We start from the raw sequence: 57,671 nt of genomic DNA on the forward strand, positions 1-57,671 counted from the left end.
TTATACAGCAGCACATTGTAAGCAGCGAGCAGCAACATGAAGAGTGTAGAACCGGATGCCTGATTTACATGCTGCAGTCTGCGGTACAAATCCTTTCCAACCGCTATTTCTATGAAATCCCCTTCATAGCTTTTCTTCACAGGACGTAAATAATCCGTTGGCAGATTCAATGCCGGCAAATTTCCTTTTAGACTATTCATCCAGAAATTCTGTGCCTCCAGCATTGGCGGTAGTTGTAGATTCGCGATCTGCCAAGCTGCAATATCCTTATATTGCAGGCTTAAGGGCTCTAGAGACTTTTCATTGTAAATCTCCATAAATTCCTTCAGCAGAATGACCATCGATAATCCATCTGCAGCAATATGATGCATATCAAATAACAAGTAGTGGGAAGATGCATTTGTTGAAACCACCGCACTTCTGAAAAGTGGCGCCTGCCCCAGATCAAACGGTCTGACCCATGTATTCAGAACAGAACTGATATCGCATTCGGCACAACTCATAAATTCCATCTCAGCATTTACCGCAGGAACAATTCTTTGCACTACCTCACCATTGAGTATTTCAAAACAGGTCCGCAGCGGCTCATGTCTCATAATTAATTGGCTAACGGCTTGCCCGATCTTCTCCTTGGAAATAATTCCTTCCACATAAAATACAGAGGTTAGATTATAGGCGGTGCTATTGTTCTCCATCTTGTTCAAAATGAACATTCTTCTCTGGGCAAAAGAGGTATCGTAAGTCCCTCTTTCCTCTAGTGCAGGAATCTCCGCTGCACGGTTTCCGGGGAGGCTCTCAATACAGGCTGCCAGAGCTTTAAATGTTGGAAATCTGAAGATATGGCTTACCTTCAATTGGACATTAAATTCCCGCTCTACTTGCAAAACCATCTGTATAGCTTTTAATGAGTGACCACCCTCTTCAAAGAAATGATCCTCCGTACTGACTTGATCTACTTCCAGGATCTGCTTCCAGATTGATGACAATTTAATCTCGATTCCGGATTGCGGAGGCAAATTCCCCTTGACAGGTGCTGCCTCTTCCCTGCTCTTTAACTGTATTCTGTCTATTTTACCGCTTGTCGTAAGCGGAAATTGATCAATGAACACAAATTTTGAAGGAATCATGTAATCAGGTACTGCTTCCTCCAGAAATCTCCGTAATTCGGAAACTGCAGTCACGGCTTTTGACGTTAGATATGCCAAGAGATAATTGGAGCCCTTTGAATCGGTTTTAGCAATTACAACCGCTTCTTTAATATCCGGATGCTTTAGCAGGACACTCTCTATCTCATCCGGTTCGACACGGAATCCCCTGATCTTAATCTGGAAGTCCTTCCGTCCGACAAACGCAAGATTGCCATCAGGGAGCCACTTCACCTGATCACCGGTTCTGTACATTCTTCTGCCTGCTATATAAGGATCTGAAGTGAATTTTACCGCGCTCAGTTCAGGCTTATTCATATACCCACGCGCAACGTTGTTTCCTGCGACACACAGTTCACCCGCGATCCCAATAGGTTGAAGGTTACCATAAGGGTCCAAGACATAAATATCGTTATTGGTTACAGGTTTGCCTATGGAAGGAACATCCGCAATGACATCACCGGGTTTCATAATAAGCTCAGTCACGACGTGGGTTTCGGTAGGACCGTATTGATTGTGAAGATGGGTTCCATTTTCCTTAAGATACATTCTTAGCTGATCATTGATAACCAACTGTTCACCCGCTGTAAGGATATATCTAATATTGGACGGTATCTGCCGGGCCAACTGTTCCTCACTAGTGATGAATTTCAAATAGGCCGTTGGAAAGATGGCAACTTCAACATTCTCATCGGCTATATATCTGAATAAGCCCTCAACATCCCTCTTCATTTCTTCATGTATAACGTGAAGTGACCCTCCGGCCAACAATGTCGAGAATATTTCATTAGGGGACATATCAAATGTTGTTGCGTTAAACAGCAGGACTGGAGCAGCGAAATTAACGCTCTCATATTCAAAGCAAATCAGATTCACCATATTTTTGTGCTCAAACATAATTCCCTTAGGCTTACCTGTTGATCCAGATGTATAAATTACATACAGCAGATCGTTGGAGGTATTACATATTCCCAGGTCTCCTGCGTCTTCATGAACCAGCTCCGATTCCAATTGTTCCAGGCTGAGCATCATTTCCGCAGGTACACCTGCTCCTGCTGAAGCTGCAGTCAGAATCCAACTGATATTGGCGTCATTGATAATATAGGATAAACGTTCTGCAGGACAATTCACATCCAGAGGCAGATAGGCCGCACCCGCTTTCAATACTCCGAAGATTCCAATAATCAATGCAAATGAGCGTTCCAGCTTGACACCAACTACACTATTCGCACCAATTCCTCTGTTCCTAAGCACTCTTGCCAGCTTATTGCTCTGCCTGTTCAATTCATCATAGGTCAGTTTCTCTCCGCAACAGATTACAGCGGTCTGATCAGGAGTTCTTGCGGCCTGCTCCTCGAACAGCTCATGTATCGTTTTATGCGTGGGATAAGGTTTGGGAGCCGGATTATTGTGACCGAGAATATACTTTTCTTCTTCAGGGGATATCAGCCGGATATCTCTTAACCTTACATTTGTCCCCTCGATAATTCTTTGAATAATATTTATAAAATGTCCAATCATTGCTTCCATGGTCTGCTTCTTAAACAAGCGTGAACAGTAATGTAAATTGAATCTCAATGTGTCTCCAGCTTCAAAGCCCTCAAGGAAAATATCAAAATGAGCCGGAACATATCCCGGAGTATATGGCGTAAATATCAAATTATCAATGATGAAGGGCTCATTCGCAGTGTTATTTAAAATACTGTCCTTGCCGCTTGCATTTTGAATGACAAACATTGTGTCAAACAAAGGGTTCCTGCTAAGATCCCGTTCCAGTTGAATGGCATTCAGTAGCTCTTCAAATTGGTAATCTTCATTTTCAAATGCATTTAGGGCATTTTCTTTTACAACCGCCAGAAAATCTGCAAAGCTTTGCTCCATGTCGAGATAATTACGTACAGCTACCGTATTCACAAACATTCCCACGATATGTTCAAGGTCAGGATGCTGACGCCCGGCTGAAGGCATTCCGACAATAATATCCTGCTGTCCTGAGTATTTGGATAAAAGTATATTATAAATAGCAAGCAGCAGCATATTTAAAGTAACGCCCGATTCGGAGGCTATTTTGCGCAATGGTATCATTACTAGATCGTTAAGCTCAAAGCGCAGCATGTCTCCTTCAAAACTTTGCACAAAAGGGCGTGGATAATCAATTGGCAGCTGCAGCACCGGGATTTCACCCGAAAATTGCTCCATCCAGTATTGTTTTTGCCGGTCCATACGCTCAGAATCATGATGGTTTTCATTCTTCCATACAGCATAGTCCTTATACTGAATTTTAATTTCAGGTAGGGGGTTCCCTTTATATAACTCCATAAATTCTCTCACAATAATATCCATTGATGTGCCGTCAGAGGTAATATGATGGGTATCAAATAAGAATAAATGCTTGTTATTCTCCAGCCTTACTAATTTCAGCCGGCATAATGGCGCCTTCCCGAGGTCAAACGGTCTGATAAAAGAAGCGATCGCTTGTTGGCAATCGCTTGCTGCTGACTGCTCATATTCCATTTCAAAGGGAACATTCTTTTGAATCACTTGCATAACTTCACCGTTTGCTATTGCATAGGTAGTCCGGAATGCTTCGTGCCGGTGAATCAGCTCTCCAAAAGCTTGTTCCATTTTGAGTACATCCACATTGCCTTCGATAATAAAGGTACATGGCCGATTGTACGCTGTCTCTGCGCCCTCAATTTGATGTATAAAATATAACCGTTTCTGGGCAGGAGATGCCGGATACTGCTCTCTTTCAGCTTGCTGTCTTATTTCAAAAAAATCACTTTTTCCTTTGCTTTGAATATGCTGGGCTAATTCTTTTATGGTTGATGTTGTAAATATTTCGGTCAACGATAGCTCAAACTCGAATTCTTTATATATTCGTGCGATCAATTGGGTTGCTTTTAGGGAATGGCCTCCTAAATCAAAGAAATTATCGCTTCTCCCCACATAGTCCACGCCCAGCAAATTCTTCCATATCTCAGACAGCTTTTCTTCTGTTTCATTTTGAGGGCCTTCGGAGGCAGATTGCAGTTCTATGACCTCCGGTAAAGCGCGCTTATCCACTTTCCCGCTTGTTTTCAGGGGAATTTGGTCAATAGTCATATAATAAGTCGGCAGCATGTAGGAGGGAAGGACCTCGTTCAATTTTTGCTTTACTTCGGACAGCGACTCTATAGTTTTATCTTTGAGCACAAGGTAGGCACAGATGTATTGGTCGCCTGCTTCTTTCTCCTTAACGATAACCACACATTGATTTACATTTTCGTGCTTTACAATTTGTTTTTCAATCTCCGCTAATTCAATACGATTTCCCCTTAATTTAACCTGATCATCTTTGCGGCCCAGAAAACTAATTGTACCGTCGGGAAGCCACCTTGCCATATCCCCCGTCTTGTACATCTTTTCATATCCATTAAAAGGACTCGCTACAAATTTCTCATCCGTAAGCTCCGGGTTGTTCAGGTATCCTCGGGTAATGCCTGCACCTGCTATGCATAATTCACCCTTCACACCAATGGGCTGAGGCTGATTGTTGTGGTTTACAATATAGATTCTGGTATTGGCTATTGGCTTGCCCAGAACTACACTCTGGTCCAGGGAACATTGACTTACGAGAGCATCGACAGTAGTTTCGGTAGGACCATAGTGATTGTAGAGCCTATATCCTTGCTTTAAAATATCATTTTTCAGATCATTATCCAAAACCTCACCACCGCAAATCAGGACTTCCAGTGAAGGGATCTTCTCTCCCCCCATTAACAGCAAACGTAGTGTTGCAGGTGTAAAATTGACCAGATTGATGTGATGTCTGCCAATGTAATCGGTTAATTTCTTCCTGTTCAGCTTCATCTCTTCATCTGCACAATGAACTGTAGCACCGTGCAGCAAAGCTCCGAAAATTTGCTCCACACTGGGATCGAAATTGTAGCTGGTAAATTGGATAATATTATTGTTTTTGGTCAAATCATAAGCATGGTGGAACCATGAAGTAATGTGAATAACATTGTTATGTTGAACCATAACTCCTTTGGGATTACCGGATGTGCCGGATGTGAACATAATGTAAGCCAAATCATCCGGGCTGATCTTTAAATCCGGATTGCTGACAGCCGGGGAATAGGTTTCCTCTTTATCCAGCAGCAGCCTTATTCCCTCATAGGAATTTGCTCTATCTTCAAAGCAAGTCAGGGTTACGAGCACCTTGGCTTTGCTCTCCTCCAGCATATATAGAATACGCTCTTGAGGATATTTGGGGTCGATAGGAAGATAAGCGCCTCCTGCCTTTAATATCCCCAGCATTCCCACGACCATTTCAAGACGAGAATTGCTAAGAATACCTACAACATTATTGGAGGATACTCCCTTCGCAATAAGGGTGCCAGCCAAGCGGTTAGCCCGTTCATTCAACATCATGTAGGTTAGATATTCCCCGTTAGAAGCAACCGCATATTGATGAGGCGTTTTTTGAACTTGTTGTTCAAACAGGGAGCAGATAGTTTCATCTGCCGGGTAAATCAATGCCTCGCCATGAAAGCTAAGCAGCAGCTGTTCTTCCTCGGCAGTAAGAATAGAAACTTCCTCTAAAGTCAGATTAGGGTTGGCAAAAACCTGTGTCAGCACCAGGAGGTAGCGCTCCAGCAAGAGCTCAATCGTATTTCTTGTGTACAGCAACGGATTATATTTAATATGAATATAAAGGGCAGTTTCCGTTTTTTCAAAGGTGAACACCACTTGTTTGGGAGATGCTTTGCTATTAGGCGTATGTATATTGCTCATCACACATAATAAATCAAACGAATTACTACACTCATCCTGACTCAGTCCCAAGCTCTCCAAGACTTTGCCTATGGGATATTCCTGATTATCATATACACTTAATACGCTTTTTCTTACATTCATTAAAAATTCTTTAAATGTCAGGTGTCTTTCCACAGATTCACACAACAACAATAGCTCGTTCTGGATATTCAAATGATCATTATGATTGTATACGGGAATTGCTATCGTTGATCTTTCATTGTCCGTATATTTTGAGGCAAGGATACAAACATTGCTTAACAAAAGAATAAACAGGGCGAGATCCGAATTTTTGCTGAGTTTAATCAACTTCTCTTTCAAATCATACGGAACATCCATACTTAAGGTATCCGTAGAATATTCAGCAACATATTCATAATCTGTCAATAGAATAGATTCATCCAAAGGCATATCGGCAAGTGCGGAGGTCCAATAGGATTTCTGTCTTTGAAATTTACTGCCGGATAAACGAACCTTATCTTCAAGCTGACTCATGTCTCTAATTCCTCCTAAAAATCAAATTCCACTTCGTGTTCCAATAAATCTATTGCATTGTCTCTGGGCACATAACTCTCATTCTTAAACATCATAAATTCCATTTCTGTAGCCAGGTCCTCACTGACCTCCGGATATTCAGGATGCTCCAATTTTCCCTTGATGCCTTTGTTGAACAGCACCATAAACGTTTTAACTTGATCAATGTCCATCCCTCTGTGCAGCAAATTAAATATTGCCGAGAATTCAAAATTATATTGTGGTACCCAGACAGAGCTCTGATGTGTCATAAAGTACTCTTCAATGATGTTACATGCAGTTTGGGCGTCCATTGTATCATGTGACCATTTGAATTGAGACCCTTCTATACCGTACTGTTCTCTTTTTGCCCAGATTGGTGTAGTAGGGTCACAATACCAAAGTTGCGTCCGGAAAAAATCCGGTTTGTACCGGTCAATGAAGTCAAATGTTTCCTGCACGGTTTCTCGGGTTTCTCCTGGATACCCGATAATAAACGATGCATAGGTAATAATTCCGTACTCTTTTAATAATTGAATCCCCTCTTTGTACTTCTCTATGGTTGCTGATTTATTCATATTCTTCAGGATCTGCTGGCTTCCGGATTCAATGCCCAGAAATACCCCTTCGCAGCCGCTTTCCTTCATTAAAGCTACAGTTTCCCGGTCAGCGAACTGGCAGCGGTAATGTGAATTCCACTTGAAATCATATTTATTTTTAATCATCATTTTCAGCATTTCTTTAAATCTTGCCGGAGGCACATTAAGTGTGTCGTCAATGAAATTAATGCTCTTAACTTTCCCTAAGGCCTGCAAAGCATCTAATTCACGTTCCACACATTCAATTCCGACAGTCTGATATTTCCCCGCCTGCTTTGGAAAAGCGCAAAAATTACATGAAAAAGGACAGGATATGGAGGTTCTGAGAGACGCAAACGTTCCGATCCTGTCGCCAAATAACTGCCAATTCACCATGTTCTCATCCAGTTTGTTGTCCTCAGGATTAATTTGTGTTTGAATATAACGGCTCCCGCTCCGATAAACCAGATTATCAATATCATCATAACCGAGGCCATTTTTCATATTATTTATTATCTTCTCCAATGCAGCTTCCCCTTGCGAACTGTTCACATAAAAATCTGCATCGACAGATTTTAAGAAGTACTGCAGGGAATCCCCATCCATTGTAGTTTTCATTTGAGAAGCAATAAACGGGCCACCCAGCACGATTTTAACATCCGCATTATACTTTTTTATAAAGGATATAATTTCAAGCACAGGTTGAACAGACACATATAAGGTAGTGAGGATTGCAATGACCCTTATATTACCTTCAAGCAGCTTTTGAGCAAGCTGCTCTTTTTCATCCTGATAAGCTACTACATAATCAAAGCTGTGGCCTCGCCGGTCCAGAAAGGTCCCCAGGTAAGCAACAGCTGCATTGAAATAATTCCCTATTGAAAAACTGCCCATTTCATTGTTTAAATGAGGATTTCCGTATACAAATTTATTGAATACGTCCGATGCGGTATAATATTGGTTTTTATATTCCCAAAAATTGTAGTTCAAATCCCGGTAGGCCGGGAGAGCTTTCCCCATCGCCCCTACCATTCTCTCGTATTCAGAGAACGAAAATTCATTGTGTCCTATTAATAGACAGTCTATCATTGTTATAAATCCTCCTCTAATATATGCAAATACAATTAGATAACGCTTTCAAAAACAAGCAATCGAAATATCGCCTTGCCTTAAAGCAGAATAGTCCTCCAAGTTATGCAAGGAGGACTATCGTAACTATAATATTCAATTATATGAGCACGCTTCGCCAACGACGTATTCTTGTTAGATTACATCCATAAAGTTACTATGTTCTCTGTGTCCTCTAATGTGCCGAAACAACAATTAGATTATTACAGATTCTTGTAGGTTTCCTATTAGAAAATAAAAAAGAAATAATTTAACATAATGACCTATTATATAGGGTATATGTAAGTTGAAAAGCATGGGCGTTAATCCAACTATATATAATTATAGTCGTTTAATTACAAAAAAACAATATTTTTGTCAGATAAGCTAATCTTTTGACTCAATAAGTCATAAAAAAACATATATGTAACTTTCATTGTATTAAAATGTGATTATAAGGATATAAAGTGCAATGAACATAAAAAAGCAACTCATCCTCAGACAAGTCGCTTTCCCGGCATTAAGAACAGGCATCACTTTTTAAGTCATGTCTTAAATTCACCGCTTACCTTATAAAACTCATGATACAGCTTCATCAGCACCCTCATCGATCAGGGTGATCTCGTTGCCTTCCTTATCCGTTCCGATCGGATCGTGGAGGGGTACGTCTTTGCAAAACACCTCGACAAAACAAATCAAATTGGTCTCAGTACTTACTGATGCCAACCCTCGTGTTAACAGATAATTTATTGACAAGATAAGTTACTGCTTTAATCTCCAATGATTCCATTTTATCTAAATTATAAATAATTTTATTTATTAGACTGTATTCCTTTGTAATCAAAAATTTCAAATAAAGATTTCGATTCGTTAAGCTTATATTCTTTATGGTCAAATATTCATCTATAATATAATCATTAGCTTCTATTACACCTGCATTTGCTAAATACTTTAAACGTTCACACATCATTAGCTTATGATCAGAGATTACATGCAATGGCCTAATGTCATTAAACTCCATTTCATTATGCAATACTTTCGATAATGTTTGCTTCAATAGGCCGTAAGTTTTGATACCAAATATATACCGACCTTGTTGTATTGGTTCTGCTTCATAATCCGCAATAATAACATTTTCGCCTTCTGCTGCTGTATTTAGGGAATATAGAAAGTTATTTAGTGAATTATACAAAAAATAATTATTAAATTTATAATTTGCGTTGTAGAGTTCTATTTCATTACATGAGAATAGTTCTAAATCTAATACACTTACTATTGCACTTTCAACACAGTTAAATGGTGTAGTTTCAAATGAATATTTGCCATCTTTGAAGAAATCTGCAACCAAAAACATCTCATTTAACCGATCATAACCATAAATCAACATTTCATGTCCAGAATGGTACTCATTATAGTTTATTGAATTTGGAATATAATATTGATCATATTTTATAGTAACATAATGACCTGAATCAATTTTTGAAATAATAAATTCAACTATATCTGAATCAAAAAAAGCCTTATCAAAATAATTTATTTTAAAATAAGGGCACACTCTTCTAATTGTCCAAGAGTGAAATCTTAACATTGAAAAATGATTATCATATGACGGTTCTTCTCCCCATAAATTAACGAAATTATTAAATATCCACCCTTCCGTATATGAATAATTTCTGAGTATTGCCAGCATGTGTGCATCGGACGTATAAGATGTAATGATTGGATACTTAACTTGTAATATAGCTTTCTCTTTTTTTACATTACTCATAATATCCCCCATTTTCAAAAAAAATCGTCCCGTTGCTTTGATATTGTTGATTACAAATAATCGTTCTAATCAAACAATATTCTATCTCGATAGTCCGCAGACCTTTTGCTATAGAAAGTCAGTGTTGATCAACGGTTTTGCGAAATACAGCCCTCCCGCTCTTCATTGCTTGGAAACCGCTAGAATAAAAAGCATTTTATTCCCATATATTGCTACTTTTTGATTTTACATCTATTTACCAAGTAAATCAACTGCATTTATCCTGAATTTCATCTGCCAATATATTCGTAACGGGCTGAGCCGTAAATGGATTTAAACAGTAGATATTTAAACATTCGGACCGGGTCTACTGAATTTCGTTCATTACCTTGGCCATCCCTCTCGTGTAGTTCCTCATAAACAAGCTGAAGTCCGCCAACTCGTCCATGTGCCGCAGAAAGTTATCTTTTGGAATGAGTATATTGTAAATTTTGATATACGAGCTCAAGATAATGGAAGCATGAAGACCACCAGCCTTTGATTTTATTCTTTAATTTTATCGAAAAAAAAGAGACATTCTGTTTATCGAATCTCTCTCTCAGCTCTTTATGGACTTTTCAGTGGCCTCTCCGCGATGGAGATTAGATCCTCCATGTCTTCGCCGGTGTCGCCCGAATTTCTTAAGGTTATGGATACGATATGATGTCAAAAAAAAACCAATCAGCTTTACTATTATCAACAATAATTAATTGATCAATCAAGTCTAAGTGAGATACCAAATTATCCAAACTCGTTACATTTCGTCTAATAATATCCTCGGTTTCAATATGATGACCGCCGTTTTTCACACGCAAAGCAACACGTTCAATGTTTAGGCGAACATCCCCCAATCCTACATAAAACAATAATGATTTCAAAGCCTTGTTCAGCTAAGAGCTTGGTATATAGAATCTAATCGTTGAATTTTTTTCAAAAAAACCTGTAAGACTGAGACCATCACTGTCTCATTCCTACAGGCAACCCTCTCTCTTTACCGCTTCACCTTATAAAACTCATGATACAGCTTCATCAGTGCCCTCTTCTCAATCCGCGACACATAACTCCGCGAGATTCCCAGCTCCTTCGCAATCTCCCGCTGCGTCCGCTCTTCCCCGCCAGTGTCCAGTCCGAAGCGGCCTACCACAACTTCCTTTTCGCGGTCATCCAGAATGTCGAGGTTACGATAGATCTTGCTCTTCTCAATCTTCAGATCCACCTCTTTAATCACATCGTCCGCTTCCGAGCCTAGGATATCGATCAGGGTGATCTCGTTGCCTTCCTTATCCGTTCCGATCGGATCGTGGAGGGATACGTCCTTGCGGGTTTTTTTCAGCGAGCGTAAGTGCATCAGGATTTCATTCTCGATACAACGGGCGGCAAAAGTAGCCAGCTTCGTGCCTTTGTTCGGGCGGTAGCTCTCGATGGCCTTGATCAGCCCGATGGTGCCGATGGAGATCAGGTCCTCCATGTCTTCACCGGTGTTGTCGAATTTCTTCACTATATGGGCAACCAGCCGCAGGTTATGCTCGATCAGCAGGTTCCGTGCCTTGGCGTCTCCCTCGGCCATCATGCCTAAGTATTTGCTCTCGTCCTGCTCCGATAGAGGCTGGGGAAAAGCGTTGTTCCTTACGTAAGATACCAGCAGCGTCAGTTCTTTGATCAGCAGCGCAATCGTGCTTATGATTCCAGGCAACTTGGCGACACCTCCCGCACATGTACAATGAAACCGATCAGTTAGCAGAACAACGGGTTCATGGTCCTTTTATTGTATGTGGGTAAATGCCTAGAAGTGCATGTACGGGGAAAATAGGTACGGGCCGCTTACGTCCGCCCTAATCGCTAGGCATCGCGCCTGCCCGCCCATTCTCATAGCTCCAGGCCACCACCGTTGCGCTGTCCCGCCCACGCTGTTCATGTACACTTGTCAATACTTCGGCCACACATTTCTCCAGATCCTCTCTGCCCGTAAAAGCTTCATACAGCCTACGCGGGTCTTCCAGCAGTCTTGCTCCCACCTCCAGCAGACCGTCTGTGGTCATCACGATGATGTTGCGGCCCTGCCGCAGCTCGCGGATGCCTGACGAGTAACAGGCAACGGACTGGGCGAAGGTGTTGACGAAGCCGATCCATTCGTAGTAGTTGCGCTGTCCTAGCGCATATTGTCCGCGGGCCGCCAGCTCTGGATGCAGCAGATAGAGCGAATTATCTCCCACCGAGAACCACCAGAGATAATTCTCCATCCGGACACAGATCAGACATGCCGTCTCTCCCGTTACCTGCCTACACTGGCTGAGAAATGCCTCAGACTGGAAAATCGCCAGCAGAAAAGCCTCCATTTCCCGGAACGCCTGCTGAACCGGCAGCGCCAGCAGCCTGATGATTTCACCTCTCTCACTGTTGATTGTACGGATCAGCAATTCGGCACTTTCCGCCGTATTGTGCGCATCCAGGAGCATTGCGAACTCCCAGTCCCCGCCCGGCTTGCTTAATACATAGACCCCATCCTCATTCTTGTCGGCACCTGCCGCAGTGTTCCCGCCGTACCGGCCAACAACCATCCTGTTCAGTGTGCATGTTACCGGATGATTCAGATACCTCTCCCCGCTGCCCACCCAGCTGAACGTATGTACTTCATGCTCCATGCTGATCCCCCTGTCCCGGCTCACCGGATTCTATGTATCTACTATTATATACCGGCAAGTCCAGCCTTCACGTCACGCCGTAGCTGGAACAAGCCAGTTTATAAAAAGTTTAACTTCTATTTATCTTTCCCCCTGGTTCTCCCCCCTTTTATTTATCCCTGTGTTAATCCTTTCCCGTAAGATAGGAAACATCTTCTAGCGGCTGCCTTAAGCCGTCAATCGGATGATGAATGTTGGGAGGGAATAAAATGAAGAATTACCGTGCCTGTGCCGCTCTGGTACTAGGGATGATTATTGCCAGTACGCACCTGGCGTTATCCGCATCTGCGGCGCCAAGCAGTGTTACGGCAAATAAGACGCAGCAGCAGAATACCAGCATCTTGGCACAATTACCGCCGGTTACTGTGGGAACCGGAGTCAGCGTGAGATTGACCGATGTGCAATTAGCCAAGGCCGATGGCGGCAACAATCTGACCTATACCCTGGTGTACAGCAATACAAGCAGCAGCACCTTTAAGCTATTCAACGTCTTTTCCAAGATTACAACCCCGGCGGGAGCATCACTGAAGAGCAGCCCCATTCCCGAGGATAAAAGCAAAGCTGAGGTTCCCCCCAAGGAACAGCTAACCGTCACCTACTATGTGAACGTCAGCAAGACGGCTTCACTTCAAGGCCTCTCCATCTCGCTGTTCGGCTTCGACTTCAGCGGCTCTGAGTACCAGAAGAAGCTGGGCAGCTTCACAGTCCCGGCCGCTTATACCCCTTATGTGCAGCAGGGTCTTAGCAAGCAGATTACGGTCAGCAACCTTCCGGTTAGCCTGAAGCCCGAGAGCCTGCAAATCTTCAGCTTCAATCATAAAATCTATGCCAAGGTTGCTCTGAGCCTGACGAATCAAGGAGCCAAAGTACTCGCTGCACCCGGCCACCGGGTATTTCTTGAATCCTCCGGCGGCTCCGCATTTGAGCTGACGCTTGACAGTGCCAGCCGCGATTACAAGGTGCAGTCCGGTGAGAATAAGAAGATCTTTTATCTGGCGGAGCTCCCGGCTTACATACCGACCACGCGCATGTCGCTGCTGATCACCGGGGAGAATTCAGGGCTGAAGGCGGATCTGCCGGTAGTCTCCTTCCGTCTCCCGGAAGCAAGCTATCCAAGTCTTGAGGTGAATGCTTACGCGGTGAAGAAATTCGGGGTGAGCAGCAATACTATTGAGACCCAGTTGAAGCAGGCATCCGTATCCTCAACAGGCGAGAAGGCACTGTGGACACTGAAGCTGCGCATTAGGAATGCCGGCAACAAGGCGGTTACTCTGCCAGCCTATGAATTATCTGTAACCTCCAAGGAAGGCTACTCCTTCCCGGTCAACAGCAAAGCGCTGGCCAGCCTCACCTTGAAGCCGCTTGAGGAGAAGATCCTGCAATTCTCTGCCGAAGTGCCGCTGAATGTGAACCAGAGTACGCTGAAGCTCCAGATGGTGGAGCCGGCCGCAGAAGGCAAGACAATCTTCCCTACAGCTATGTACAAGATTCCCTATTCCTTAGAGATGACCAACTCCGTTGCTTCGGAGTACATCCTGGATAACAGCTTCGGAACCTTCGGTGCCGTACTGGAGTCAGTGCAGCGTATGCCGTGGACAACTGAGGATTTGCTTGTCGGCACCATTCGTATCCGTAATGTCAGGGATGCGGCAGTAACCCTCCCTGCTTTTACAGGGACCATCCATACAGGGCAGACCGCCTTGGAAGCTCCGGTTCAAGTCGTTGCAGCCGCCTCCAGCCAGCAGCTAGCCGCAGGTGCAAGCGCTGTGTATTATGTGATCGGCAAGCTCCCCTATGAGCAATCTCTGGACCAGCTTCGTATCGGACTAAATAGCGGGACAGGCGACACCACAGAGCCGTTCCTCTCCCTGAAAACACAGCAAGTTGTTCCGGGTATGTCTGCCTCAGGTGATAATGCCACCTTCAAGATCGATACTGCAGGCAAGCGGGCGGAGGTTAAGGAGCGCCGGACCTTCATCTATCCCGGAGCAAGCCAGAACATTCTGTATACTGAGCTTGAGGTGAGCAGTCTTGAAGCCCGGAGGGCAGAGCTGTCCAGACTTGTGGTTTATTATAAGACACCGGACAATACCTATTATGAGGCAGAAGTCAGTCAATCTGTACAGGCGGCCGGTCCCAAGGGCAAGAGTCTGGTGAGTGTATGGAGCAAGCTGCCTGCAAGCATCGATGCCTCGCAGCTGACGCTTTTCGCGGGAGAAGGGGTTAGCGAGAACAAGCTGACAGCACCGGACGGAACGCCAACCGCCTATATTAATCCTAAGGCACTCACCCTTCATATTCAGACTCCGGCTGCACTAGTCACTCTTGGTAGCGGAGTGCCATTGTTCCCTTATACGTTTACGGTTACTCAGGCCACAGGTGCTGTGTCCGAGGGCCAGGATACGCTGAATGTCAATCTGACGTATACACTTGTCAAGGACAACCAGTATGATATGGGCGCTAATGCGCATAAGCTGGTCGTGCAGCTTACCGATCCTCTCGGCCAGACGCAGGAGAGAACGCTGGTGCCCGGGACGGATCTGGTGACAGGGAAATTCCTGGCCTATTCCATGACCCTTACAAGCAATGCCTATAAAACGCTCCGCAGCGGCAAATTCCTCGTAACTCTCTATGACGAGTTCCAGGGAGAGCGGATTCTCTTGGGCAGCCAGAGCTACAGCCTGACTTACATCCCTGCGGCCAAAGCCCCTGAAACTACCACTGCCCCGAAAAACGCGGCAAATCCAGATCCCGGAGGATCGCTATGAACGTCAAAAAAACCTTAGGTCTGTCAGCCGCAGTCATTGTCACTGCTGGAATTGTTGTGTATAGCTTATGGCCGGATAAGAACACACAGGACAGCCCTCCTGCTGCTCAGACTACTGTAGTGACCAAGGGGGATATATCTCTAACCGTCAAAGGCTCCGGCACCGTGAAGGCCACGAATACTACGATCGTATATGCCAGGGACACAGGAAATGTAGCCAAGGTTCTCGTTAAGGAGAATGAACAAGTCAAGAAGGGTCAGATCCTGCTGACTTATGAGGGAGCCAATGTAGCCAGTAACTTAAGAATCCAGCAGAATACGCTCAAGCAATCGCAGAATGACCTGCTGGAGAAACAAGACCAGTACAAGAAGCTAATCATGGACGGTGCTGCTTTAACCGATGTTGATGCGGCAAAGCTGGCCATCGAGAGAACCAAGGATACCATTACAGCCACATTGACCGAGCTTGCAGCACTCAAGAAGGATCATATCCCGCCCGCTTCCCTGACAGCGCCGATGGATGGAACGGTTACCAAGATCAGCAGCTCCTCAGGCGGGATGGTGACGAAAGGAGCCGAGGTCTTCTCCATAACGGACTACAAACATCTGAGCGCTACGATTAAAATTGACGAGCTGGACATCCCCAAGATTAAGCCAGGTATGTCCGCAGCCATTAAAATGGATGCCCTGCCCGCTAAGGCCTATCCGGCCAAGGTCACGCGGATTGCGGATGAAGGAACGGTGACTAATGGCGTCTCCGTCTTTGAAGTGACCCTTCTGCTCACGGACTCCACCGGAGCCAGAGCCGGTATGTCAGCACAAGGAGTCGTTACTATTGAAGAGAAGAACCACGTTCTGCTGCTTCCCGTCGAGTCTGTGACCCAAAAGGATAAAAAGTATTATGTTCAAGTGCAGGACTCTGTGCCGGAGCAGACTCCCTCGCCCAAGGGCAGCTCCGCCACAGGAAGCCCTGCCATACCTCCGCCCGTTCAGCTGAAGCCTGTCACTGTAGGTGTGCATGATGAGAGCCGGATCGAAATCGTCAGTGGTCTGCGCGAAGGGGAACAGGTCATTGTCCCGACCATTATTGCTGCCAGTACGCCTGCTCCCGCAGCTCCGGGTCTGTTCGATATGGGTGGCGGTGGCGGTGACGAGGGCGGCTTCGACAACAGCGGCGGCGGTGGCAGCGGCGTAGGAGGGCCACAATGAACACAGAGCCCCTGATAAGGATTGAGCATATGGTCCACGGATACATGATGGCCAAGGAACAGATGACGGTACTGAAGGATCTATCTTTTGAGATCCACCATGGCGAATTCGTTGCCATTATCGGCCCGTCCGGATCTGGAAAATCCACCTTGATGAACATGATCGGCTGCCTGGATATCCCGAATGAAGGGAGCTATTCTCTGGATGGACAGGATGTCCGCAGATTATCCGATAACCGGCTGGCCCGGATCCGCAATGAGAAAATAGGCTTTATCTTCCAGAATTTCAACCTGCTCCCTAAGTTATCCGCTGTCCAGAATGTGGAACTGCCCTTAGTCTACCGGGGCTTGTCACAACGGGAGCGTAGAACGCTGGCCGTTGCCGCCCTGGAGAAGGTCGGCCTGCAAGAGCGGATGCACCACCGTCCGAGCGAGCTGTCCGGGGGTCAGCAGCAGCGGGTTGCCATCGCCAGAGCACTTGCCGGCAATCCTCCCATTCTACTGGCAGATGAGCCTACCGGCGCACTCGATTCCAAGACCGGAGAAGAGGTCATGCACATGATCAAAAGACTGAATGAACAGGGACATACCATTATTGTCATCACACATGACCTGGGCATTGCGGAACAAGCGAAGCGGGTCATCCGGATTCAGGATGGCCACCTGGTTGAAGATCGGAGAAATGACCAATGATTCTTGCTCAGAGTATCCGAATGGCGGTAATGAGTATCGTCGGCAATAAAGTGCGTTCCTTCCTCACCATGCTGGGCATTGTCATTGGAGTATCCTCGGTCATCCTGCTGGTCTCGGTGGGGCAGGGAGTTACGGGTCAGATCACCAGCCAATTCAGTGACCTTGGCACGAATCAGCTGACGGTCATTATTACCGGACGGGGGGCGGTCACTTCCCTCACGGCAGAGGAGGTTGCCGCATTTAGCCGGGTTCCCGGGGTGGATCAGGTTTCACCTACCATCAGCAGCAATGTAACCGCCAAATATCGAAACGTTCATACTAATGTCTCACTTGAAGGCATCACCGCAAGCTATGAGAAGGTACAGAACTTTCATGTGCAGTCCGGCCGCTTCCTGCTCGATATCGACAATGAATACCGGCAGAAGGCTGCCCTGATCGGAACCGAAACGGCGAAGAAGCTGTTTGGCGCCGACAACCCGGTGGGCCGTGAGATCCAGCTGAACGGTACCTCCTTCCAGATTGTAGGCTTGCTCCAGGCGAAGGGAACCTCACTCAGCGGATCAAACGATAAGAAGATTCTCATCCCCTTATCCACCTCCGAGCGGCTGCTTCAGAGCAAGGGAATTCAGACTTTTACCGTCACTGCCTTGAGCGACAAGGATGTAGCGTCTGTGAAGACAGCTATCGGACAGATTTTGGACCGCAAGTTCCTCCGTGCCAAGGATGCCTACAGTGTGTTCGATTCCAAACAGATGCTGGATACGCTGAAGAAAACCTCTGGCACCCTGTCCCTTGCCCTAGCTGGAATCGCCGGAATCTCGCTCTTCGTTGGCGGAATCGGCATTATGAACATTATGATAATTTCAGTGAACGAACGTACCCGGGAGATCGGCATACGCAAAGCCATCGGCGCCAAAAAAATAGATATTCTGCTGCAATTCATCATTGAGTCGATGGTGCTCAGCACGATGGGCGGAATCCTCGGAATCGGAGCGGGATTAGGCCTAACCTGGCTGGTCGGCCAGTTGACTGCCCTTCAGGTTGGCTATGCCTGGAACATGGTGAACATTTCATTCCTCTTCTCGCTCTTTATCGGTGTGTTCTTCGGTATCCTGCCCGCCAGCAAAGCGGCGAGACTCCGGCCGATTCAAGCTCTGCGTACCGATTAGCCGTGCTGCAGCAAGGATGTTATGATGGAAGAAAAGATACGATAAAATGTCTGCGGGAAGGAACCGGGTATGACCATTAAGCGGCGCTTATTCATCTCTAATATCCTGATGATTGTGATCCCCGTATGTATTTCCTTGTTCATTGCTTTTGTTAGTGTGTCCCTCCTGTTCAAGGTATCAAAGCATGATAAGCAGGGCCCGTTCTATACCGGATACGATGATCTGGTTCAGTTGTCTGCCGAGCTGCTGAGGAACGGTGAGAAGCAGAAGCAGGATGAACTCCGCCGCCAGATCGAAGAGATATTGAAGCCGGAGGACATGAGTCTGGCCGTTTACGATTCTGCGGCAAGGCTGATCAGCTTCAATTTTAAAGAGACCCCGGAGACAGAGCAGCTGCTGCAGATCGTCAGCGCCATGGATGGACAAGGGTTCGCTTCTACCTCGAACAAGGAGGTCTTTGCTGAACAGATCCGGGTTAAGGGCAGAGCCTATACTGTCAGCATCATCGGCACGGCCTCGGACTATACGGACGGACAAGTCACTCCGGCGATGGTTACCTTCCTGATTCTGATCACGCTGGGGATCATCTCTGCGGTATTTATAACGAATCAATTTCTTACCCGGTTTGTATTCAAGCGGATCAAGCAGCCTCTGGATACGCTGGCAGACGGGGTTCATCAGATCCGGGACGGCAATCTGGATGTTAGAATCCACTACGGGAACAAGGACGAATTCGCTCCTGTCTGTGAGGATTTCAATGACATGGCTATCCGTCTCAAGGAATCCCAGCGCCTGATCCAGAGGCAGGAGGAGAGCCGCAAGGAGCTGCTTGCCGGGATATCGCATGACCTCCGTTCCCCGTTGACCTCTGTCCGTGCGTATTCGGAAGGACTGCTGGATGGGGTGGCCACGACCCCTGAATCCCAGAAGAAATATATCACCATGATCAAGACCAAAGCAGAGGATATTGACCGGATGGTCGGCAAAATTTTTCTTTTCTCCAAAATGGATCTGGGCGATTATCCCTATGAACCAGAGGTGCTGGAGGTCAATCAGGAGCTCCTCTCCTTAATCAAGGTCACTGCCGAAGAATACAGGGAGAAGGGGCTGGATGTAGCCATTGCTGCACTGGCTGCAGATGTGTATATTTACGCCGATCCGGCACAGCTCAGCAGCATCGTGTTCAACATTCTGGAGAATAGCTGGAAATACAAGCTCGAGGAGCGTGTCCAGGTATCCATCCGTACCGAAGTACAAGGAAGCGATGTGTTCATCTATCTGGAGGATAACGGACCCGGGGTGCCGGAAAATGCCCTGGATAAGCTGTTTGATGTGTTCTACCGCAGCGATCCTTCGCGCAATAACCCGACTAAGGGCAGCGGCTTGGGGCTGGCAATCACAGCCAAAGCCGTCAGCCGGATGGGCGGAAGTATTCAGGCGCAGCCCTCCCCCGCAGGGGGCCTGTGCATCATTATCACACTGCCAGTGCTGGATAAAGGGGACTTGCTATGACCAAAGTATTAATCATTGAAGATGATAGTGCAATTGCAGCGATCGAGCGGGATTACCTGGAAATTAATGATTTCACGGTGGAGGTTGCCGAGGATGGCATCACCGGGCTTGAGTTGGCGCTTGCAGGACAATTCCAGCTTATTCTGCTCGATCTGATGCTGCCTGGGGAAGACGGCTTCTCGGTGTGCCGCAAGCTGCGGAGCCAGCTCGATATTCCTATCCTTATGGTCACGGCCAAGCAGGAGGACATCGACAAGATCCGAGGCTTGGGGCTTGGGGCCGATGATTATATCGTCAAGCCGTTTTCACCAGGTGAACTAGTGGCCCGGGTCAAATCCAATCTGGCTCAGTATGCTCGACTTAAGGGCATGAGCGGTAACAGCACAGAGAGCCGGATCGAGAGTGGTCCGTTCATCATTCATACCTTATCGCACAGAGCCTATCTGCACGGCCAGGAGCTGGAGCTGAAGAAGAAGGAATTCGACCTGCTGCACTTCCTGATTGTCAATGCGGACATCGTCTTCAGCCGGGATTCCCTGTACGAACGGATCTGGGGCTTCGATGCCATGGGCGATAACGCTACCGTAGCTGTCCATATCAACAGGCTGCGCGACAAGATCGAGCAGGACCCCGGCAACCCGCGATATATCCAGACTGTGTGGGGAGCGGGATATCGTTTTCAGGTGTGAAAAAGCAGCCTCCGGCCCCTCCAAGGGTCCGGGGGCTATTTGGAGCCTCGGTAATAAATCGCTGTGTACCAGCTATATAGAGGACGCATCAGCAGCTTCCCGATTATGAAATATAGCACAGCCATAATCAGCAGCACTCCGTACACCACCGGCCGGTCCTGGCTATAGACAAAAAAGAGTATATCAAACTGATTCGTCATGTTAAGGTTATAGGTAACGATCAGCTTGCCCAGCAGCAGCATCCCGAACAGCAGGTAAAAGCTGACGCCGAGCAAAACGTGGATCAGCAAGATCCAGGGCCGGAAGGGTAAGCGCTTCCTGTCCGCTTTTGAAGACAAATAGTATGTAACAAGCAGTCCCGCAGCAGCCAGCGAAATCAGCAGCAGATGATTCATCGGATGAAGAACATACATAAGCAAACCGTTCAAGGCAGCAAAGATCAGAATATCCGCCAGGATAGATTTAGTCCGCTCCCGGAGGCTACCCGCTTGAAGCGGTTCCAGGGACCCGGCCTGTAAGAAGTCTACGATCCATACGATCAGTAGCAGAATGCCGAACCAGACTAGCGTAACGGAAATGGGTATAAGATTGAAATACTGCAACAGGAATGCACCATCCTTATTTTTCCTTTATTATAACACTTTCACCTATTATAACACTTTCACCATCTCAGGAGGATTAACATTCATGCTATTACTGAAGTTATGCGCTATCGCTGTACTGCTGTCTTTTTCCTACCGGATCATCGAGCGGATTCTCGGGCTGGTCGCCAGGGCACAGGTGCGGTATACAATCTATTATTGGGGAGCCGCGTTGATTGCTGGAAGCGTTCTCTGGAGTGACAGTTATACGTTTGGCATGCCGCATCAGGTGATGAGAGTGCTTCCGCTGTTCCTTATCATACTGCTTGTGAACCTGATCCTCTCCCGATCCTCCGGCTATAATCCAGTGGGCACCTATAATACGGTCAACTTCGTGCTGTGCTTCCCGATTTTTGAAGAGATTGCCTTCCGGGGGCTGGTTCTGCCCATTCTCGCCCAGCATCCGTCGCTTGGACAGCTCCATGCCACGGGAATCATCGATGTCAGCGGCGCTATTCTCCTTACTGCGTTCCTGTTCGCCGTGTCCCATTTGCAGTATTACCGGCTGAACCGCGAGAGTATCCGGTTTATGCTGTTCGCGCTGAGCGGAGGGATCTTCTTCGGGCTGTTCGCGCAGGTTACAGAGTCACTGGTGCTGACCATTCCGCTGCATATTGCTTTTAACGGATCAGCCGTCTGGTATCAAAAAAAGAGCCACAGCTCCTCTACAGAGCCAGCGCCTCTTCCGTAATCTGCCTAATATCAATCGGAGACAGCGTCTCCTCGTTCACCATGTCCGGCAGAATCTCTGCCAGAAAGTAATCTACGCACTTGAGGTCAATATGCTTGATCTTGATCAGCGCATTACGGTACATCACTACAAATTCCTTCTCCGTGTTCCCTCTTTGCAGCTCGGCGAAGGCCTCATACACCTGATCCATCTTATCCGCAACCTCCAGAATCAGTCCCTCCAGCGACTCATCCTTACCCTCGCGCAGCTGCTGGTAGAAGATGCTTTTGAATTCATCCGGAATATGCTCCTTGATGAAGTTGTCGATCATGCCCTCCTCCACCTGCTGGATCAATGATCTGAGCTGGAGCGAGGAGTGCTTCACCGGCGTTTTGATATCCCCGATAAAAATCTCTCCGTAATCATGGCTGCTCGTGATCTCGTACAGCTTCTTCCAGTCGATCACCGCACCGTGCTTCTCTTCAATATCTGCCAGCGTCTTCGCGTATTGCACGACCTTCCAGGAATGGGCCGCAACGCTATGCTCCTCGAATTTGAATTTGCCCGGACAGCGGATAATGCGCTCCAGCTCATTCAGTGAGCGAAAATACTTGTGAATCCCCATGGCTAGTCCTCCCGTATGTTAGTTAGGCTACGCTAGAGTTCAGTCTAATCCTCCAGTGTTAACCCCGGATGAACCTCAGCTCCCCATTGTGTAAAATCCGCACGGCTGCGTGCATCTAACGTTTTTGCCCGGCCTCTCCCCGTCCTATTGCGGTTCCCATCCCCGACTAAGGTCGGGAACAAAGAACAGTCTGCAGGCCGTTTTGCCGGAAAGGATAAATTCGTACAATACATACATAGACAACGGAAATGAACACGCCGGCTACCGGCGGTCATCTAATAAGAGAGGAAGATTCATTATGACAAAAAAATTAACCCGTTCCTTAACAGACAAGAAGCTCACCGGTTTATGCGGAGGACTGGCACGCTATTTGAACGTTGATGCGACCCTCGTAAGATTGCTTGTTGTTGTCGCTACGTTTTTCAGCTTCGGTACTGTTATTTTTCTCTATATCATCGGCAGTCTTATTATCCCTCAAGAATCCTACGGCGGATTCGATGACAGCTTCAACTACTAATTCCTTCTATTAAATACTTGCGTCATACCTTAACTAACCCACATATAAAGGAGATCATTACAATGAGCATATTCCAAAGAATCACAACACTAACCAAGGCTGCTATTCATGAAGGACTGAACAAACTGGAAGATCCAATCCTGCTAACTGGTCAATACCTGCGGGATCTGGAGGATAAGATCGCTAATGCCGAAGGCAAACAGCGTGAACTCAAGGCAGCAGCCAGTGTGCTGGAGCGCCGGATCTACGAATACAAGGTGCTCGCAGAGCGCAGTGAAGCGGAAGCAGTCCAGTTCATGAGCGAGGGCAATGAACCTGCTGCCCGCCTGGCGGTAATGGCTAAGCTCCGCTACACGGAGAGCGAACAGGAATGCACTGCCGGACTGAAGGAGACTCAGGCTGCGCTGGCTTCCCTTGAAGAACAGCTGGCCAGTGTTAAGGAAGAACAGAAACGCCTCAAAGCCAAAAGAGCTGAGCTGGCTGAACGTGCCCGCAAAGCTACGGAGATCAAGCAAGCAGCCCAGGCTTACAGCACCGCTTCTCCGGCAGGCTATCCCGGGCAGGTGCTGAACAATGGCACAGCCTCACGCGGATTCGAACGGATGGAAGACAAGATCGCCATGCAGGAAGCCATGGCCGAGCAAGCCGGACTGGCCGCAGCCGCTCATGACTCTTCCATGAACAGCGCGGTGGACGCCGAGCTGGAACGCCTCCGTAACCGGAAGTAAGCTGACGGTATCGTCCGTAATTGCAAAAAGGATGCCTCCCTGTCAATCAGGGAAGGCATCCTTTTTGTGGTGCTGTAACTATAAATGTCCTAAATTATCTGCCTGTGTTACACCTGCCCGGCCGGTTCAGAAGTCTGGGTATAACGGTTCTGCGGAACCGGCAAGCCAAGATTTCCCCGCAGCGTATCGCTCTCGTATTCGGTACGGAAGAGTCCGCGCTCCTGCAGAATCGGAACTACCTGATCCACGAATTCCTCCAGTCCGTTCGGTACAGCAGCGGCCAGCATGAAGCCGTCGGCTGCCCCGCCCTCGAACCAGGCCTGCAGCTGATCTGCGACCTGTTCCGGCGTACCGATGAAGCTGCTGCGCGGTGTAGCCGACTGCAAGGCAACCTGACGCAGGGTTAAGCCCTGCTCTCTGGCGTCCTTTTTAATCTTGTCCGTTCCACTCTGGAAGCTGTTCCGGCCAAGATCGCCCAGATCCGGGAACGGCTCATCCAGCGGATACTGTGAGAAGTCATGATGCTCGAAGAATCGGCCCAAATAGTTCAGCGCATTCTCGATCGTTACCAGTCCGGCCACCTCCTGATATTTGCGCTCCGCCTCCTCCGGGGTAGCCCCCAGAATTGGTGCTACTCCCGGGAAGATCAGCACTTCATCGGGATTGCGGCCGAATGAGGCCACCCGGCTTTTCACATCCTTATAGAATGCCTGCGCTGATTCCAGGGTATCATGGCCGGTGAAGATGGCGTCTGCCACGGTTGAGGCATAATCCTTGCCAACCTCCGAGGAGCCTGCCTGGAAAATCACCGGCTGTCCCTGCTTCGAGCGGGCGATATTGAGCGGTCCCTTCACCGAGAAGAATTCACCCTGGTGATCGAGCGTGTGCAGCTTATTTTTATCAAAGAAGACGCCTGTCTCCTTGTTCCGCACAAAAGCATCATCCTCCCAGGAATCCCACAGCCCGCGTGCCACCTCCAGATATTCGGCAGCAATCCGGTACCGCTTGCCATGATCAGGATGCTCCTTCTTGCTGTAATTCAGTGCAGAGCCTTCGAGCGGCGAAGTCACCACATTCCAGCCAGCCCGTCCGCTGCTGATCACATCCAGGGAGCCGAATTGCCGGGCTACCGTGAACGGTTCGCTGTAGGAGGTTGATAAGGTACCGACCAGACCAATCCGGCTGCTGACCGCCGCCAATGCACTAAGAATGGTCAATGGCTCGAAGCGGTTCAGGAAATGAGGAATGGACTTTTCATTGATGAACAGGCCGTCGGCAATGAAGATCAGGTCCAGCTTGCCTTCTTCTGCCTTGCGTACCCACTCCTTGTATAACTCAAAGTTCACACTGGCATCGGGCTTCGCATCGGGATGGCGCCACATGGAGGTGCTTCCTCCCACTCCGTGCAATAGGGCACCCAGCTTCACCTGTCTTGATTTCGTCATGTTCATTCCTCCTCATAGAATATGGTTACAACGCCGCTTGCTTCGAAGCTTGAGCAACTTGTGCAGCTTGACTAGCCTGCGCCTCCCGCTTCACTCGTTCTATCTGGGCCAGATGCCTCTCTACATGGGCGGTGAAGCCGCGGACAATATCGCTAATACGCACCGTCTCGCCCTTGAAGTTAATCCCGCTTTTCTCCCATTCTCCGGGGATAAGTCTTCCGAGCAGCAGACTGTTGTAATGCAGCAGACTGCGGAACAGCTCCAGGCTGTCTGCAGTCTGCCCCTGATTACTATGCTGTCCGCTGACCCATGCGTCCTGCTGGAATGCCGGAAGCTGAACCTTCGTATCCGCCAGAATATCACGGATACGGAAGGAGACTACGATGCTGTGATCCGCCAAATGGGCCAGCACCTCGGTCACGCTCCAGCTTGACGGCTCCGCCTTCCACCTCAGCTGTTCTTCGGATACCCCCTCCAGCGCCTGCACCAATTGCTCATGTGTATTCAAATAGCTGGTTAGCTCCACATCCGCACTGCTCATTTATTGTCCCTCCATTGTTAGTTTTGATGGTTGCTGATCAGGGCCGGCCGAGAAGCGCGACAACGCAAACGGAGTTATATTCTGCCTGGTATGTCCCTGAACAGCCATGTCCGCGAGAATCTCTCCAACCACACTGGAGAATTTGAAGCCATGTCCCGAGAAGCCTCCGGCCAGCAGCACATGGCTGTGAGCCGGATGGCGGTCGATGATGAAATCCTCATCCGGCGTATGCTCATATTTACAGACGGAGCCCTTAAGCAGACGCCCGGCTGCGCCAGGCATATACGCTTCAAGAACCCGGCGGAGGTCGCCTTCATCACTCTCCAGGCTGCCGAACGGATGCAGCGGTTCACCGGACTCCCACTCTTCGCCCGTGTCGTGGCGGCCGATCTTCAGTCCTGCCCCGCCTATGCTGGGGAAGCCGTAGAACCCGCCATCCTCTGAACCAAGCGTGAAGCCGGGGAACCTCCCGGCCTCGAAGTCCGGCGTACTCCCGAACCAGCCTACTACCTTGCGAACGGCCTTAATCGGCAAGTTAACGAAGGGCGACAATGAACTGAACCAGGCCCCGGCACTAAGAACAGCAGCCGCTCCATGGTAATCGCCGTTCTTCGTATGGACCGTGACACTGCCTTCGCGGGCCGTCACCTTCAGCACAGGAGTATTCGTCAGCAGCTCCGCACCGTAAGCCAGTGCAAGCTGACGGTAAGCGGTAATGCACCGCTCACTGTATAGGTAACCGGCATCCGGCTCATACATCGCCTCGAAGGATTCGGGGAGGTTCAGGGCTGGCCAGCGGCGGCAGATTTCCTCGGCATCCAGCTGCTCAGCCCGGACCTTCCGCTTCCGCGCCTCTTCCAGACGTCCGGTGAAGGAATACACCTTGCTGTCTGCCAGATTGAGCACACCTGACGGAGCCAGCAGCTTGAGACCGCTCTCTGCCTCCGCCTCTTCCCACAGCACCTGGGCACGGAGCGCCAGGTCAATATAGGCCGGATCGCCGCTGTAGGCGTGCCGGATCAGCCGGGTCTCCCCGTGATGGCTTCCTTCCGTATGCGGCGGATCGAAGGCATCGATCAGCAGTGTTTTCACACCGCGCCGGGCCAGATGGTAGCCTGCGCTCATGCCCATGGAGCCTGCACCAACAATAATGACATCATAATCAGAACGCTCCGCTATGATCTGCACCCCTCTCCGCCGCCAGATGCTCAAGTACACGTACCGCCAGATCGCTGAAGAATTCTGCACCTACAGGCAGCGCTGCTTCGTCCAGATCGAACGCGGGATGATGCCATTCCCGGCTGCCGGCTGTACCCGTGAAGACGAACAATCCGGGAACCTCCCGCTGATAGAAGGCGAAGTCCTCCCCGGCCGGTGACGGCACCGGCTGCACGGAGGTATAGCCCAGCTTCACCGCCGTCTCTTCTCCAAGCCGGGCCAGCAGCGCATCGTTGATGACCGGCGGCGGCCCGCCGATCCAGCGCACGCTGGCTTCGGCACCAAGCGCAGCAGCCACACCCGTGACCACCTCCTCGAACCGCTTCAGCACCTTGCCGCGCACCGCTTCATCGAAGGAGCGGATCGTTCCTTCCAGCACCGCCGTGTCCGGGATGATGTTCCACGAATTGCCGCTGTGGATCTGCGTGACGCTGATTACTGCGCTATCCAGGCTGCCCACATTACGGCTGACGATCGACTGCAGCGCCGTTACAATATGCGAGGCGGCTACAATAGGATCAATTCCGGCCTCCGGCACGGCCGCATGAGAGCCGAAGCCCCGGATACTGACAGCGAAGCCGTCTGCGGCTGCCATCAGCGGACCGGCCTTAATGCCAAGGGTCCCTACCGGCAGATCCGGCTTATTGTGCATACCGATCACTGCGCGCACCTGATCCAGCCCTCCGGCTGCGATAATTTGCTGTGCCCCCTTCGCTTTCTCCTCGGCAGGCTGGAACAGGAAGCGAACCGTTCCGCTCAAGGCGCTCTCCCGCTCCTTAAGCTGATACACAGCTCCAAGCAGCGCTGCCGTATGGAAGTCATGCCCGCAGGCATGCATTCTGCCCGGATACAGTGAGGCATACGGCAGTCCGGTCTCCTCCTGGATCGGCAAGGCGTCAATGTCAGCCCGCAGCGCAATCACCGGCCCGCCCTGCTGACCGCCGACTTCGGCAATAACCCCGGTCTTCAGCCCGTAGTCTGCAACCTTCACCCCCGCCTGCTTCAGCAGCGAGGTGATGTATGCCGTAGTCTCAATCTCTTCCCCTGACAGCTCCGGGTGCCGGTGCAGATGACGCCTGATTTCAACCAGCCGCTCCTTGAACGATAACGCCTGTACTTCCTGTGCCGCAGATTCCGTGGCTGAATTTGTCATTAGCGGGATGCCTCCGCTGGCACTTCGGCCAGCGCCTCACTCAGCAGCTCGAAGGAACGCTGCCGCTTATCGAAGGGCTGCACGTTAGTGGTGACGATGAACTCATCCACCCCGGAAGCTTCGGCCAACGCCAGCAGCTGCTCACGTACGTTCTCCTTCGTCCCCTTGGTAATCTCAGGCTCCCGCTCCTCCAGCGTGTACGCTTCCTCACTCTGGCGTGTGAACTCCTCGGCCTGCTCCCGGCTGGCCAGAGTCAGGGTCTTGCCGCTGGCGAAACGGATGCGGATCAGCTTATGCGCTCCGGCCAATTCTCCGGCCTCCTCTTCCGTATCGGCCACGATGACAGCCAGCGCGATAATCACCTGCGGCTCCTGCCCGCCGCTTCGATTGAAGCCGTTGCGGTAAGCCCGCACCGCCTCTAAGGCAACGGTCTGATCGCCGCCGATGAACAGGGAGAACACGTATGGCAAGCCCAGGCTGGCCGCGATCTCGGCGCTGGCGACACTGGCGCCAAGCACATACAGCTCCGGCGGGATGCCGGGGAGCGGACCTGCCTTCAGCCCGTGCAGCGGATGCTCCGCCTCCAGCCGGTTATGCACATACTTTTCCAGCTCCACAATCTTGTCCGTTAACGAAGCAGTTTCCCCGCCGCCCTGCTGCAATGCCTGCGTGCTGCGCGGCAGGCCGCCGGGAGCGCGTCCTACCCCTAAGTCCACCCGTCCCGGGGCCAGCGTAGCCAGCACGTTGAAATTCTCAGCCACCTTGTAGGGGCTGTAGTGCTGAAGCATAATCCCGCCGGAGCCGATGCGGATACGCTCCGTCTTAGCCAGCAGGTGTGAGATGAGCACCTCAGGAGAAGATCCGGCTACCTGCTCGGAATCATGATGCTCCGATACCCAGAAGCGGCGGAAGCCGAGGCGTTCCGACAGCTGCGCCAGCCTGATTGTATGCTGGAAAGCCTCTTCCGGCGTCTCCCCCGGATAAATCGGGCTTTGGTCAAGTACGCTGATTGTGATTGCCATAGATATGCCTCCTAGATGGAATAGTTCAGCTCCGGCGTAATCCGCTTCAGGAACTGTTTCGTTCGTTCTTCACGCGGATGGTTGAATACCTCCGTGGGTGTACCTTCCTCAACAATCACTCCGCCGTCCATGAACACCACATGGTTCGCTACATCGCGGGCGAATCCCATTTCATGCGTCACCACAATCATCGTAATCCCTTCCTTGGCGATCTTACGAATGACCGCAAGCACTTCACCCACCAGCTCCGGGTCCAGTGCAGAGGTCGGTTCGTCGAAGAGGATCACCTCCGGCTCCAGTGCGAGCGCACGGGCAATCCCGACCCGCTGCTGCTGGCCGCCGGAGAGCTGGCTCGGATAAGCATCCAGCTTCGCACCAAGTCCCACCTTCTCCAGCAGGGCGATGCTCTTCTCTCTCGCCGCCTCCTTCGGAAGCTTCTTGACGATCAGGAGACCTTCCATCACATTCTCCAGCGCGGTTTTGTGCCGGAACAGATTGTATTGCTGGAAGACCATAGCCGTTTTTTGCCGGAGCTGGTGGATATCCTTCTTGCGGGCATGCCGGAAGTCCAGCTTGAAGTCCCCGATGGAGATTTCGCCCCTGCTGGGCTTCTCCAGAACATTCACGCAGCGCAGCAGGGTTGTTTTGCCGGAGCCGCTGGGGCCGAGAATGACGACCACCTCCCCCTTGGATACCTCCAGATCAATATGGTTCAGCACCTGATGGCGCCCGAACGACTTCGATAGCTGCGATAGCTTAATCACGCGACTCCCCCCCGGTTATACAGATTGATCCTTTTTTCGATCAGGGCCGTTGCCCGTTCGATGAGGAACGTCAGTCCCCAGAAGATCAGCGCCGCCGCCAGGTAAGCCTCGAAGAACTTCCAGTTGGTTGAAGCGACAATCTGCGCCTGGGCATTGATGTCCACCACCGATACGGTAAAAGCCAGCGTAGACCCGTGCAGCATCCCGATCACGGAATTCGACAGATTCGGCAGGCTCGCCGCCAGCGCCTGGGGGAACACAATCCGCCGCAGCGCCTGGGGAGTGCTCATTCCGATGGAATGGGCCGCTTCGAGCTGACCGCGGTCCACCGCCAGCAGACCGGAGCGCACCACCTCGGACATATAGGCACCCGCCGTAATGGAGAAGGAGATATAGGCGAAGCCGATCATCGGGATCGATACCGAGCGGAAGCTCCAGCCGAATTGTGCAGCAAGCCCGTCAATAATCATCGGCAGCCCGAAATAGATCAGCAGCAGATGCGTCAGCATCGGGGTGCCGCGGATGAACGTGACATACCCTACGGCCAGCGGATACAGCCCGGGGACTCTATAAATCCGGATCAGGGCCACCACCGTACCGATCATGAAGCCTGCCAACACCGACACAACCGTGATATACAGCGTCGTAGGAATAGCTCCCAGAATCTGCAGGAATGCCGTCCAGATAAAAGATGGGTCCAGCTTCATTACGCACCGCCTCCTTTACCCGCTCCCATATCCGCGACAATTGTGCGGTAGGACGATTTTCGCTGAAGAGTGAACCGCTTCTTGGCCGGGCTATCCCGGGCTTCATGCTTGAGCAGACGCTTCTCCGCAACCAGCAGCAGCTTTTCAATCGTAAAACTAATCACAAGATAGATAAGGGCAAGCGCAATATACGTCTCAATGAAATGCTGGGTCGCGCTGCCCAAGGTCTGGGCCTTGCCCGTCATCTCCATCACTCCCAGCGTGAACGCCAGCGAAGTATCCTTCAGCAGCGCTATGACCAGGTTCGAGAAGACGGGAATCGCAATTCCCAGCGCCTGAGGCAGCACAATACGGGTAAAAGCCTGGTACGAGGTCATCCCCGTAGCATAAGCCGCTTCCACCTGGCCTTTATCGACTGCTGTCACTGAAGCGCGGATCATCTCCGACATGAAGGCCCCGGTATGCAGACCGTAGGTCAGAATCACGAACACCAGCACCGGAGTCCGCGTCATATCCAGATTCACAAGCTTCAGCACCTCAGGCAGACCGTAATAGAACAGGAATAATTGAATTAGAATCGGCGTTCCCCGAAAAAAAGAGATGTACACCTCAGCGCAGGTCTTCAGGACCGGTACCTTATACAGGCGGGGAAGCGCAACGATAAATCCGACAATCATCCCTGCGAGCAGCGAACAGGCTACGATCAGCAGCGTGGTGCTCAGCGTAGTCAGCAGCTTGGGCAGGAACGAGAAGACAAAACCTAAATCAAACGGTGCACCCATCCTGCACCTCCTTTTCGCTGTAAGGGCCTGCGCATTATTGAACCGATGAGGTGGTGACGTCCGCCCCCAGCCACTGTGTGCTTATTTTGCCAAGTGTGCCGTCTGTCTTCAGCTCCTTGACCACTCCGTCAATGGCCTCCGACAGCTTCTGCGAAGGAGCATCATCCTTGCGCAGCACATACAGAATATCAGCAGAGGACAGCTCGGGACCCACCGCCTGCAGCTTGCTCTGCGGGTCAATGATCGGCAATACGAAATCCGCAGCAAGGGTAGCATCCACCCGGCCCGAATCAATCTGGTTGACCGTATCATTGGCGGCACCGTTCTGATAGACAATTGAGATCGAATCCGCACCGTGCTCCTTGTTATAGTTCTCAAGAATTTGTGCTTGCGCGCTGGTGGCGCCGGTCAGTACCTTCTTCCCCTTCAGATCGTCCAGTGTCTGGATCGAGGTATTTCCTTTGGCTACAACGATGCGGTTTCTCCAGTGGGCATAAGCTTCCTTGTTAAAAGCGTACTTCTGCTCCCGCTCCGGGTTCTTCTCCATGACATGGGCCACCAGGTCAATCTTCTTCGTCTCCAGACTGAGCAGCAAATTGCTGAAGTCCATCGTCTGGAATTCGAACTCATATTCCGGCAGGCGCTTGTCAATCTCCTTCAGCAGTTCTACATCGAACCCGGTAAGCTTGCCGTTCTCATCGATGAAGCAGACATTGGGAAAAGCTGTCCCGGTACCGACCACGATCTTGGTCACCTTAGCCGGATCGGCGGCAGCAGCCGTGGAATCCGCACTATTCGGGGATGCTGCCTCCGCTACCTTGCCGCTATTTGCGCTGTTATTATTGCCGCAGCCTGCGATCAGCAGTGTTAGTACAAGTGTGGATGCGAACGAAATGGTCTTCTTCATCTCTCAAACCCCTTTTCAATTTAGATAATCCCTATCTGTTTAGTGGTGATTATATGCAATTAACTTTATCACTGCATGCTGCCATGCGCTAATAGAGTTTCTTAATATGGTTATACAAGAAGTCAATTCAGCTTGCTCAGGGTCCCCGTCCCCAGCTCCAGCAGGGTATCCAGGAATTCCGCGTTCTCACCATTCAGCGAGATCAGACTGGTCCGCAAGGAGATGCCTTCGGTCTCCGTGATATCCACCCTTATCAGCGTTCCCGCCTCTACCTCCTCCTGCACACTCAAGGCTGGAAGGAAGCAGATGCCTGCTTGCTTCAGCACCAGCTTCTTGGCTGTCTCCAGGTTATCCACCTGATACACAATGCTTGGCGGCTGCTCCATACTCTGGAACACACGATGAAGGCGCAACCAGTCGAGCGATCCGCATTCGAAGAATACGAGGGTCTGCTCAGAAATCTCTTGAATGGAAGCACGGCCCTTATGGGCTAGCGGGTGACCGGCATACACATACAGTGAGATGGGGTCTTCACAGAAAGGAAACGACTGGATGGCCGGATTCACTACTTTGCGGATAAAAGCAAGATCGATCTCCCTCGCCTTCAGCTTCTCAATCAACACTTCGGTCGGAGCAGTCGTCAGCTTGATGCGGATGTGGGGATATCGCTGCTTCAAATGCAGCAGCAGACGGGGCATCAGATAATTGGAGACCGATACGGTGCTGCCGATTCTCAGCTCGCCGGGGATTTGGCCTTTGGACTGGATCTGATGCCTGCCGTTCTGATAGACCTGCAGAATTTGCTGCGCATAGGGGAGGAACTGGCGACCTTTATCCGTCAGGTTAATCTGCTTGCCCAGCCGGTCGAATACCTTGCAGTCCAGTTCCCGTTCCAGCGACTGGATTCGGGCGGTCACTGTCGGCTGCGAGATATAGAGTACATCTGCCGCTTTGTTGAAGCTTCCGTAATGGTTAATGTAGACAAAAGCCTCAATGTTCTCGATATTCAAGCATAGTCCCCCTCTGCATCAATAATTATATTATTCCTATCGTTTAACAATGAATTTAATTAATCTTATGCACCGGCTATTTTTTTGTCAACTTAACTTATATTGAACAGCCGGAATAATCCTATTGATCACAATCACAGATAGAACTTTTCTATGGTTTAATAGAAATCATTAAATTCCACTTATGTTCATCGGATTTATGTATTATAATAGCGGCACATCCCATTACCGGACAGGAGGCACCAGATGAATCACTCAGCAGAAATTGTAATCCGTGAAGCCGCAGCTTGTGACCGTGAAGCCATTGCCGGGGTCTTGCTCGAAGCTTACAGCGAATATGCAGCCGTGCTGCCCGAACCGTTCTGGGAGGAGTACCGTGACTCCATTCTCGGCTCCGTTCACGGCGAGGCACCCGTCTCCCGGATTGTAGCAGAGCTGGATGGACAGATCGTGGGAAGCGTACTTCTGTTCACCTCCTCAGAAGCTGCTTACGGCAGACCGGAGCTGGACATCCATACGCCGATCATCCGTCTGCTGGCCGTATCACCTGCGGTCCGGGGGCGTGGGGTGGCCAGACTTCTGATCCGCGAAGCGGCAGGAAGGGCCATTGCACTGGGGGCAGCCAGTCTGAATCTGCATACTTCGGATATGATGGCCTCTGCGATCAAGTTGTATGAGAGACTTGGGTTCAAGCGGGCTTATGAGACGGATCTGAAGAACGGGGATACTCTGGTCAAAGGCTATCGTCTGGAGCTGCAAGCACCAGCTGGTCTGCAGACGAAAAAAACCTCCACAGCCTGAGCGGGGAGTTTGGCGTCCGGCGGGCTGTGGGGGCCGTTACGGCGGGCCGTGAGGCCGTTCTGGCGGGCCGTTGGGGTCGTTGCGGCGGACGTTGGGGCCGTTACGGCGGGTGTCGGCGTCCGTTATGGCAGGCTGTGGGGGGCGTTGCGGCGGGCCGTGAGGCCGTTCTGTCGAGACGCCCTACTGCTCCGCCTGGCCGGGATATTTTGCACAATCCTGCCCAAAGTACAACATTCCCCTCCTCATTCCGGCCAGAGTCCAGCATTGTTGCATAAAAGGCAGGATTTCTCCACCTCCAGACGGTTTGGCGGCACAGTTCCTGTATTTCGTGCAACAATCCCTCTAACACCCAGGTATCTAAGAATCCAAGTTGCAATTAGTACAGCATTTTGCCTATATACGGCGAACTTAAGGACATATAAATTGAACTTGATTAAACTTGAGAATATACCGAAAGGGAAAAGCGATACAAGGCGAAATTTGGAAATGTAGCTGCGGTAGCTTCCTTCTGAGAACCCTTCCGCAAGAAAAATTTGCTACGAGAGCACTATTAGTGCGGATTTTTACTACTGTGAGGAATTACATAATTTTAGCTACTATATACCATTACTGGACAGTCAAAAGTCCTACATCACTAAGAAACGAGCGAATCGCGCTCCACATCTGTATTTTTTGCTTGGATTTAATTAATTGCGTTATGGATAAGTGCAGATTTCGGACAAACAGGCGAAGAATAGACTTGCATAAATAGGTGGCCACACCGGCACATCACGAAGCCCTCGCTTGTTTCATCCCATCTCCGACCAGGACAACGCGATCCTTCACCACCAAGAGAGGCGCATGCTGGCGCACGACCTGGAGCCACTTCTGCCGCAGCGACGAAAGGAACCAGCCCGACGAATGGAAGAAATGAATGAGCGTTTCGTAACAGCGGGGATTCCGCGTGAGATCTCGAATCAGCGAAGTAACGCCCGAATGGTCGGCGCGCAGCATGAAGCCGAGGACAATCACGACAAACCACTCGAACGTGACTTTTCTGGAGAAGCAAGAACGTAAAGGCTGGATAAGGTTGTTCATGTATTTAAGCATAGGTATGGTCAATTGGGTTATTTTCTATTTACTATTTTCGTCCTGCTATTTCATTCATGCCCCTATAGAATCCCCTTCGCCTTCGCAGCCTTCAACCACTGCGGGAACTCATTCAACAGCTGATCATACAGCTCCTCGTCGGATACGTCTTCAATCCGGTCCAGGTGCATGAAGCTGGCGTTATCCACCAGTCTGCCGCTCATCGTGTCGAGCTGCTTCAGTACCTCGAAGTCAGAGTCGCCGATGCCTACAAACTGCCAGAAGATTGGAAGAGAAGAGGCCGCCATGATGACTTTGCGGGTCAGCTTCACTACACCGCCGTCATTGATGAAGATAATGAATACAGGCGTCGTGTCCGGCTCCTCCTTCGTGTATTTCTGGATGACATCCTGCATGACCGGCGGTTCGTTATTGCGCCCAAACTTATGAATCGCGTCATTATTCGTAATATGGGTGAAGACATAGCTGCCAAGCTCCTGCTCGGTAACCGGCGGAAGTCTGCTGAATTCCGTATCATAGACCCACACATCCAGGGAGCCGTTATCATCGAACTTGCTGGCAACCGCGAGGATACGTTCTACCACCTCCTGCACCACGCCTCTGGCATAGAGACTGCGCATGGAACCGGTGATGTCCAGCACAATCCCCACCCTTGCGGTTACATCTGTAAGCTGTTTTTTGATCAGGGTAAGCTCCACCAGTTGTTTGCGCAGATTAATCGAAGACAACACATTCACCGGAGGCCCCGCCTCGGGCTGACGGATTACCTCCGGGATCTTATTCACCACCTCAGGTGCCTGCTCCACTAGCTCAGGTGTCTGCTCCACCACTTCAGGTGTTTGCTCCACTACCTCAGCCGCCGCTGCGGCTTCGTTCCCGGATTCCTGTTCCACCTCAAGCCCATAGCTTCGGCACAGGGCTGCAAGTCCCCCATTATACCCGCTGCCGATTGCACTGAACTTCCACTCTCCCTGATGGCGGTACAGCTCCCCGGCTACGACGGCTGTCTCCTCTGACAGATCCGCCCCGTACTCGAAGCGGTGCAATTCTTCCCCGGTCCTGCGATCTGTCAGCGTAAGCTTCAAGCCGGACAGATCCTTCATCCGGTGGTTGCGCTGCTCGCCCTCATAGATCGTCAAGGTTACCGCAATGCGGGCATAATGCTGAGGTATTTTCGCTAACGAGATGGACAGGCTCGCCCCGTTCTCCCCATCCGCAGCATGAGCTACAGTCCCATCTCTGGATACCGGATTGCCATAGAAAATAAAGTCTTCATCACGTTCACACCGGTTCTGATCCGACAACAGAAAGGCAGCCGCATCGACGCCCATTCCGCTATGCTGCGTGTTCCAGCGGAGCTGGATGGATATCTCGTGAGCTTCTCTTCCTTTGGTGATATCGGCCTTTTGACCTTTTGACAGCTGCAAATCTCTCATCTCCTCTTCATAGCAGTCTATTCCAGAAGTTCATAGATAAGGTATACCCCATTGGCGCAGCCTTGTACACTCTGAACGCATTGTATTTCCAGCTTTGCTCCTTTAATATGAAAAGTATTAGATGATAGATAGGGGCCTTACCTGATGGATTTCACTGCGATAGACTTTGAGACTGCCAATTCCGGACGCTCCAGCGCCTGTGCCCTGGGGCTTGTTCAGGTCCGGGACGGTATCGTCACTGCGGAACATAACTGGCTGATTGATCCGCGGCAGCGGTTCGACGGGATGAATATTGCCATTCATGGCATTACGCCCTCGATGGTCAGAGGCCAGCCTACCTTCGCTGAGTTGTGGCCCACGGTAGAACCGCTGCTGCAAGGCGAGATTGTGATTGCGCATAATGCCGCCTTCGATATGAGTGTGCTGCGGTACTGCCTGGACGACTACTCTCTCTGCTATCCCGGCTTTCAATATTTATGTACCTACCTGCTCGGCAAAAAAATGCTCCAGGACCTCCCCTCCCATAAGCTGAATGTCATCTCGGCGCATTTCGGCATCCGCCTGAAGCACCATGATGCCCTGGAGGATGCCAGAGCTTCTGCACTGATTCTCCTGAAATTGATGGAGCAGTGGCAGCAGTTCGATCCGCTGCTGTTAGCCGGCAGCCAGGGCTACAAGGCCGGGACGATGTATGACGGCGGGTATACGCCGTTCAAGGCAACGCCCAAGAAGGCCGCGAAGAAGCCGGCCGCCGGGAAGAAGGCAGCGGCCAGTCCTGCGGTCGATGTTAGCCCAGGATTGCCGATGGGCGGAACGGTGGCCGGGCAGTCGCCAGGTGAAGCGCTAGCGGTATCGCCCGGCCAGCTTCCGGCGGAAGCATCGCCAGCCACTGGAGCTGCGGCTGCCCCCATATTGGCGCGGGGGCAGCGAGTCGATATCGGAGACAAGCTTAGCGCCTCCAGACTCCTTGCCGCTGTGGAGTGGGACGCTCCGGCTTCGCACCTGGAAGTCAGTCAGCCGGAGACCGCTGCCTTCCTGCTTCGGGAGAGCGGACGATGTGAGCAAGAGCGGGAGCTTATCTTCTCTGGGAATATGGAAGACCCTAGCGGCTCCGTCTTCTGCTCTAAGCCCGCTGCGCACATGGGACATCTGTATCTTCAGCTGACCAGCCTGCCTGCAGCCATCACGCGGATTGCGCTGGCCTTCACGGTTGCGGAGTTCAGCGGTGACCGGAATCCGGGCCCGATCTGGAACGCTTCCGTATCACTGATTGATTCCCGGACAGGAGTCAGACTGGCCGTATTCCCCTTAAGCCGGAGTGTTATGCCAGGCATGTCCGTTATTATCGGCGAGTTCTACCGTTATAAGGATAAATGGAGATTCGCTGCTATCGGAGAGTTGCTGCCTGGCGGCCTTCCGGCCCTGTGCAGCCACTACGGTCTTACGGTGGGGGCCGATGGCCCTGAGGAGAAGGCTGCGGCTGAGTCCGCCGCCGCAGCGGAGGCTGAAGCTCCTGAATAAAGCAAGCCCCCCAAACCGCAATTACGGGATGGGGGGCTTGCTTTATTTTCAGCGATATAAGGGTCTCAATCGTTATAACTTCAGCCGGTAAACGGCCTTATTCTCCAGCCCTCTAATGAACGGCGTCCATTCCTCCGTCTCCGGAGTAGTATCAAGGGCGTCCTCCACCATTTGCAGCTTGGCATCCATCGCATCGATATGATGCAGGGCAACTGCTTCAGCCGTCTGCGGCTGGACCGGGCTTCCCCACTCGCCCAGATTATGATGAGATAATACCAGATGCTGAAGCGCCAGGATTTTCTCGGATTCCAGATCAATGCCGGTGCGGATTGCCGCTTCTGTAATCCAGCTGGAGGCCATGGAAATATGCCCGATCAGCTTGCCCTTCACACTATAGTCCGACACAATACCGTACTGCGAGATCATCTCTTCCGGCTTGGCGATATCATGAAGGATGATGCCTGCTCTCATCAGATCAGGATTCAGGAACGGACGCTGCTTGCACAGGAAGTCCCCAATCTCCAGCATGCGGACCATGTGATAAGCAAGCCCTGCGAAATACGCATGATGGTGGGTCTTGGCAGCCGGATAATGCATCAGCTTCTCCTCCACCTTACCGACACAGAAGTTCACAATCGCTGCAATCTCCGGATCAGCAATACTTGCCATTTCGTTCTTGATCGTATGGACCAGATCCACTGGACGCACCGGAGCCGAGCGGATGAAGTCGGTCAGCGATACCCCATCGGATTCATTAACCAGTCTGAGCTTAGTGATTTTGACCTGGAGCTTCTCGCGGTAGGTATGGGCCAATCCCCGGACCTTCACCAGTGCCATCGGGAAAAAAGTCTCCTTATCCGTCACGCTGACGTCCCAGCATTTCGCCGAAATCTGGCCGCTGGCATCACCTAGTACAATATCGAAGTAATCCTTGGGAGGAGTCCCGTTCGTCTGTTTCAGCACCAGTTCTCTAAGCAGATAGAAGCCGGTGAATTCATCCTGCGGGGCTAGCTGTTTGATTAATGTCATTGTGAAGCCTCCTATGACTTACAGGCCTGGGCCTGCTGGGTATATTAGTGTGTATATTAGAGGTTTGACACTCCCTTCCCAAATCCCTTTAAATTACTATACGATTGGCATTCCTATTTATGTCCACACCTGCAAAAAGGGCTGTCCCGGCCATTTGCATGACCCAGGACAACCCTTAATGAATGGATTTTGTTATTTTCCGGCAGATTCGAGCGCTGCTTTGATCGCTTCTACCGCTTTGGCGGAGATGGCTTTCTGGGCATCATTCGCTCCGAAGGCTGCTGCACGGTACCCGTACTTATGCAGTCCCATGCCGTTCGAGGTATTCTCGATCTCGTATTTCACAAGCAACTCATCATCCGTCAGATTATATCTTACTTTACCCTTATCATCCAGGTAGTACACAGCCATAGTTACAGGCACATTATACTTAGTAGTAACCATGACATTTACAGTCTTATCCACACTTGCACCGATGAAAATGCCATCGAAATACGCAGCCTTATCCGTTTCCGTAACTTCCGCTTTACCATAAGCTCTGTCAACGGCTGCCTTCAGCGCATTGCTGCTGCTGGTAGCGCCGGATACCGCATCCACATCCTGAGCGCCTTCTCTTGTGCCTGCGGCCAGGAAGCTGGCGGTCAGCACCGGAATGGCTTTTTGCACCTCAGCATAAGCGGCTTTACCCAGATCCACCATGTTCATGCCTACACGGGAAAGGGCCACATTTACGATCTTGCCGTTACGCAGTGTAACATCTGCTTTGTTCGTGCCCTTGTCATAAGCATCACCGTAAGCGGTGAAGGTGCCGTCTTTATAAGTGCCTTGTACTTTGGACGCATTGGTCAAAGCATCCGTCAGTGCTGCCTTCGCTGCAGCTGACAGGGCTTCCTGTCCTGCGATATCTGGAGCCTGCACGCCGCTTGCGAGCAGTCCGGCGGTCAGCTTTTCCACCAGTGATTTCTGTTCTTCGGTACGCTTATCATCTGCAATCAGCTTGCCGTCTGCGCCGAACAGGCTCAGCTTGATGCCCGTTACCTGATCCGCGTCGATATCAACCAGCAGCATAACCTTAGACTGATTATCCACACCGGCAAATTTACCGTCGAAGGTTTGACCTTCACCCGGAGTCTTCAAGGCTTTCTCAAAAGCGCGCTCTACGGCCTGGTTCCAGCCATGGCTGCTCTCCGTAGCGCCGGAAATTCCATCTACCTTCTCATTATAGTTAGCGATATAAGATCCGTTAGCCAGCAGTTTGGCGGTCATCGGAGCATTCGCCTTCACAACCTCTGCATAAGCGGTTTCCCCTCTGTCGATCAGGTTGCTGCCAAGTCTGAACAGCTTCACATCCACCAGCTTACCGTTACGGATCACAACATCCGCTCTCTCCACGCCTACACTTCTTGCTGTACCGTAGGAAGAGTAGAATCCGTCAACATAAGCAGCCTTGTTGTTGATGCTGGCATTCTGTTCAGCATCCCAGAAGGCATTCACTGCGGCTTTGGTCTCCGCCTCGAAGCCGGCTACCGGCTGCGCATTAGCACCTTTGGCGAGCAGTGCAGGAGTGATTGCTGCAATCGCTGCAGTCTGTTCAGCCGTATACGTCTTCTCATCCACGAAATCTCCGGTAGCGCTCAGCGGATACAATTTAACCGCAGTCAGCATGTTTGCTTCATAGGTAGCAAACACTGCATATTGGGCCTCAGGGTCGACACCCATGTGAACTCCGCCAAAATAAGTGGTATCAGCCGCATGGTGCGTAAGCGATCGCTCAAAAGCTCTGTCTACGGACAGCTTCCAGCCGTTGCTGGTACGGGTTGCGCCGGATACAGCGTCAACGTTAGCTGCGCCGTCTCTGGTTTTGCCCATCAGTCTGTCTTTCATCAGACCGTAGGCTGCCCACACGCCGCTGTAATTCTCACGGGCATTGCGGTCGATGATCTTCGGGCTGGTTCTGAGCAGCTCGATATCGGCGATCTTGCCGTCTTTAATCGTTACCTTCGCACCCTCTGTACCTTTGGAATACGCATCGCCATAGGCAACATATACTCCATCCTGATATACATCCTTGTGCACAGTAACTGGTGCTGCTGTTGCTACAGGCTTCGCAGTTGCCGCTGGCTTTGCAGTTGCTTTGGCGGTTGCTGCTGGTGCAGTTGTTGCTTTTGGAGTGGCTGCCGGTTTGGCTGTCGCCTTCGGGGTTGCTGCCGGTTTGGCTGTTGCCTTCGGGGTTGGTGCCGGTTTGGCTGTTGCCTTCGGAGTTGGCGCCGGTTTGGCTGTCGCCTTCGGAGTTGGTTTCGGTTTGGCTGTTGCCTTCGGAGCTGGTTTAGCAGTCGCTGCCGGCGCTTCTTCCGAGGCTGCTGAAACCGCATCCACCTTCAGGTTCAAGGCCGGTGCGTTAATCGTGTAGGCTAATGGCGCGAGCAGTAAGGCTGCGCTTACAGTCAAAGAAATTAGTTTTTTCAAATGCGTATTCTCCTTTATTATCCCCAGTAGTATGTAGCGTTTTCAAACCGTTTTGGTCCAATCATTCCTTCTGATTACGAAGAGCAGCCAACTCTTCCTGAACGTCACCCACTCCTTCCTTCATTCCTGCTCGGCCCAGCCCGTGTAAGAAAAGATTCATCTATATATACAATCTTTCAAAAGGTGAAACAATTCACATAATGGAGTGAATTAATTCACATAAGTGGACTTCAAGCTGCTGGTGAATATTTCTGGCTTGATGGTAACAAAATTGAAACTCTTTTCTCTGTGTAGAAAATCACATACCCTATAAGAAACATCACTTTTTTGCAATAACACAAAATATATATTCTTTCTACCTCTCATAATCTGCCATATCCTCCTTCATATGATATCCATGCGATATATTATATTGTGCGGCTGTGCTTGGATATGATATTTTTAAACGATGTCATGTTCATGGAAAGGAGCAACAGCTGCTCATGAATCAGTCGTGTATAGGCGTTATTCTTGCTCAGATCGGAACCCCTGACGCCCCGAGCGCCAAGGCGGTCCGCCCTTACCTGAAGCGGTTTCTGTCTGACCGCAGAATCATTGATTATCATCCGCTGCTCTGGCAGCCGCTGCTGCGCGGTATTATCCTGCGCACCCGTCCGCGACGGTCCGCGAGGCTGTATCAGGAGATCTGGATGGAAGAGGGCTCCCCTCTGCTCGTCCACTCCAGAGCACAGCAGGCAGCGCTCCAGGCACTGCTGGGCAGCAGCTATCAAGTCGAGCTGGGGCTTGCTTACAGCACACCCGGCATGGCTGAAGCCTTCCGCAGGCTGGAGGCTTCGGGAGTCACCCGCATCATAGTCCTTCCGTTATTCCCGCAGTACTCCTCGACAACGACCGCTTCCGTCTATGAAGCTGCAAGCTTCGCCGCTCTGGGACGGCATAACCCCTACGGACAGGTATCCAAACGCTTCGTACCAGCGCTGCGGTTCGTAGAAGCCTACCCTGATGCACCCGGCTATATCGCAGCGATGCAATCCTTATTACAGCGGCAGATCCGCGCCATGAGTGAAGAGCCGGACTATTATGTCCTGTCCTTCCACGGCATCCCCCGCCGTTATGCCGAGACCGGAGATCCCTATCCGCAGCAGTGCCAGGAAACGGCCCGTCTGCTTGCAGAAGCAATGGGCTGGACCCCGGAACGCTGGCAGCTCTCCTTCCAGTCCCGCTTCGGGCCGGAGACCTGGGTGGGCCCGTCCACTGCCGATACGCTGAAGGAGCTTCACGGACGCGGAATCCGGCGGCCGCTTATTTTCTCACCCGGACTTGTCACGGACTGCCTCGAAACCCTGCACGAACTGGCTGTAGAAGGCCGGGAGCTCTTCGCTATGGGCGGCGGAAATGCTGAGCTGCTGGAGGTAGCCCCTTGCCTGAACGACACGGAAGAGTGGATCAGCTTCCTCGCTGAACGGGTAGACTGCTCAGCCCAGGGCTGGCTGTCTTCCGCCGAATGAAGACAAGAACGCCCGGTCTCAGGGATGCCATCATCCTGTGAGCCGGGCGCGTTTTATTTTATATAGTACGATTACTGAAGAGTGGGCTGTTTATATTTGGCAGTCAGTTCCTCGAACCACTGCTTATCCTGCAAAGTCAGGGCAAAATCGATCAATTCGGCAATTTCGTCAGGCTGCAGATCCGGCGAATCCTTGAAGCTGATCTCAGCCGAAGCCGCCGCTTCCCCCTCCGAGCCCTCCGCAAAATCATAGGAGAACCACAGCTTAATGTCACTTTCCAGAAACTCATTACGCAGGAAGTAGAGCACCTCACACATCAGAACAGGTCTGACATGGCTCTCGAACACACAATCCATGACCTTAGCCCAATAATGCTGGTTGCTGAGATGCAGCTTATCATTGGTCAGCAGATATTGCTCACCCTGATAATCATTGACAAATTTCAGTTCAACCGGCTCCATTTTAAAAATACTGGTAATTTGCTTCCTGGTGATATTCAAGATGTCCTGTGTTTCTAATTTCATCATTCTCATGCACCCCGTTCCTCAGGTTTGGACTATCTGTATATGCTGAATTTTCATGATTCGACAATAATTTTAACTAATTTAAATGTATTATCGTCTTTTCCTCAGCTATTGTTAATGCTTTTCCAATAAAAACTTAAAATTTTCTGTTTCACGCTGCGAAAAATCGGTTAATTATTATTCTTTTTCGACATGGTAATGAAATTATTTACCTGACGGAAGGATAGAGGACTGAGGGGTATAGGGGAATACAGATTACAGAGGCTGCGGGTACGTAGGGATGTAGGGAAATAAGATACCGATAGGATAGTGCGGGGAAGATTCTGTTGATGTGCTGAGAGGGTAACGATAGAAGATTCCGTGAATATGGTCGGGAGGAGACTGCCCCGCAGCAAACAATTAGAAAAAGGTAGCTTAATTCGCCGATTTTAGAGGGTTAGGTTGAAACAGGTGGATAAACAGCATCTATTGAAGGAAGTTCTGCTACTTTGGGGGAAATGGGAGAAATTAAGTGTTGTTTTTCCAAGTCTTGTTCCAAAAGCTAGCCTTCTCCAATCGGTAAGTGTGCAAAATCCAACTATTTTCGCGCCCCCATAGCATCCGTCCCGTTATCGTTTCAGTAAGAAATAGAAGGATAATGTATAACGTGAAGCCTATAATTTCTGTATTTGAACAAAAAGCCATTCAGTCCGCGAAAGACTGAATGGCCCAATATAAAAGTATACATATATCTTCACCGGTATGATGTCCCGCTGCCTTAGCTGACGAACAACGGTACCAGCTGAATTCCCTCTTCGGGAGAAATCCGCACCAGGCCTTTATCGGAGATCCGCAGTGTGGGAATAACCGCCAAGGCCAGCAGAGACAGGGTCATAAAAGCATAGTTCAGCGTGCAGCCCGCATCATATAGCGCTTTGCTGATGGCAGCGGATTGTGCGGCGGCAATTTCAAACGGCTCAGCGGACATCAGTCCGGCAATCGCCAGCGGAAACAAGGTGGTCCCGGCAGCGGTAATCACCGCCACACCGCCCTGCGCTTGCGCCACAGCAACAGCCGCCTGTGCCATTAGTCCATCATCGTTACCGATGACCAGCACATTATGGCTGTCATGAGCTACGGTCATCGCTATCGCCGCTGGCTCGCGGAAGCCAATGCCCTGAACAACCCCTACGGATTTGTTGCCGGTCCCCTTGTGCCGCTCCAGAACAGCGATTTTGCACAGGCCGTCCTGCACCACCAGCTCCGATCCAGCCACGGGCAGGCTCATGATCAGCTCGCCGGTCTCTACATGGTTCTCCATGACCTGGATGACCCGCGTGGCTAGAACACCTTCCTCAATGGGCGCGTGAATTACGAAGTCTGCGGGAACCGGAGGCTGCGGCAAATGCACGGAGGCCAGCACTTCAGCCGGGTAGGTATAAGGACTCAGCTCAGCCGACATGCTTCCGTTCTCAGCCACAACAACGCCAGCCGCAATCGTCATGACCACATGAACATCGGCCAGATTCCCGTCCAGCAGAATGATATCCGCGCAGGAGCCCGGCGTGATAGAGCCGATATCGCGGGCTACGCCGAAGCGCTCGGCTGTGTTGATCGTTGCCATCTGAAAAGCCGTGACCGGCTTCACCCCCTGGGAGATCGCATGGCGTACGACAAAATCCATATGCCCCTCATCGCGCAGCGATTCGGAGCTGCGGTCATCCGTCACCAGCATCATCCGGCGCGGGTCCAGCCCGTGCTCGGTATGCGCCGTAATGGTTTTGGCGACATCATGCCAGGCAGAGCCGCGGCGCATTTTGGCATACATCCCCAAACGTACGCGTTCGATCACATCCTCCGCTGTCACACACTCATGGTCCCCGGTCACCCCTGCTGCGGCATAGACCGGAAGTCTCCAGTCACTCGCCGGCCAGGTGAAATGCCCGTCAACATAGCGTCCCGCACGCAGCGTGGCCTGGATCTCTCCAATCATCTTCTCATCGCCGTAGACTACACCCGGGAAGTTCATGACTTCACCGAGTGCGATCACATCCTCGCCCCAGGTGTAGGCTTCCGCTACTTCCTCCGGTCCGATCGACGCGCCGGTTGTCTCAAATTCTGCTCCCGCAGAAGGGACACAGGAAGCCACCTGCATATAGGCAGCCAGCGGCGTTCCCCGCATCTCGTCCAGCATCAGCTTAATTCCCTTAAGTCCGAATACGTTGGCAATCTCATGGGCATCGAAGAAGCCTCCGGTCGTCCCCAGCGGCAGCACCGCACGGGCGAATTCAGTCACAGTCAATTGAGTGCTCTCGATGTGGCAGTGTCCATCAATCAGGCCGGGAGCAATGTATCTTCCCGCTGCATCAACAACCTGCGTTCTCTCCCCAATCGTATGGGAGACATCCTTGCCGACGTAAGCAATGCGACCGCCTTGTACAGCGACGGACATGCCGTCCAGAATCTCCCCGGAGCAGACATTGACCAGCTTGCCGCCTGTAATGACCAGTGTAGCCTTCTGATCTCCCCGGGCTGTAGCTACCAGCTCAGGGACGCAGTCCGCCAATGGTTGTCGTGTATAAGTCATCATGTGCACTCCCTTCCGGTTGTTATATAAATTGAACTAATAACTTTGATGTTTTGGGATGAGTCGTGACTCCAGAGAAGTTTTGGACTTCCGGCCGCTGTTGTCTCCAGATTTCTTGATTTATCCCGTTTTTAACGGTTGAAATCCGCAGACAAAGGCGGTCGCTACCGCTCCTCCAGTTCCAAAATTCCCCTCCGCCACTTCCCCCTTAACTTAAATACTTAAGTTCAATTTATATAATTTTGTTATTTACTCTTATCTTTTTAGAAAAAACGGCCCTGACACCCCTAAAGGGGGGTGCAAGCCGCACTTAAACAAATCGCATTGTATGATTATCTTACTTTTGAATCATATACGTCAAGTGCCGCCTGAACGCCCTGCCCGGCAGGTACCGCGTACCCGTATCGGATAAGCACGGCCTCCAGCGCGCCAAGCAGACGCAGCACATTATTCTCCCGGCAGCTGAAGCCCATGGTACCGATTCGCCAGATCTGGCCTTGCAATGGCCCGAAGGAGCTGGCAATCTCGATGCCGAAACGCTGCAGCAGCATGGAACGGACGGCTTCCCCGTCTATGCCCGCCGGAATGAGCACACAGGTGACTACCGTCAGCTTGCTCTCCGCCTCCCCGTACAGCTCCAGCCCCATAGCTGACAGTCCGGCAGTAAGAGCTTGCTCATGGAATCTGTGCCTTGCATACCGCGCTTCCAGCCCTTCCTCCAGGACCAGCCGCAGGCCTTCCCGCAGAGCGTATAGCATGGAGGTCATCTCCGTATGGTGATTGAGCCGCCGTGGACTCCAGTAATCCTGGAGCATACTCAGGTCCAGGTAATTACTGCGTACCACGGGCAGCTCGCTGACAGCAGCGTCAGTTCTAAGTCCACGCTCTACCTGCTTGCGCTTCAGAAGCTTGGCCTCAGCCCGGTCATTGTACGTCACCGGAGCCATACCTGAAGGGATGGACAGGCATTTCTGCGTTCCTCCGACCACGGCATCCAGCATCCAGGCATCCGTCTCTACCGGCACCCCGCCGATCGTCGCCACGGCGTCCACAATCAGCAGCGCATCCTGCTCCCGGCAAGCCCGCCCGATCTCGGCCAGCGGCTGTACACGGCCTGTAGAGGTCTCCCCGTGAACGATCGCCACCACATCCGGCTTAAAGCTCCGTATAGCTGCAATTACCTCCTCTTGGGGAAAGACACGTCCCCAAGTCTGTTCTATCGTGAAGACCTCTGCACCGCAGCGCTCAGCAATCTCATGGAGCAAATGGCCGAAACGGCCAAAGACCGGAACCAGCACCCGGTCCCCCGGCGCAATCAGGCTGACCATCACAGCCTCAATGCCGGAACGCGAAGTCCCGTCTACCGGATACGCCCACTGATTCTTGGTAGCGAACAGTTCACGCAGCATCTCCATCGTCTCATTCATGATCTCTGTGAATTCAGGATCGAATTGTCCGAGCACCGGATAAGACATCGCCCGCAGCACACGCGGATCAACCTCCACGGGGCCGGGGGTCATAATGCACCGCAAGGACGGCGACAAATCTTCGTACCGCTTCATGATTCTCTCCCCTCCAGGCTTTCAAGTGATCAGATCTCGCTATTTATAATGCAATTAGGATTACAACCCGAAGCTTGGTCGTCGCTGCGGTGAACAGCGCCTCTTATTCATAAGCTAATCTATATAATATGGCTGTCAGCACTTCCAGTCCAGCAGCGAGCTCCTCCGGGGAGCTATACTCCCCGGGAGAATGGCTGATCCCGCCTTGGCTCGGCACGAAGATCATTGCGGCCGGGCAGCGCGGGGCGAACAGCTGAGCATCATGTCCCGCGCCGCTGACCATACTCAGGTAAGGCTTCTCCTGCTGGAGACAGATCTCTTCAAGAGCCGCACGCAGCTCCTCATCCATATGAGCAGGGGCTGTCTCCAGCAGCGGCTGTACCTCAAGCGTCAGGCCGCGCCTGCGCCCAAGCTCTGCGAACTCCGCCAGGACCGCTGCGCAGAAGCGCTCCAGCACCCCGGCTTCGCTATGCCGGATATCCAGCGTGAACTGCACTTCTCCGGGAATCACATTGGATGTCCCCGGATAGACCTCAAGCCGCCCCGTTGTGGCTACCAGCGGATCACCCTCCGCCAGGGCGGACCGCTCCAGCGCCAACAGCATCTCCGCACTCCCGGCCAGTGCATCCTGCCTTAACCCCATCGGTGTAGTCCCTGCATGATTGGCCGTCCCGCCGACCTTGACAAGATACCGCCGCTGTCCGGCGATGGCCTGCACGACCCCGATTCTCCGGGACGTCCGCTCCAGAATAATCCCCTGCTCAATATGCAGCTCGACATACGCGGCAATATCACTGCGTACAGGACTATCATTGTGCCAGAAGCTCTCCTCCAGACCCGCCGCAGCTTCAGCCGCCAATCCTTCATTCCCTGCCAGGCCGCAGGCCGCCATCGCGGCCCCAAGCGTGATTCCATCCGCATCTGCGCAGTCTATACATTCCTTCCCGTTATACAGCCCCGTTACATTCCCCGAGCCCCAGAACGTCAGCGGAAAACGGCTGCCCTCTTCCTCGCAGAAGGATACCACCGCAAGCGTCCGCAGCGGCGGACCGAAGGTCTCCAGAAGATAATGCAGCGCAGTTACAGCTGCCGCTACACCATAAGCGCCATCATACCGCCCGCCGTTCACCACCGTATCGATATGTGAGCCGGTCAGGATGATCTTGTCGCTGACCTGAGAACCGGCCAGTGTGCCATAGACATTCCCCACCTGATCCATCCTGACCTCAAGCCCGAGTCCGGCCATTCTCTCCTGCAAAAAATGCTGAACCCCTTGCCACTCCGGCGTATACAGCAGCCGGGTAACGCCGGGACCCGGAGCGCTGTAGGCTGCGAGTTCATCCAGCAGCTTCAGCATTCCCCCCGCCGGGACCGGCGGCTTCATAGCCCCGGCTGGCTGTGCTTGATACGCAGCCATTCCCCGCCGCTGCCGGCAACAATGCCTTCCGCAGCAGTATAGACCGTAGCGCCCCGGCAGATCGTCGCCGTTACCTTGCAGGATAAGGTCATTCCGACATAGGGACTATGCCGGTGGCGGTACAACAGATCGTCGGCACGCAGCGTATAGGCTGCATCAGGATCAAGCAGCACCAGATCGGCATCCAGCCCCGGCTTGATGGAGCCCTTGCGCTCCTCCAGCCCGAACCGCCGGGCAGGAAGCCCGGAGAGCAGCTCCGAGATCTGGGTAACCGGCAGGCCGCGCACATGAACGCCTTCATGGAACATCAACTCCAGACTGCTCTGGGCTCCTGAGATCCCGCCCCAGGCTTCCATGAAGGACAGTCCGGGCGCCAGCTTCAATTCAGGCGGACAGGGGGAATGATCGGAGGCGACCAGATCCACCCGGCCTGCAGCCAGCGCCGCCCACAGCCGTTCCCGTTCCCCGCTGCTACGCAGCGGCGGAGCACATTTGGCCAGCGCTCCAAGGGTCTCCATGCTGTCTTCATTCAGAAACAGATAATGGGGGCAGGTCTCTGCGGTCACATCCAGGCCGCGCAGCTTGGCCTCATGAATCAGCTCCAGGGCTGCCGCTGTGCTGATATGGACGAAATGCAGCTTACAGCCGGTCCGCTCACTGTACAGCAGCGCCCTGGACACTGCCTCCAGCTCCGCTTGTGGAGGACGCGAAGCCGCAAAATCCCTCGCAGCGCTTCGCCCGGCGCGGAGTGCCGCCGCCCCCAGCGCCGAGGTTATCGCTTCGCTCTCCGCATGCAGAGCGAGAATCCCGCCGGTTGCGGCGATCTGAAGCATCCCCTGATACAGGGTATCATCGTCCACCTCACGGAACCGGCCCTCGCCTTCACCGCCGGGATTCGAAATGAAAGCCTTGAACCCGGTAACGCCCGCAGCAGCCAGTCCCTCCAGCTCTTCCAGATTTCCTGGTACCAGTCCGCCCCACAGCACATAATCCACCGCCGAGTTCCCGGCTGCGGCCTCCGCCTTCAGCCGGAGCGCCTCCAGATTCACTGTCGGCGGATTCCCGTTCAGCGGCATATCCGCATAACAGGTGCAGCCGCCGGCCGCAAGAGCAGCTGACCCGCTGCGGAAGCCCTCCCAGTGACTAAGCGCAGGCTCATTAAAGTGAACATGCATGTCGATCATGCCGGGCAGCACATATTGTCCTTCAGCATCCAAAATTCTGGTCCCGGAGGATGCCTGTAAGACTTCGCCCAGTGCAGCGATTTTGCCATCCTTCACCCCGATCTCAAGCCTGCGGACTTCTCCAGGCAGGACCACCCGTCCGTTCCTGATGATAAGCTCGTAGCCTTCTTCCTTCATGATAGGGCCACCTCCGGTCTATTGGCTTAAGATTAGATGCAGCGTTACACTTACCTGCCACGTTAACTTCCGCGATAAGTGCTGTATCCTCCAGGTGCAACCAGCAGCGGTACATGGTAATGGGCGGACGGGTCCGGCATATTAAAGCGGATCGGAATCTGGTCCAGGAACGGGATTACAGCGCCAGCTTCCTCCTCCTCCTCCTCCTCCGTCTCCAGTCCTCCGGCACCAGCCTGAGCGCCCCGGAAATAATCACCGGCCATAAACAGCAGTTCATAGCTTCCGGCCTGCATTTCTTCTTCCGCCAGCAACGGAGCGTCCAGCCTGCCATCCTCATTTGTCACCGCCTCACGCAGCAGCACAGACCCTCCGGTATCCAGCCGCCAGAGCTGAAGCGACAGGCCCGCAGCAGGCTTGCCCTGTGACAGATCCAGCACATGAGTTGTCAGCCGTCCGTTCATACCAGACATTTGCGTCACCTTCCTCCTATAATATGCAGGGCCCTGCCTCTATTCCGCCCCCAGCAGATCCTCCAGCCGAAAACGAGTAATTGCACCAATCTCCAGCAGCGCCTGCTCCTGCTCCTCCATAAGCGGACGGTCCACACGCGCACTGATGGCGCTAAGGATGTCTTCTTTCGTTTTGCCCCGCACAGCGAAGATGAACGGAAAGCGGAATTTCGCTGTATAGGCAGCGTTCAGTCCGGTAAGCTGTGCGAATTCCTCCGGTGTCAGCCGGTCCAGTCCGGCCCCCTGCTGCTCAGCCGCCGAGAGCGGACTGACCGCAAGTCTTGTCGCCAGATCCGGGTGAGCTCTCAGCAGTGCAAGCACCTGGTCCGGCTCCGCCTGCCGCGCTGTCTCCATCATGGCAGCATGCAGCTCCTGCACCGAATCGAACGGGCGCCTGCCGTACACCCCCGCTGCTACCCATGGGGAATGCTCGAAGATGCCGCCGAGCTGCGCCATGAAGTCTGATTTTGCCATCGAGTTCATCTGCTCCAGAGTCAACCGGTCCGCCGGTGTAGTCATAAGCCAGCCCCCATCCCTCTAATTTGTATATTGCCGCCTGTGCCCTTCCAGCCTAGAACCGCTGTTCGCGGATATAAGGGGTTCCCAGCGATTCCGGCGTACCGGAGGGCTTGTTGCGGTTGCGGTATCCCAAGTACATCAATACGAGAATCGTTACGACGTAAGGAATCATTTTCAGAAAATAAGACGGCACCGCACTCCCCAGCAGCTGAATACGGAAGCCCAGCGAATCGAGCGCTCCGAAGAAGTAGGCGCAGAAGAGAGCGCGCAGCGGATTCCATCTGGCGAAAATCACCAGACCCACGGCGATCCAGCCCCGCCCGGCGGTCAGCCCTTCATTCCAGGTCGGTGCATAGGCCAACACCATATCCGCACCGGCCAGACCAATCAGCGCCGCTCCTGCAGTAACATAGCAGTAACGGATCAGCTGCACACGAATGCCCATGACGTCCGCAGTAGCCGGATTGTCGCCGACTGCCCGCAGATGCAGCCCCCACGAGGTATGGTGAATCAGCAGATGCAGCACAAGGACGAGCAGAAGACTGAACCAGGTCAGCAGATCCAGCCTTCCAAAAAGCTCCCCGAGCACCGGCACCGGCTTCAGTATCTCCAGATCCAGCTTGGGCAGACTGCCGGGAAGCGGAATGCCGCTGATCGACTTGCCCACATAAGCGCTAAGGCCGCTGCCGAACAGCGTCATGGCCAGGCCCGACATCGTCTGATTCGCCCTCAGCGTGACACATAAGAACGAATGAACCATACCCAGAAGAGCGGTAATGGCTACCGCCGAGAGCAGCGCAAGAATCAGATTCCCGCTGCGGATGTAGACGATACAAGTCGTCACTGCCCCCATCAGCATCAGCCCCTCCGCGCCAAGCTGGATAATGCCGGCCCGTTCGGTCAGAATGCCTCCCAGCGTAGCCAGCAGCAGCGGTGTTCCGGCGGAAATAGCGGCGATTAATAACTGTGTAGTGAAATCCATGAGTGAACTCCCTCCTGTACGAGAATGCTGTTATGCGCTCCGGCGGATGCGGAACCGGTGAATCATGTCGCCGGCAATCAGGAAGAACAGGATCGCCCCCTGCAGCATTTCCGATATGGACGAAGGCAGTCCGATCGTCTGAACACTATAGCCGCCTACAATCAGGCCGCCGAACAGAATCGAAGTCACAATCAGGCCCAGCGGGTTCAGCTTGGCAAGCCAGGCTACGATGATCGCCGTATAGCCATAGCCCGGAGAGATCCCCTGCATCAGCTTATGCGTAACCCCCGACACTTCAGCCATGCCGGCAATCCCGGCAAGGCCGCCGCTAATCAGCATGACGATGATAATATGCTTCTTGATGTGAATACCCGCATACCGGGCGGCTGTGGGATTGGCGCCGATCAGACGCAGCTCATAGCCCCAGCGGGTGAACCGGATCATCAGATAATAGATCAGCACGGCCACGAGGCCGAAGACCAGCCCGATATGCAGCCGGGTACTTCCAAGCACCGGCAGGGACTGGGCGGCCGTGAACATCGGCGAACCCGGGAAGTTGAACCCCTTCGGGTCCTTCCAGGGGCCGAACACTACGTAATCCAAAGCCAGCAAGGCCACGTAGTTCAGCATCAGCGAGGTAATCAACTCATTGACACCGAAATGGGTCCGCGGCACCGCCGTCATCAGGCCCCACAATGCTCCGGCTGCTGTACCGAAAACCAGCATCAGCGTGATAGACCAGAAGGAAGACAGGTCGGGGAAATAGATCGTTACCGCAGTAGCCGCCATATCACCTACCGTCAGCTGGCCCTCTGCCCCGATATTCCACACGGAGATCCGGTAAGCCACAGCAATGCCTAGTCCACAGAGCAGCAGCGGAATAGCCTTGACCATGGTTTCTGTGAAGCCGTAGGAGGTGCCGAAGGCTCCGCGGAACATTTTCTCATAGACAACCAGCGGGCTCATTCCATTAGCGGCGATGAACACCGCACAGAGCAAAAGCGCCAGAACAACCGACAGAATAGGCGTCCACCACGGTGAACGGGTACGGCTTGAATCATATTCCAGCCTGAGGGAGTACCACCTCCCGCTGCGCCCCGCCAGCGGCGTAAGCGTTGCAGACTCATTTCCAGGCTTCGGACTCATACAGCACTTCCCTCCCTGCTCCGGATGCCGGCCATCATCAGGCCGATTTGTTCCCGGTCCGCCTGCTCATGGTCGCTCTCGCCTATAATGGAACCGTCATAGATCACCAGTATACGGTCGGATAACTGCAGCAGTTCATCCAGATCCTCGGAGATTAACAGCACCCCGCTGCCGGAGCTCCGCAGCTCCATCAGCAGCTCATGCACCCCTGCCGCCGCGCCGACATCCAGCCCTTGCGTCGGGTGCACGGCCACCATCAGCTTCGGACGGTGGCTGACCTCGCGGGCGAACAGCAGCTTCTGCTGATTCCCGCCGGACAATTGCTGCACGGGAGTATCCAGCTCCGGCGTCTTCACATTGAAGCGGCGGACCAGCTCCTGCGACCAGGAGCGGTTCCTGGCCGCCTTCAGGAAGCCGAACCGGGAATGCTCCGCGCTGCGGTAAGACTTGAACAGCAGGTTGTCAACTGACCCCAGCCGTCCGGCCAGACCGCTCTTCATCCGGTTCTCCGGCACATGCGAGATGCCCGAATCGATCGCCCCTCTTACCGAAGCTGTTTTCACAGGACTGCCGTCAAACCGGATCTCGCCCGTCCTCCATGCTCTAAGCCCCGTCAATACCTCAGCCAGCTCCTTCTGCCCGTTGCCCGCGACTCCGGCCACGCCCACAATTTCGCCTTCATGAACAGTAAGCGACAGGGAATCCAGTGCCTTGCGGCCATGATCTGCTGCGACCTCCAGATCGCGGACGATCAGCAGCGGCTCTCCGGCCGTCGCCTCGCGCTCCTGCCGGCTGATCGTAACCTCCCGGCCCACCATAAGCCGGGCCAGCTCCAGCTCATCCGTCTCGCCTGTCATCAGTGAAGCAATCATTTTCCCCTTGCGCATCACGGATATCCGGTCTGAGGAGGCCATGACCTCCTTCATTTTATGCGTGGTCATGATCACTGTCTTGCCCGCCTGCTTCATCACCTGAAGGGTCTCGAACAGCTGCTCCGCCTCCCCCGGCGTGAGCACCGAAGTCGGCTCATCCAGAATGATGATGTCTGCCCCCCGGTACAGCGTCTTGACAATCTCAACACGTTGCTGCTCGCCGACAGACAGCTGCCAGATCGGCCGGCCGACGGGAAATTTCAGGCCAAAACGTTCTCCAAGCACCTCTATCTCTTCATGCTTACGTTTGATCCATCTGCTGCCGCGCCAGAAAGACGACTTTTCGCCAAGCACGATATTCTCCGCCGCTGTAAGGCTCTGCACCAGTCTGAAGTTCTGAAAGACCATGCCTACACCGAGCAATGCCGCATCCTTCGGGGAACGGATTCTGGCCGGTTTGCCATGAATGAGAATCTCCCCGGCGTCCGCCCGGTACACTCCTGACAGCATGCTCATGACTGTGCTTTTCCCTGCCCCGTTCTCCCCGAGCAGCGCGTGAATCTCCCCCGCATTTGCCGAAAAATCAACTTGATCGCTGGCTGTTACAGCACCGAATGTCTTCACTATCCCGCGCATTTCAACCGAAGGGTCCTGCATTGTGCTACGCTCCTTTCCAGGTAGTTATAGTACAGGTGGGGAAGGCTCCGGTATCCGGAACCCGCCCCACCCGTAAGGCTGTGCTGTATGAAGATGTGCAACAGCTGTTATTGCGGAATCGCGCCCTCGACACCCTTGACCAGCCAGTTCATGCCAAGCACCTCTTCAAGGGTTAGCTTTTGGCCGTCCTTAACAGTTACATTGCCCTTGTTGTCCGAGATCGGTCCGGTGAATACCTCCAGCCCGCCGCTGATGATCTTGGCCTTGGCATCCTCCACCAGCTTCTTCACATCCTCGGGAACCTTGTTGCCCAGCGGTGCCAGCTCCACCATGCCGTCCGCCATATCGCCGGAATACTGCTCACTTTTCCAGGTTCCGTCCATCACAGACTGTACAGCTTTTACATAATAAGGACCCCAGTTCCATACAGGGTTGGTTAAGTAGTTGTCCGGTGCATACTTGCTCATATCCGAGTCATTTCCCCCGGCAAAAGCTCCCCGTTCCGCCGCAGCCTGAAGGGTAGCCGGTGAATCCTGATACGCCAGCAAGACATCCGCCCCTTTGTCGAGCAAGCTGATTGCCGCCTGACGCTCCGTAGCAGGGTCATACCAGGTATTCGTCCACACCACATCCACCTTAACCGCCGGATTGACACTCTGCGCACCAAGCGTGAAGGCGTTCAGATTATAGATCACCTCGCTGATCGGGAAGGCTCCCACATAGCCGAGATGGTTTTTCTTCGTCATTTTGCCTGCTGCGATCCCCGACAGATAGCTTGCCTGATAGTTTTTGCCGAAGTAAGTCCCCATGTTCTCGGCGGTCTTGTAACCGGAGGCGTGCAGGAACTTCACGTTAGGGAATTTGCCCGCCACATTCAAGGTGAAATCCATATAGCCGAAGCTTGTAGTGAACACGATATCATGGTTCTGCGCAAGCTCTGTGATGATCCGCTCGGCATCGGCGCTTTCCGGTACATTTTCAACGAAATCCGCCTTAATCCCTAACTCCTTCTCCATGTACAGACGGCCCTGATCATGCTGATACGTATACCCGCCGTCACCCGGAGGCCCGATATAGACAAAAGCAACCGTCGGCTTCTTCGCTGCCGGCTCAGTTGTTGCCGCAGCCTCGCTGCCTTCCGGTGTACTTGCCGCCGAAGGCGCCGCCGTTGCCGCTGCATCTGTATTAGACACCGTATTATTCTTCGCGCACCCCGTTAGAACCACCGCCAGCAGGAACATCGTGATGATGCTGAATTTGAATACCTGACCCCTTTGTTTCATAATTCTCCTCCTCCAGGATATCTCTCCTAATGGCTACAGCCATTAATGTATCTCTACTATACTGAGGAGCAGCACTTACGTAAATTTATATAACATAGCTTTGTATGGATGGATAAGAAGAGAAGCCGCTTTTGTGCTTCATGCACGAATTCGTCTCAAATTAAACTTAAATTATGTGATATTACCTTACGCAATTCCTTAAATTAGCGAATTCACTGTCTATTCCCGCTCCGCACGCTCCATTCTCTGCGGTACTCTCCGAAGTTCTCCGGCAGCCCGGCCTCTGCGAATGTCTGAACAGGCTCTTGCGGCAGGATGAGCCCATTATACTCCTTGGTCTGCATAATGGCAGCAATGCCCTCTTCATCGTCCAGCTCTTGAAGTTCGCGGAACAGCGTGCTTGAGAACAGGGTAGGCGGCATCATCAGCCCCTCCTGTGCACTCGTGACATAATCAAGCTCCGGGTGCTGCTCATACGACTGGATGAACCGGCGGATCCGAGCCGCTGCCACAAACGGCTGATCCGCCGCCGCAATGACCACCGCATCCGGCTGAAGCGAAGCTACAGCATTCAAGCCGCAGCGCAGTGAGAAGGACAGGCCCAAGTGGGCCGTCAGACAAGTCTCAATCCGCCGCATATTCTCCGCCTTCCCGGCCGGCGGCAGCCAGCCCAAAGGATCATCCGCGCGAACCACCACAACCAGCGGCGCAAGCCCGCAGGTCTCCAGCTCACTGAGCATCGCCGCACCGGCTGAACCCGCGCCCGCCCTGTTCAGAGAACCTTCAGAGGCCCCTGCTCCATTACTGCGGCCTGCCGCCAAAAAGATTCCGGCCACCTTCATTGTTCTCCACTCCTTTTTTTGGGCAATCTGCTCATGGACGGCTGTTATTCTCGCTCCAGCATTCTGCGGAACAGGAAGACCAGCTTCAGCTTCATGAGATCATTGATTTTTTTGAAATCGACATCCAGCAGCTCGCTGAGCTTCTCAATCCGGTAAGTGGCCGTATTGCGGTGAATGAACAGCTTCTTGGCCGTCTCGTTCAC

General features: G+C 52.0%; 47 protein-coding genes and 1 pseudogene (2 of these 48 only partly in view). 13 read left to right on the forward strand and 35 right to left on the reverse strand.

Annotation, left to right across the window (positions count from 1 at the left end; genetic code table 11):
- The 6 genes from MKX42_RS26635 to MKX42_RS26660 all read right to left on the reverse strand — a co-directional run.
- On the reverse strand, positions 1-6,440 hold the 5' portion of the coding sequence (locus MKX42_RS26635) for a non-ribosomal peptide synthetase (protein WP_340755916.1). 2,920 nt of this gene lie to the left of the window's left edge; the window shows 6,440 of its 9,360 coding nt (coding positions 1-6,440); it begins with the start codon at positions 6,438-6,440; its stop codon lies off the left edge, out of view.
- Positions 6,441-6,454: 14 nt separating this feature from the next.
- Positions 6,455-8,125: a PhpK family radical SAM P-methyltransferase gene (locus MKX42_RS26640; protein ID WP_340755918.1), complete on the reverse strand. Its 1,671-nt coding sequence runs from the start codon at positions 8,123-8,125 to the stop codon at positions 6,455-6,457.
- Between the two features lie 724 nt (positions 8,126-8,849).
- Positions 8,850-9,911, reverse strand: coding sequence for a hypothetical protein (locus tag MKX42_RS26645; RefSeq protein WP_340755920.1), 1,062 nt, complete (start codon positions 9,909-9,911; stop codon positions 8,850-8,852).
- 665 nt (positions 9,912-10,576) lie between these two features.
- A complete protein-coding gene (locus tag MKX42_RS26650) occupies positions 10,577-10,807 on the reverse strand; it encodes a hypothetical protein (RefSeq protein WP_340755922.1) in 231 nt (76 codons plus the stop codon).
- Positions 10,808-10,920: 113 nt separating this feature from the next.
- Positions 10,921-11,622, reverse strand: coding sequence for an RNA polymerase sporulation sigma factor SigK (gene sigK / locus MKX42_RS26655; protein ID WP_036691086.1), 702 nt, complete (start codon positions 11,620-11,622; stop codon positions 10,921-10,923).
- A gap of 139 nt (positions 11,623-11,761) precedes the next feature.
- Positions 11,762-12,571, reverse strand: a complete 810-nt coding sequence (locus MKX42_RS26660) for a protein phosphatase 2C domain-containing protein (RefSeq protein ID WP_340755924.1) — start codon at positions 12,569-12,571, stop codon at positions 11,762-11,764.
- A gap of 248 nt (positions 12,572-12,819) precedes the next feature.
- Between MKX42_RS26660 and MKX42_RS26665 the strand changes: the two genes are divergently transcribed.
- The 6 genes from MKX42_RS26665 (at position 12,820) to MKX42_RS26690 (ending at position 20,648) form a co-directional block, all read left to right on the forward strand.
- Positions 12,820-15,378, forward strand: coding sequence for a hypothetical protein (locus tag MKX42_RS26665; protein WP_340755926.1), 2,559 nt, complete (start codon positions 12,820-12,822; stop codon positions 15,376-15,378).
- Positions 15,375-16,586, forward strand: coding sequence for an efflux RND transporter periplasmic adaptor subunit (locus MKX42_RS26670; RefSeq protein WP_340755928.1), 1,212 nt, complete (start codon positions 15,375-15,377; stop codon positions 16,584-16,586). The genes MKX42_RS26665 and MKX42_RS26670 overlap by 4 nt, the downstream gene beginning before the upstream one ends.
- The gene (locus MKX42_RS26675) at positions 16,583-17,278 is read left to right on the forward strand and encodes an ABC transporter ATP-binding protein (protein ID WP_340755930.1); all 696 of its coding nucleotides are present in this window, start codon (positions 16,583-16,585) and stop codon (positions 17,276-17,278) included. The genes MKX42_RS26670 and MKX42_RS26675 overlap by 4 nt, the downstream gene beginning before the upstream one ends.
- On the forward strand, positions 17,275-18,447 hold the full coding sequence (locus tag MKX42_RS26680; protein WP_340755932.1) for an ABC transporter permease: 1,173 nt from the start codon (positions 17,275-17,277) through the stop codon (positions 18,445-18,447). Before MKX42_RS26675 ends, MKX42_RS26680 begins: the two co-directional genes overlap by 4 nt.
- A gap of 69 nt (positions 18,448-18,516) precedes the next feature.
- The gene (locus MKX42_RS26685; protein WP_340755934.1) at positions 18,517-19,959 is read left to right on the forward strand and encodes a sensor histidine kinase; all 1,443 of its coding nucleotides are present in this window, start codon (positions 18,517-18,519) and stop codon (positions 19,957-19,959) included.
- Positions 19,956-20,648 carry a response regulator transcription factor gene (locus tag MKX42_RS26690; protein ID WP_340755936.1) on the forward strand — a complete coding sequence of 231 codons (693 nt, stop codon included), beginning with the start codon at positions 19,956-19,958 and terminating at the stop codon, positions 20,646-20,648. The genes MKX42_RS26685 and MKX42_RS26690 overlap by 4 nt, the downstream gene beginning before the upstream one ends.
- A gap of 35 nt (positions 20,649-20,683) precedes the next feature.
- Here the strand turns inward: MKX42_RS26690 and MKX42_RS26695 are convergent, their stop codons facing one another.
- Positions 20,684-21,250, reverse strand: coding sequence for a hypothetical protein (locus MKX42_RS26695; RefSeq protein WP_340755938.1), 567 nt, complete (start codon positions 21,248-21,250; stop codon positions 20,684-20,686).
- An 85-nt stretch (positions 21,251-21,335) separates the two neighbouring features.
- Here MKX42_RS26695 and MKX42_RS26700 point away from each other — a divergent pair, with 85 nt between their 5' ends.
- On the forward strand, positions 21,336-21,980 hold the full coding sequence (locus MKX42_RS26700; RefSeq protein WP_340755939.1) for a CPBP family intramembrane glutamic endopeptidase: 645 nt from the start codon (positions 21,336-21,338) through the stop codon (positions 21,978-21,980).
- On the opposite strand, the gene MKX42_RS26705 is transcribed toward MKX42_RS26700, so the two are convergent.
- Positions 21,955-22,584, reverse strand: coding sequence for a YfbR-like 5'-deoxynucleotidase (locus tag MKX42_RS26705; RefSeq protein WP_036691104.1), 630 nt, complete (start codon positions 22,582-22,584; stop codon positions 21,955-21,957). The two genes, MKX42_RS26700 and MKX42_RS26705, sit on opposite strands and share 26 nt — an antisense overlap.
- A 298-nt stretch (positions 22,585-22,882) precedes the next feature.
- On the opposite strand from MKX42_RS26705, the gene MKX42_RS26710 reads away from it, so the two are divergent.
- Together MKX42_RS26710 and MKX42_RS26715 are read left to right on the forward strand one after the other, a co-directional pair.
- Entirely contained in the window at positions 22,883-23,101 is a 219-nt protein-coding gene (locus MKX42_RS26710) for a PspC domain-containing protein (RefSeq protein WP_340755940.1), read from the forward strand.
- A gap of 62 nt (positions 23,102-23,163) precedes the next feature.
- Positions 23,164-23,829 (forward strand): PspA/IM30 family protein, encoded by a 666-nt coding sequence (locus tag MKX42_RS26715; protein ID WP_340755942.1) that lies wholly within the window; start codon positions 23,164-23,166, stop codon positions 23,827-23,829.
- 107 nt (positions 23,830-23,936) lie between these two features.
- Here MKX42_RS26715 and MKX42_RS26720 read toward each other — a convergent pair whose 3' ends face one another.
- From MKX42_RS26720 to MKX42_RS26765, 10 genes are all read right to left on the reverse strand, one after another.
- On the reverse strand, positions 23,937-25,274 hold the full coding sequence (locus tag MKX42_RS26720) for an LLM class flavin-dependent oxidoreductase (RefSeq protein ID WP_340755944.1): 1,338 nt from the start codon (positions 25,272-25,274) through the stop codon (positions 23,937-23,939).
- A 25-nt stretch (positions 25,275-25,299) separates the two neighbouring features.
- Positions 25,300-25,815, reverse strand: coding sequence for a DinB family protein (locus MKX42_RS26725; RefSeq protein ID WP_340755946.1), 516 nt, complete (start codon positions 25,813-25,815; stop codon positions 25,300-25,302).
- On the reverse strand, positions 25,816-27,021 hold the full coding sequence (gene solA / locus MKX42_RS26730; protein ID WP_445669393.1) for an N-methyl-L-tryptophan oxidase: 1,206 nt from the start codon (positions 27,019-27,021) through the stop codon (positions 25,816-25,818). It lies immediately after the preceding gene.
- Entirely contained in the window at positions 26,978-28,186 is a 1,209-nt protein-coding gene (locus MKX42_RS26735) for an amidohydrolase (protein WP_340755948.1), read from the reverse strand. The genes solA and MKX42_RS26735 overlap by 44 nt, the downstream gene beginning before the upstream one ends.
- On the reverse strand, positions 28,186-29,208 hold the full coding sequence (locus tag MKX42_RS26740) for an LLM class flavin-dependent oxidoreductase (RefSeq protein ID WP_340755950.1): 1,023 nt from the start codon (positions 29,206-29,208) through the stop codon (positions 28,186-28,188). The genes MKX42_RS26735 and MKX42_RS26740 overlap by 1 nt, the downstream gene beginning before the upstream one ends.
- Before the next feature lie 11 nt (positions 29,209-29,219).
- Positions 29,220-29,972 (reverse strand): amino acid ABC transporter ATP-binding protein, encoded by a 753-nt coding sequence (locus MKX42_RS26745; RefSeq protein ID WP_340755952.1) that lies wholly within the window; start codon positions 29,970-29,972, stop codon positions 29,220-29,222.
- Complete coding sequence (locus tag MKX42_RS26750) at positions 29,969-30,679, reverse strand: amino acid ABC transporter permease (protein ID WP_340755953.1); 711 nt, start codon at positions 30,677-30,679, stop codon at positions 29,969-29,971. The genes MKX42_RS26745 and MKX42_RS26750 overlap by 4 nt, the downstream gene beginning before the upstream one ends.
- Positions 30,679-31,461 (reverse strand): amino acid ABC transporter permease, encoded by a 783-nt coding sequence (locus MKX42_RS26755; RefSeq protein ID WP_340755955.1) that lies wholly within the window; start codon positions 31,459-31,461, stop codon positions 30,679-30,681. The genes MKX42_RS26750 and MKX42_RS26755 overlap by 1 nt, the downstream gene beginning before the upstream one ends.
- A gap of 34 nt (positions 31,462-31,495) precedes the next feature.
- Complete coding sequence (locus MKX42_RS26760; protein WP_340755957.1) at positions 31,496-32,368, reverse strand: transporter substrate-binding domain-containing protein; 873 nt, start codon at positions 32,366-32,368, stop codon at positions 31,496-31,498.
- 122 nt (positions 32,369-32,490) lie between these two features.
- Entirely contained in the window at positions 32,491-33,378 is an 888-nt protein-coding gene (locus MKX42_RS26765) for a LysR family transcriptional regulator (RefSeq protein ID WP_340755959.1), read from the reverse strand.
- Positions 33,379-33,624: 246 nt separating this feature from the next.
- Between MKX42_RS26765 and MKX42_RS26770 the strand changes: the two genes are divergently transcribed.
- Both MKX42_RS26770 and MKX42_RS26775 read left to right on the forward strand, forming a co-directional pair.
- Positions 33,625-34,179: a GNAT family N-acetyltransferase gene (locus MKX42_RS26770; RefSeq protein WP_340755960.1), complete on the forward strand. Its 555-nt coding sequence runs from the start codon at positions 33,625-33,627 to the stop codon at positions 34,177-34,179.
- 900 nt (positions 34,180-35,079) lie between these two features.
- The gene (locus MKX42_RS26775) at positions 35,080-35,235 is read left to right on the forward strand and encodes a hypothetical protein (RefSeq protein ID WP_340755962.1); all 156 of its coding nucleotides are present in this window, start codon (positions 35,080-35,082) and stop codon (positions 35,233-35,235) included.
- Between the two features lie 95 nt (positions 35,236-35,330).
- On the opposite strand, the gene MKX42_RS26780 is transcribed toward MKX42_RS26775, so the two are convergent.
- Positions 35,331-35,996 carry a vWA domain-containing protein gene (locus MKX42_RS26780; RefSeq protein ID WP_340757839.1) on the reverse strand — a complete coding sequence of 222 codons (666 nt, stop codon included), beginning with the start codon at positions 35,994-35,996 and terminating at the stop codon, positions 35,331-35,333.
- Positions 35,997-36,182: 186 nt separating this feature from the next.
- Positions 36,183-36,704: pseudogene (locus MKX42_RS26785) on the reverse strand (TerD family protein); the annotation flags it as partial.
- 144 nt (positions 36,705-36,848) lie between these two features.
- On the opposite strand from MKX42_RS26785, the gene MKX42_RS26790 reads away from it, so the two are divergent.
- Positions 36,849-38,225, forward strand: a complete 1,377-nt coding sequence (locus MKX42_RS26790) for a TerD family protein (RefSeq protein ID WP_340755965.1) — start codon at positions 36,849-36,851, stop codon at positions 38,223-38,225.
- 72 nt (positions 38,226-38,297) lie between these two features.
- Here the strand turns inward: MKX42_RS26790 and MKX42_RS26795 are convergent, their stop codons facing one another.
- A complete protein-coding gene (locus MKX42_RS26795) occupies positions 38,298-39,254 on the reverse strand; it encodes a 3'-5' exoribonuclease YhaM family protein (protein WP_340755966.1) in 957 nt (318 codons plus the stop codon).
- Positions 39,255-39,446: 192 nt separating this feature from the next.
- Complete coding sequence (locus MKX42_RS26800; RefSeq protein ID WP_340755968.1) at positions 39,447-41,720, reverse strand: FMN-binding protein; 2,274 nt, start codon at positions 41,718-41,720, stop codon at positions 39,447-39,449.
- A gap of 482 nt (positions 41,721-42,202) precedes the next feature.
- Here MKX42_RS26800 and hemH point away from each other — a divergent pair, with 482 nt between their 5' ends.
- Positions 42,203-43,228, forward strand: coding sequence for a ferrochelatase (hemH, locus tag MKX42_RS26805; protein WP_340755970.1), 1,026 nt, complete (start codon positions 42,203-42,205; stop codon positions 43,226-43,228).
- A gap of 71 nt (positions 43,229-43,299) precedes the next feature.
- Here the strand turns inward: hemH and MKX42_RS26810 are convergent, their stop codons facing one another.
- The 13 genes from MKX42_RS26810 to MKX42_RS26870 form a co-directional block, all read right to left on the reverse strand.
- The gene (locus MKX42_RS26810; protein ID WP_340755971.1) at positions 43,300-43,755 is read right to left on the reverse strand and encodes an IDEAL domain-containing protein; all 456 of its coding nucleotides are present in this window, start codon (positions 43,753-43,755) and stop codon (positions 43,300-43,302) included.
- A 754-nt stretch (positions 43,756-44,509) separates the two neighbouring features.
- Positions 44,510-46,318, reverse strand: coding sequence for an adenine deaminase (locus MKX42_RS26815; protein ID WP_340757840.1), 1,809 nt, complete (start codon positions 46,316-46,318; stop codon positions 44,510-44,512).
- Between the two features lie 332 nt (positions 46,319-46,650).
- Complete coding sequence (locus MKX42_RS26820; RefSeq protein WP_340755973.1) at positions 46,651-47,880, reverse strand: pyridoxal-phosphate-dependent aminotransferase family protein; 1,230 nt, start codon at positions 47,878-47,880, stop codon at positions 46,651-46,653.
- 103 nt (positions 47,881-47,983) lie between these two features.
- The gene (locus tag MKX42_RS26825; protein WP_340755975.1) at positions 47,984-49,297 is read right to left on the reverse strand and encodes a Zn-dependent hydrolase; all 1,314 of its coding nucleotides are present in this window, start codon (positions 49,295-49,297) and stop codon (positions 47,984-47,986) included.
- Positions 49,261-50,658, reverse strand: a complete 1,398-nt coding sequence (gene allB / locus MKX42_RS26830) for an allantoinase AllB (RefSeq protein WP_340755977.1) — start codon at positions 50,656-50,658, stop codon at positions 49,261-49,263. The genes MKX42_RS26825 and allB overlap by 37 nt, the downstream gene beginning before the upstream one ends.
- A 62-nt stretch (positions 50,659-50,720) precedes the next feature.
- Positions 50,721-51,119 carry a hydroxyisourate hydrolase gene (gene uraH / locus MKX42_RS26835; RefSeq protein WP_340757843.1) on the reverse strand — a complete coding sequence of 133 codons (399 nt, stop codon included), beginning with the start codon at positions 51,117-51,119 and terminating at the stop codon, positions 50,721-50,723.
- Between the two features lie 48 nt (positions 51,120-51,167).
- Entirely contained in the window at positions 51,168-51,686 is a 519-nt protein-coding gene (uraD, locus tag MKX42_RS26840; RefSeq protein WP_340755979.1) for a 2-oxo-4-hydroxy-4-carboxy-5-ureidoimidazoline decarboxylase, read from the reverse strand.
- Between the two features lie 52 nt (positions 51,687-51,738).
- Positions 51,739-52,668, reverse strand: coding sequence for an ABC transporter permease (locus MKX42_RS26845; protein WP_340755980.1), 930 nt, complete (start codon positions 52,666-52,668; stop codon positions 51,739-51,741).
- 30 nt (positions 52,669-52,698) lie between these two features.
- Positions 52,699-53,814, reverse strand: a complete 1,116-nt coding sequence (locus MKX42_RS26850; RefSeq protein WP_340755981.1) for an ABC transporter permease — start codon at positions 53,812-53,814, stop codon at positions 52,699-52,701.
- Positions 53,811-55,343 carry an ABC transporter ATP-binding protein gene (locus MKX42_RS26855; RefSeq protein ID WP_340755982.1) on the reverse strand — a complete coding sequence of 511 codons (1,533 nt, stop codon included), beginning with the start codon at positions 55,341-55,343 and terminating at the stop codon, positions 53,811-53,813. The genes MKX42_RS26850 and MKX42_RS26855 overlap by 4 nt, the downstream gene beginning before the upstream one ends.
- 107 nt (positions 55,344-55,450) lie before the next feature.
- The gene (locus tag MKX42_RS26860) at positions 55,451-56,626 is read right to left on the reverse strand and encodes a BMP family ABC transporter substrate-binding protein (RefSeq protein ID WP_340755984.1); all 1,176 of its coding nucleotides are present in this window, start codon (positions 56,624-56,626) and stop codon (positions 55,451-55,453) included.
- A gap of 212 nt (positions 56,627-56,838) precedes the next feature.
- Positions 56,839-57,468, reverse strand: a complete 630-nt coding sequence (locus MKX42_RS26865; protein WP_340755985.1) for an NTP transferase domain-containing protein — start codon at positions 57,466-57,468, stop codon at positions 56,839-56,841.
- A 44-nt stretch (positions 57,469-57,512) separates the two neighbouring features.
- Positions 57,513-57,671: the end of a PucR family transcriptional regulator gene (locus MKX42_RS26870; RefSeq protein ID WP_340755986.1), read on the reverse strand. Its footprint extends 1,416 nt past the window's final position; 159 of the gene's 1,575 nt are visible here — the last part of the coding sequence; its start codon lies off the right edge, out of view — the gene reads right to left on this strand; it ends in the stop codon at positions 57,513-57,515.

The organism is Paenibacillus sp. FSL R7-0204, from assembly GCF_038002225.1.
GTDB lineage: Bacteria > Bacillota > Bacilli > Paenibacillales > Paenibacillaceae > Paenibacillus_AQ.

Bases quoted from the DNA above. Each gene is read 5' to 3' on its own strand.
- MKX42_RS26720 (WP_340755944.1), bottom strand. From the start codon at position 25,274: ATGACGAAATCAAGACAGGTGAAGCTGGGTGCCCTATTGCACGGAGTG.
- MKX42_RS26760 (WP_340755957.1), bottom strand. From the start codon at position 32,368: ATGAAGAAGACCATTTCGTTCGCATCCACACTTGTACTAACACTGCTG.
- MKX42_RS26640 (WP_340755918.1), bottom strand. From the start codon at position 8,125: ATGATAGACTGTCTATTAATAGGACACAATGAATTTTCGTTCTCTGAA.
- MKX42_RS26660 (WP_340755924.1), bottom strand. From the start codon at position 12,571: ATGGAGCATGAAGTACATACGTTCAGCTGGGTGGGCAGCGGGGAGAGG.
- MKX42_RS26820 (WP_340755973.1), bottom strand. From the start codon at position 47,880: ATGAAGCGGTACGAAGATTTGTCGCCGTCCTTGCGGTGCATTATGACC.
- MKX42_RS26685 (WP_340755934.1), top strand. From the start codon at position 18,517: ATGACCATTAAGCGGCGCTTATTCATCTCTAATATCCTGATGATTGTG.
- MKX42_RS26725 (WP_340755946.1), bottom strand. From the start codon at position 25,815: ATGAGCAGTGCGGATGTGGAGCTAACCAGCTATTTGAATACACATGAG.
- uraD (WP_340755979.1), bottom strand. From the start codon at position 51,686: ATGACTACACCGGCGGACCGGTTGACTCTGGAGCAGATGAACTCGATG.
- MKX42_RS26810 (WP_340755971.1), bottom strand. From the start codon at position 43,755: ATGATGAAATTAGAAACACAGGACATCTTGAATATCACCAGGAAGCAA.
- MKX42_RS26755 (WP_340755955.1), bottom strand. From the start codon at position 31,461: ATGGGTGCACCGTTTGATTTAGGTTTTGTCTTCTCGTTCCTGCCCAAG.
- MKX42_RS26735 (WP_340755948.1), bottom strand. From the start codon at position 28,186: ATGACAAATTCAGCCACGGAATCTGCGGCACAGGAAGTACAGGCGTTA.
- MKX42_RS26775 (WP_340755962.1), top strand. From the start codon at position 35,080: ATGGAAGAAATGAATGAGCGTTTCGTAACAGCGGGGATTCCGCGTGAG.
- MKX42_RS26790 (WP_340755965.1), top strand. From the start codon at position 36,849: ATGGATTTCACTGCGATAGACTTTGAGACTGCCAATTCCGGACGCTCC.
- MKX42_RS26795 (WP_340755966.1), bottom strand. From the start codon at position 39,254: ATGACATTAATCAAACAGCTAGCCCCGCAGGATGAATTCACCGGCTTC.
- MKX42_RS26665 (WP_340755926.1), top strand. From the start codon at position 12,820: ATGAAGAATTACCGTGCCTGTGCCGCTCTGGTACTAGGGATGATTATT.
- MKX42_RS26740 (WP_340755950.1), bottom strand. From the start codon at position 29,208: ATGGCAATCACAATCAGCGTACTTGACCAAAGCCCGATTTATCCGGGG.
- MKX42_RS26815 (WP_340757840.1), bottom strand. From the start codon at position 46,318: ATGACTTATACACGACAACCATTGGCGGACTGCGTCCCTGAGCTGGTA.
- MKX42_RS26845 (WP_340755980.1), bottom strand. From the start codon at position 52,668: ATGGATTTCACTACACAGTTATTAATCGCCGCTATTTCCGCCGGAACA.
- MKX42_RS26865 (WP_340755985.1), bottom strand. From the start codon at position 57,468: ATGAAGGTGGCCGGAATCTTTTTGGCGGCAGGCCGCAGTAATGGAGCA.
- MKX42_RS26690 (WP_340755936.1), top strand. From the start codon at position 19,956: ATGACCAAAGTATTAATCATTGAAGATGATAGTGCAATTGCAGCGATC.
- uraH (WP_340757843.1), bottom strand. From the start codon at position 51,119: ATGAACGGACGGCTGACAACTCATGTGCTGGATCTGTCACAGGGCAAG.
- MKX42_RS26680 (WP_340755932.1), top strand. From the start codon at position 17,275: ATGATTCTTGCTCAGAGTATCCGAATGGCGGTAATGAGTATCGTCGGC.
- hemH (WP_340755970.1), top strand. From the start codon at position 42,203: ATGAATCAGTCGTGTATAGGCGTTATTCTTGCTCAGATCGGAACCCCT.
- MKX42_RS26675 (WP_340755930.1), top strand. From the start codon at position 16,583: ATGAACACAGAGCCCCTGATAAGGATTGAGCATATGGTCCACGGATAC.
- MKX42_RS26700 (WP_340755939.1), top strand. From the start codon at position 21,336: ATGCTATTACTGAAGTTATGCGCTATCGCTGTACTGCTGTCTTTTTCC.
- MKX42_RS26850 (WP_340755981.1), bottom strand. From the start codon at position 53,814: ATGAGTCCGAAGCCTGGAAATGAGTCTGCAACGCTTACGCCGCTGGCG.
- MKX42_RS26860 (WP_340755984.1), bottom strand. From the start codon at position 56,626: ATGAAACAAAGGGGTCAGGTATTCAAATTCAGCATCATCACGATGTTC.
- MKX42_RS26770 (WP_340755960.1), top strand. From the start codon at position 33,625: ATGAATCACTCAGCAGAAATTGTAATCCGTGAAGCCGCAGCTTGTGAC.
- MKX42_RS26705 (WP_036691104.1), bottom strand. From the start codon at position 22,584: ATGGGGATTCACAAGTATTTTCGCTCACTGAATGAGCTGGAGCGCATT.
- MKX42_RS26710 (WP_340755940.1), top strand. From the start codon at position 22,883: ATGACAAAAAAATTAACCCGTTCCTTAACAGACAAGAAGCTCACCGGT.
- MKX42_RS26645 (WP_340755920.1), bottom strand. From the start codon at position 9,911: ATGAGTAATGTAAAAAAAGAGAAAGCTATATTACAAGTTAAGTATCCA.
- MKX42_RS26825 (WP_340755975.1), bottom strand. From the start codon at position 49,297: ATGGCTGCGTATCAAGCACAGCCAGCCGGGGCTATGAAGCCGCCGGTC.
- MKX42_RS26855 (WP_340755982.1), bottom strand. From the start codon at position 55,343: ATGCAGGACCCTTCGGTTGAAATGCGCGGGATAGTGAAGACATTCGGT.
- MKX42_RS26750 (WP_340755953.1), bottom strand. From the start codon at position 30,679: ATGAAGCTGGACCCATCTTTTATCTGGACGGCATTCCTGCAGATTCTG.
- MKX42_RS26670 (WP_340755928.1), top strand. From the start codon at position 15,375: ATGAACGTCAAAAAAACCTTAGGTCTGTCAGCCGCAGTCATTGTCACT.
- allB (WP_340755977.1), bottom strand. From the start codon at position 50,658: ATGAAGGAAGAAGGCTACGAGCTTATCATCAGGAACGGACGGGTGGTC.
- MKX42_RS26715 (WP_340755942.1), top strand. From the start codon at position 23,164: ATGAGCATATTCCAAAGAATCACAACACTAACCAAGGCTGCTATTCAT.